General features: G+C 57.0%; 61 protein-coding genes (1 of these 61 running past the window's edge). 21 read left to right on the top strand and 40 right to left on the bottom strand.

Annotated features, from left to right (window positions below):
* Together O2N63_RS03895 and parC are read right to left on the bottom strand one after the other, a co-directional pair.
* Positions 1–916: the 5' portion of a DUF898 family protein gene (locus O2N63_RS03895; protein WP_271052908.1), read on the bottom strand. It extends 263 nt beyond the left edge of the window; 916 of the gene's 1,179 nt are visible here — the first part of the coding sequence; it begins with the start codon at positions 914–916; its stop codon lies beyond the left edge, outside the window.
* A gap of 3 nt (positions 917–919) precedes the next feature.
* Positions 920–3,253 carry a DNA topoisomerase IV subunit A gene (parC, locus tag O2N63_RS03890; protein WP_271052907.1) on the bottom strand — a complete coding sequence of 778 codons (2,334 nt, stop codon included), beginning with the start codon at positions 3,251–3,253 and terminating at the stop codon, positions 920–922.
* Between the two features lie 120 nt (positions 3,254–3,373).
* Between parC and O2N63_RS03885 the strand changes: the two genes are divergently transcribed.
* From O2N63_RS03885 to O2N63_RS03860, 6 genes are all read left to right on the top strand, one after another.
* Entirely contained in the window at positions 3,374–3,943 is a 570-nt protein-coding gene (locus O2N63_RS03885; RefSeq protein ID WP_271052906.1) for an SH3 domain-containing protein, read from the top strand.
* A 136-nt stretch (positions 3,944–4,079) separates the two neighbouring features.
* Complete coding sequence (locus O2N63_RS03880) at positions 4,080–4,910, top strand: SDR family NAD(P)-dependent oxidoreductase (protein WP_271052905.1); 831 nt, start codon at positions 4,080–4,082, stop codon at positions 4,908–4,910.
* Between the two features lie 157 nt (positions 4,911–5,067).
* Positions 5,068–5,271: a twin transmembrane helix small protein gene (locus O2N63_RS03875; protein ID WP_271052904.1), complete on the top strand. Its 204-nt coding sequence runs from the start codon at positions 5,068–5,070 to the stop codon at positions 5,269–5,271.
* Entirely contained in the window at positions 5,271–5,843 is a 573-nt protein-coding gene (locus tag O2N63_RS03870) for a cob(I)yrinic acid a,c-diamide adenosyltransferase (protein ID WP_271052903.1), read from the top strand. Before O2N63_RS03875 ends, O2N63_RS03870 begins: the two co-directional genes overlap by 1 nt.
* Positions 5,844–6,167: 324 nt before the next feature.
* Positions 6,168–6,926, top strand: a complete 759-nt coding sequence (locus O2N63_RS03865; protein ID WP_271052902.1) for an electron transfer flavoprotein subunit beta/FixA family protein — start codon at positions 6,168–6,170, stop codon at positions 6,924–6,926.
* Positions 6,926–7,855: an electron transfer flavoprotein subunit alpha/FixB family protein gene (locus O2N63_RS03860; protein WP_271052901.1), complete on the top strand. Its 930-nt coding sequence runs from the start codon at positions 6,926–6,928 to the stop codon at positions 7,853–7,855. Before O2N63_RS03865 ends, O2N63_RS03860 begins: the two co-directional genes overlap by 1 nt.
* A 69-nt stretch (positions 7,856–7,924) precedes the next feature.
* Here the strand turns inward: O2N63_RS03860 and O2N63_RS03855 are convergent, their stop codons facing one another.
* The gene (locus O2N63_RS03855; protein WP_271052900.1) at positions 7,925–8,752 is read right to left on the bottom strand and encodes a DUF6473 family protein; all 828 of its coding nucleotides are present in this window, start codon (positions 8,750–8,752) and stop codon (positions 7,925–7,927) included.
* 157 nt (positions 8,753–8,909) lie between these two features.
* Here O2N63_RS03855 and O2N63_RS03850 point away from each other — a divergent pair, with 157 nt between their 5' ends.
* Positions 8,910–9,785, top strand: a complete 876-nt coding sequence (locus O2N63_RS03850; protein ID WP_271052899.1) for a 3-hydroxybutyryl-CoA dehydrogenase — start codon at positions 8,910–8,912, stop codon at positions 9,783–9,785.
* 49 nt (positions 9,786–9,834) lie between these two features.
* Here the strand turns inward: O2N63_RS03850 and O2N63_RS03845 are convergent, their stop codons facing one another.
* The 7 genes from O2N63_RS03845 to O2N63_RS03815 are packed head-to-tail and all read right to left on the bottom strand — an operon-like array spanning position 9,835 to position 15,228.
* On the bottom strand, positions 9,835–10,731 hold the full coding sequence (locus O2N63_RS03845; protein ID WP_271052897.1) for a lysophospholipid acyltransferase family protein: 897 nt from the start codon (positions 10,729–10,731) through the stop codon (positions 9,835–9,837).
* A 32-nt stretch (positions 10,732–10,763) separates the two neighbouring features.
* The gene (locus O2N63_RS03840) at positions 10,764–11,036 is read right to left on the bottom strand and encodes an HPr family phosphocarrier protein (RefSeq protein ID WP_271052895.1); all 273 of its coding nucleotides are present in this window, start codon (positions 11,034–11,036) and stop codon (positions 10,764–10,766) included.
* A complete protein-coding gene (locus tag O2N63_RS03835; protein WP_271052894.1) occupies positions 11,033–11,434 on the bottom strand; it encodes a PTS sugar transporter subunit IIA in 402 nt (133 codons plus the stop codon). The genes O2N63_RS03840 and O2N63_RS03835 overlap by 4 nt, the downstream gene beginning before the upstream one ends.
* On the bottom strand, positions 11,431–12,360 hold the full coding sequence (gene rapZ, locus O2N63_RS03830) for an RNase adapter RapZ (RefSeq protein WP_271052892.1): 930 nt from the start codon (positions 12,358–12,360) through the stop codon (positions 11,431–11,433). Before rapZ ends, O2N63_RS03835 begins: the two co-directional genes overlap by 4 nt.
* Positions 12,350–12,811, bottom strand: a complete 462-nt coding sequence (locus tag O2N63_RS03825) for an HPr kinase/phosphorylase (RefSeq protein ID WP_271052891.1) — start codon at positions 12,809–12,811, stop codon at positions 12,350–12,352. Before O2N63_RS03825 ends, rapZ begins: the two co-directional genes overlap by 11 nt.
* The gene (locus O2N63_RS03820; RefSeq protein WP_271052890.1) at positions 12,808–14,502 is read right to left on the bottom strand and encodes a sensor histidine kinase; all 1,695 of its coding nucleotides are present in this window, start codon (positions 14,500–14,502) and stop codon (positions 12,808–12,810) included. The genes O2N63_RS03825 and O2N63_RS03820 overlap by 4 nt, the downstream gene beginning before the upstream one ends.
* Before the next feature lie 21 nt (positions 14,503–14,523).
* Complete coding sequence (locus O2N63_RS03815) at positions 14,524–15,228, bottom strand: response regulator transcription factor (protein WP_271052889.1); 705 nt, start codon at positions 15,226–15,228, stop codon at positions 14,524–14,526.
* A 405-nt stretch (positions 15,229–15,633) separates the two neighbouring features.
* Here O2N63_RS03815 and O2N63_RS03810 point away from each other — a divergent pair, with 405 nt between their 5' ends.
* Positions 15,634–17,232 (top strand): phosphoenolpyruvate carboxykinase, encoded by a 1,599-nt coding sequence (locus O2N63_RS03810; RefSeq protein WP_271052888.1) that lies wholly within the window; start codon positions 15,634–15,636, stop codon positions 17,230–17,232.
* Positions 17,233–17,432: 200 nt separating this feature from the next.
* The gene (locus tag O2N63_RS03805; RefSeq protein ID WP_271052887.1) at positions 17,433–18,287 is read left to right on the top strand and encodes an alpha/beta hydrolase family protein; all 855 of its coding nucleotides are present in this window, start codon (positions 17,433–17,435) and stop codon (positions 18,285–18,287) included.
* Here the strand turns inward: O2N63_RS03805 and O2N63_RS03800 are convergent.
* On the bottom strand, positions 18,256–19,023 hold the full coding sequence (locus O2N63_RS03800) for a sulfite exporter TauE/SafE family protein (protein ID WP_271052886.1): 768 nt from the start codon (positions 19,021–19,023) through the stop codon (positions 18,256–18,258). The two genes, O2N63_RS03805 and O2N63_RS03800, sit on opposite strands and share 32 nt — an antisense overlap.
* A gap of 205 nt (positions 19,024–19,228) precedes the next feature.
* Between O2N63_RS03800 and O2N63_RS03795 the strand changes: the two genes are divergently transcribed.
* The 3 genes from O2N63_RS03795 to O2N63_RS03785 all read left to right on the top strand — a co-directional run bounded on the left by O2N63_RS03795 (position 19,229) and on the right by O2N63_RS03785 (position 22,115).
* The gene (locus O2N63_RS03795) at positions 19,229–20,878 is read left to right on the top strand and encodes an acyl-CoA dehydrogenase family protein (RefSeq protein WP_271052885.1); all 1,650 of its coding nucleotides are present in this window, start codon (positions 19,229–19,231) and stop codon (positions 20,876–20,878) included.
* A gap of 229 nt (positions 20,879–21,107) precedes the next feature.
* Positions 21,108–21,668, top strand: coding sequence for a TetR/AcrR family transcriptional regulator (locus O2N63_RS03790; protein WP_271052884.1), 561 nt, complete (start codon positions 21,108–21,110; stop codon positions 21,666–21,668).
* Positions 21,669–21,722: 54 nt separating this feature from the next.
* Positions 21,723–22,115: an META domain-containing protein gene (locus O2N63_RS03785; RefSeq protein ID WP_271052883.1), complete on the top strand. Its 393-nt coding sequence runs from the start codon at positions 21,723–21,725 to the stop codon at positions 22,113–22,115.
* Between the two features lie 8 nt (positions 22,116–22,123).
* On the opposite strand, the gene O2N63_RS03780 is transcribed toward O2N63_RS03785, so the two are convergent.
* From O2N63_RS03780 to folK, 14 genes are all read right to left on the bottom strand, one after another.
* Positions 22,124–22,789, bottom strand: a complete 666-nt coding sequence (locus O2N63_RS03780) for a DNA-3-methyladenine glycosylase I (RefSeq protein WP_271052882.1) — start codon at positions 22,787–22,789, stop codon at positions 22,124–22,126.
* Positions 22,776–23,522 (bottom strand): DNA repair protein RecO, encoded by a 747-nt coding sequence (gene recO, locus O2N63_RS03775; RefSeq protein ID WP_271052881.1) that lies wholly within the window; start codon positions 23,520–23,522, stop codon positions 22,776–22,778. The genes O2N63_RS03780 and recO overlap by 14 nt, the downstream gene beginning before the upstream one ends.
* A gap of 162 nt (positions 23,523–23,684) precedes the next feature.
* The gene (locus O2N63_RS03770) at positions 23,685–24,017 is read right to left on the bottom strand and encodes a DUF1491 family protein (protein ID WP_271052880.1); all 333 of its coding nucleotides are present in this window, start codon (positions 24,015–24,017) and stop codon (positions 23,685–23,687) included.
* Positions 24,014–24,919, bottom strand: a complete 906-nt coding sequence (gene era, locus O2N63_RS03765) for a GTPase Era (RefSeq protein ID WP_271052879.1) — start codon at positions 24,917–24,919, stop codon at positions 24,014–24,016. The genes O2N63_RS03770 and era overlap by 4 nt, the downstream gene beginning before the upstream one ends.
* Positions 24,916–25,602 carry a ribonuclease III gene (gene rnc / locus O2N63_RS03760; protein ID WP_271052878.1) on the bottom strand — a complete coding sequence of 229 codons (687 nt, stop codon included), beginning with the start codon at positions 25,600–25,602 and terminating at the stop codon, positions 24,916–24,918. The genes era and rnc overlap by 4 nt, the downstream gene beginning before the upstream one ends.
* Positions 25,599–26,378, bottom strand: coding sequence for a signal peptidase I (gene lepB, locus O2N63_RS03755; RefSeq protein ID WP_271052877.1), 780 nt, complete (start codon positions 26,376–26,378; stop codon positions 25,599–25,601). Before lepB ends, rnc begins: the two co-directional genes overlap by 4 nt.
* Positions 26,379–26,448: 70 nt before the next feature.
* The gene (gene acpS / locus O2N63_RS03750) at positions 26,449–26,880 is read right to left on the bottom strand and encodes a holo-ACP synthase (RefSeq protein WP_271052876.1); all 432 of its coding nucleotides are present in this window, start codon (positions 26,878–26,880) and stop codon (positions 26,449–26,451) included.
* 2 nt (positions 26,881–26,882) lie between these two features.
* Positions 26,883–27,860: an NADPH:quinone reductase gene (locus O2N63_RS03745; protein WP_271052874.1), complete on the bottom strand. Its 978-nt coding sequence runs from the start codon at positions 27,858–27,860 to the stop codon at positions 26,883–26,885.
* Between the two features lie 14 nt (positions 27,861–27,874).
* Positions 27,875–28,495, bottom strand: coding sequence for a LysE family translocator (locus tag O2N63_RS03740; RefSeq protein ID WP_271052873.1), 621 nt, complete (start codon positions 28,493–28,495; stop codon positions 27,875–27,877).
* Positions 28,492–29,259, bottom strand: a complete 768-nt coding sequence (locus O2N63_RS03735) for a pyridoxine 5'-phosphate synthase (RefSeq protein WP_271052872.1) — start codon at positions 29,257–29,259, stop codon at positions 28,492–28,494. The genes O2N63_RS03740 and O2N63_RS03735 overlap by 4 nt, the downstream gene beginning before the upstream one ends.
* A gap of 32 nt (positions 29,260–29,291) precedes the next feature.
* Positions 29,292–29,939: a DUF2062 domain-containing protein gene (locus tag O2N63_RS03730; protein WP_271052871.1), complete on the bottom strand. Its 648-nt coding sequence runs from the start codon at positions 29,937–29,939 to the stop codon at positions 29,292–29,294.
* A gap of 47 nt (positions 29,940–29,986) precedes the next feature.
* On the bottom strand, positions 29,987–32,131 hold the full coding sequence (locus tag O2N63_RS03725) for a RelA/SpoT family protein (RefSeq protein WP_271052870.1): 2,145 nt from the start codon (positions 32,129–32,131) through the stop codon (positions 29,987–29,989).
* Positions 32,132–32,164: 33 nt separating this feature from the next.
* Entirely contained in the window at positions 32,165–32,521 is a 357-nt protein-coding gene (gene rpoZ, locus O2N63_RS03720; RefSeq protein WP_271052868.1) for a DNA-directed RNA polymerase subunit omega, read from the bottom strand.
* A gap of 91 nt (positions 32,522–32,612) precedes the next feature.
* Positions 32,613–33,200, bottom strand: coding sequence for a 2-amino-4-hydroxy-6-hydroxymethyldihydropteridine diphosphokinase (gene folK, locus O2N63_RS03715; RefSeq protein WP_271052866.1), 588 nt, complete (start codon positions 33,198–33,200; stop codon positions 32,613–32,615).
* Positions 33,201–33,298: 98 nt separating this feature from the next.
* On the opposite strand from folK, the gene O2N63_RS03710 reads away from it, so the two are divergent.
* The 4 genes from O2N63_RS03710 to rnhA all read left to right on the top strand — a co-directional run bounded on the left by O2N63_RS03710 (position 33,299) and on the right by rnhA (position 36,053).
* Entirely contained in the window at positions 33,299–33,859 is a 561-nt protein-coding gene (locus O2N63_RS03710; RefSeq protein ID WP_271052864.1) for a LabA-like NYN domain-containing protein, read from the top strand.
* 140 nt (positions 33,860–33,999) lie between these two features.
* The gene (gene ispH, locus O2N63_RS03705; RefSeq protein ID WP_271052862.1) at positions 34,000–34,965 is read left to right on the top strand and encodes a 4-hydroxy-3-methylbut-2-enyl diphosphate reductase; all 966 of its coding nucleotides are present in this window, start codon (positions 34,000–34,002) and stop codon (positions 34,963–34,965) included.
* 43 nt (positions 34,966–35,008) lie between these two features.
* Entirely contained in the window at positions 35,009–35,608 is a 600-nt protein-coding gene (locus tag O2N63_RS03700) for a class I SAM-dependent DNA methyltransferase (protein ID WP_271052860.1), read from the top strand.
* Positions 35,601–36,053 carry a ribonuclease HI gene (gene rnhA, locus O2N63_RS03695; protein ID WP_271052859.1) on the top strand — a complete coding sequence of 151 codons (453 nt, stop codon included), beginning with the start codon at positions 35,601–35,603 and terminating at the stop codon, positions 36,051–36,053. Before O2N63_RS03700 ends, rnhA begins: the two co-directional genes overlap by 8 nt.
* Positions 36,054–36,055: 2 nt before the next feature.
* Here rnhA and O2N63_RS03690 read toward each other — a convergent pair whose 3' ends face one another.
* The 5 genes from O2N63_RS03690 to def (O2N63_RS03670) all read right to left on the bottom strand — a co-directional run bounded on the left by O2N63_RS03690 (position 36,056) and on the right by def (O2N63_RS03670) (position 39,126).
* Positions 36,056–36,727 carry a hypothetical protein gene (locus O2N63_RS03690; RefSeq protein WP_271052858.1) on the bottom strand — a complete coding sequence of 224 codons (672 nt, stop codon included), beginning with the start codon at positions 36,725–36,727 and terminating at the stop codon, positions 36,056–36,058.
* Positions 36,728–36,791: 64 nt separating this feature from the next.
* On the bottom strand, positions 36,792–37,028 hold the full coding sequence (locus O2N63_RS03685) for a GlsB/YeaQ/YmgE family stress response membrane protein (RefSeq protein ID WP_271052857.1): 237 nt from the start codon (positions 37,026–37,028) through the stop codon (positions 36,792–36,794).
* Positions 37,029–37,186: 158 nt separating this feature from the next.
* On the bottom strand, positions 37,187–38,086 hold the full coding sequence (gene fmt, locus O2N63_RS03680) for a methionyl-tRNA formyltransferase (RefSeq protein WP_271052856.1): 900 nt from the start codon (positions 38,084–38,086) through the stop codon (positions 37,187–37,189).
* On the bottom strand, positions 38,083–38,589 hold the full coding sequence (gene def / locus O2N63_RS03675; RefSeq protein WP_271052855.1) for a peptide deformylase: 507 nt from the start codon (positions 38,587–38,589) through the stop codon (positions 38,083–38,085). Before def (O2N63_RS03675) ends, fmt begins: the two co-directional genes overlap by 4 nt.
* Before the next feature lie 9 nt (positions 38,590–38,598).
* Entirely contained in the window at positions 38,599–39,126 is a 528-nt protein-coding gene (def, locus tag O2N63_RS03670) for a peptide deformylase (protein WP_271052853.1), read from the bottom strand.
* A gap of 246 nt (positions 39,127–39,372) precedes the next feature.
* On the opposite strand from def (O2N63_RS03670), the gene O2N63_RS03665 reads away from it, so the two are divergent.
* Both O2N63_RS03665 and O2N63_RS03660 read left to right on the top strand, forming a co-directional pair.
* Positions 39,373–40,569 carry a MalY/PatB family protein gene (locus O2N63_RS03665; protein ID WP_271052851.1) on the top strand — a complete coding sequence of 399 codons (1,197 nt, stop codon included), beginning with the start codon at positions 39,373–39,375 and terminating at the stop codon, positions 40,567–40,569.
* Between the two features lie 93 nt (positions 40,570–40,662).
* Entirely contained in the window at positions 40,663–41,205 is a 543-nt protein-coding gene (locus O2N63_RS03660) for a L,D-transpeptidase family protein (protein WP_271052849.1), read from the top strand.
* 195 nt (positions 41,206–41,400) lie between these two features.
* On the opposite strand, the gene O2N63_RS03655 is transcribed toward O2N63_RS03660, so the two are convergent.
* From O2N63_RS03655 to O2N63_RS03620, 8 genes are all read right to left on the bottom strand, one after another.
* A complete protein-coding gene (locus O2N63_RS03655) occupies positions 41,401–41,754 on the bottom strand; it encodes a hypothetical protein (protein ID WP_271052847.1) in 354 nt (117 codons plus the stop codon).
* 182 nt (positions 41,755–41,936) lie between these two features.
* Complete coding sequence (gene cobM / locus O2N63_RS03650; protein ID WP_271052845.1) at positions 41,937–42,728, bottom strand: precorrin-4 C(11)-methyltransferase; 792 nt, start codon at positions 42,726–42,728, stop codon at positions 41,937–41,939.
* Positions 42,725–44,524: a precorrin-3B C(17)-methyltransferase gene (gene cobJ / locus O2N63_RS03645; RefSeq protein WP_271052844.1), complete on the bottom strand. Its 1,800-nt coding sequence runs from the start codon at positions 44,522–44,524 to the stop codon at positions 42,725–42,727. Before cobJ ends, cobM begins: the two co-directional genes overlap by 4 nt.
* A complete protein-coding gene (gene cobI / locus O2N63_RS03640) occupies positions 44,515–45,216 on the bottom strand; it encodes a precorrin-2 C(20)-methyltransferase (protein ID WP_271053351.1) in 702 nt (233 codons plus the stop codon). Before cobI ends, cobJ begins: the two co-directional genes overlap by 10 nt.
* A complete protein-coding gene (gene cbiE, locus O2N63_RS03635) occupies positions 45,213–46,412 on the bottom strand; it encodes a precorrin-6y C5,15-methyltransferase (decarboxylating) subunit CbiE (RefSeq protein ID WP_271052841.1) in 1,200 nt (399 codons plus the stop codon). The genes cobI and cbiE overlap by 4 nt, the downstream gene beginning before the upstream one ends.
* Positions 46,409–47,062, bottom strand: coding sequence for a precorrin-8X methylmutase (locus O2N63_RS03630; RefSeq protein ID WP_271052839.1), 654 nt, complete (start codon positions 47,060–47,062; stop codon positions 46,409–46,411). Before O2N63_RS03630 ends, cbiE begins: the two co-directional genes overlap by 4 nt.
* On the bottom strand, positions 47,059–48,351 hold the full coding sequence (locus O2N63_RS03625; protein WP_271052838.1) for a sirohydrochlorin chelatase: 1,293 nt from the start codon (positions 48,349–48,351) through the stop codon (positions 47,059–47,061). Before O2N63_RS03625 ends, O2N63_RS03630 begins: the two co-directional genes overlap by 4 nt.
* Before the next feature lie 3 nt (positions 48,352–48,354).
* On the bottom strand, positions 48,355–48,606 hold the full coding sequence (locus tag O2N63_RS03620) for a DUF6732 family protein (RefSeq protein ID WP_271052837.1): 252 nt from the start codon (positions 48,604–48,606) through the stop codon (positions 48,355–48,357).
* A 316-nt stretch (positions 48,607–48,922) separates the two neighbouring features.
* Here O2N63_RS03620 and O2N63_RS03615 point away from each other — a divergent pair, with 316 nt between their 5' ends.
* On the top strand, positions 48,923–50,587 hold the full coding sequence (locus tag O2N63_RS03615) for a sulfatase-like hydrolase/transferase (RefSeq protein ID WP_271052836.1): 1,665 nt from the start codon (positions 48,923–48,925) through the stop codon (positions 50,585–50,587).
* Positions 50,587–53,799, top strand: a complete 3,213-nt coding sequence (locus tag O2N63_RS03610) for a reductive dehalogenase (protein ID WP_271052833.1) — start codon at positions 50,587–50,589, stop codon at positions 53,797–53,799. Before O2N63_RS03615 ends, O2N63_RS03610 begins: the two co-directional genes overlap by 1 nt.
* A gap of 74 nt (positions 53,800–53,873) precedes the next feature.
* Here O2N63_RS03610 and O2N63_RS03605 read toward each other — a convergent pair whose 3' ends face one another.
* Complete coding sequence (locus O2N63_RS03605) at positions 53,874–54,413, bottom strand: Crp/Fnr family transcriptional regulator (protein ID WP_271052831.1); 540 nt, start codon at positions 54,411–54,413, stop codon at positions 53,874–53,876.
* A gap of 52 nt (positions 54,414–54,465) precedes the next feature.
* Between O2N63_RS03605 and O2N63_RS03600 the strand changes: the two genes are divergently transcribed.
* The gene (locus O2N63_RS03600) at positions 54,466–55,050 is read left to right on the top strand and encodes a hypothetical protein (protein WP_271052830.1); all 585 of its coding nucleotides are present in this window, start codon (positions 54,466–54,468) and stop codon (positions 55,048–55,050) included.
* Positions 55,051–55,092: 42 nt separating this feature from the next.
* On the opposite strand, the gene O2N63_RS03595 is transcribed toward O2N63_RS03600, so the two are convergent.
* Positions 55,093–55,308, bottom strand: a complete 216-nt coding sequence (locus O2N63_RS03595) for a sensor histidine kinase (protein WP_408629782.1) — start codon at positions 55,306–55,308, stop codon at positions 55,093–55,095.
* Between the last annotated feature and the right edge of the window lie 329 nt (positions 55,309–55,637).

The following is a 55,637-nucleotide window of genomic DNA, read 5'->3' as shown; positions in this document are numbered from 1 at the left end:
TATCAGCCCCGCCCATCACCACAAACGCCAGTGCAGCGATGATGATCATCAGGGCACTGAGCACGATATTGAGGATCACACCTCCCAAGAGGTAGATTCCAAGTACCCGGCCCGCGCGCGGCTTTGAGCGGAAGCGGATTTGCCCCACCTCTTTGGTTTCAATCATGCGGCGGAAGCTCTCCGCTTTCCAATAAGCCCAGCCAAAGATCACCCATGGGGCCGTCAGAAGCATGAGCGCAAGCCAGACCGGGTTGTCAAAAGCCCATGTCATCACGCCAGCAACCCCGGTCAGAATGATGGGGTAATAGACGTGCTTCATTGCCCCGTAGAGCAGGAAGTGTTCTCCTCCCTGCTTGATTTGCTGATCCCCAAAATAGCTGCGATTTGTCAGGAATTTCTCAAGCCACAACCGGGTGAGTGGGAAGGTTAGCCCAAGCGTGACAATCGCAAGCCCCCAGTGGGCCATCGAGCGAAGCGCATAGCCCCAGGCCCCTTGCTCCATCCCAAATCGAATACCCCGCCAGCGCGTGCGGGCAAGGATATAGCGCCGGGCGCGGTAGGCCGCATAAAAGTAAAGCGGGATGAGGCCAACGAAACTCAGCACATAGGCCAGTTCATTGCCCTGGAAAAACGCAAAGCTGAAATACATCAGGATCAGGTTCACCACACCGATGTAGAACGCCATGATCACCACGGCGACGAGGAACCCAAGCAGTTTTTCGATCGGGTCGCCCACATATTCCATCGGAATCCCACCGGGACGAATGGCGCTCCAGAAATAGCGGCGCAAACGCGTGCGCGCCCAGAAACGATACATGCCCAGCGTCAGCAATGTGAAAAACCCGGTTTTCAGCGCCAGAAAAAACAGCGGGCCAGCGCGCCCCGCATAGTGAACTGGTAAAATACGGGGCGGCATCTGTTACTCGAACTTGTTGTTACGCGGGAAACCGTGCGGTGGGGCTTTGCCCACGCTTGCGCGCTTGCCCAGCCATTGGGAAAGATCCGTTTCGGTGCGGGTGCGCTCCCCGGCAGCAGGCCAGGTCAGACCCTCTTCCAGGGCAAAGGATTTGATGTCGGACAGTCCGCCATCCAGCTCCAAAACCCCCTGCTTGCCACGTGCCGAATTGTACTTCTGCAACCTGACACCCTTGCCACGAGTCATTTCATTCAGCTCTTCCAGTGGGAAAACCAGAAGTTTGCGATTCTCCGAAACAACCGCCACATGATCGCCTGAGACAGGAATGCAGACCTTGGCGTGGCCATCACCCACATTCAGAACCTGTTTACCGGTGCGGGTCTGGGCCAGCACATCGTCTTCATTGACCACAAATCCGTTGCCCTCATTCGACGCGACAATCAGCTTGCCACCCGGACGGTGAATGAAGAGATCAACAATCTCGGCCTCATTAGGAAGGTCCACCATCAAACGCAGCGGTTCACCCATGCCGCGCCCACCGGGCAGGTTGGCGGCGGAGACGGTGAAGAACTTGCCGTTTGAATCAAAAGCCAAAAGCCGGTCCGTGGTTTCGGCGTGGAAAATGAAACGCGGCCCGTCGCCATCCTTGAACTTGAGCTCGCGCGACAGATCGATATGGCCCGACATGGCGCGGATCCAACCCATTTTCGAGCAGACCACGGTGATCGGTTCCTTCTCGATCATCGCCTCAAGCGGCACGTCTTCGACCTCTGCGGCCTCGGCAAATTGCGTGCGGCGCGCTCCACCTTCATGATCCTTGCCAAAGGTTTTCTTGGACAGTTTGAGCTGCTCGGCGATCTTGCCCCATTGCAGATCCTCAGACGCCAGCAAATCTTCAAGCCCGGCCCGCTCTTCCATCAGCTTGTCGCGTTCTTTGACAAGCTCGACTTCTTCAAGACGACGCAGACTGCGCAGACGCATGTTCAGGATCGCTTCAGCCTGCACTTCGGTCAGTTCACCCGAGCCCGGTTTGGGCGAGATGTAATCCTCTTCCGACATGGCACGCGTGAATTCACTGCCCCAAGTCTCGCGCATCAGGGCGGCCTTAGGGTCGTCATCATAACGGATAATATCGATCACGCGGTCGAGATTGAGGAAGGCGATGATAAAGCCTTCGAGCACCTCAAGGCGGTGGTCGATCTTTTCCATCCGGTGCACAGAGCGGCGCCCCAGCACCTCGCGCCGGTGATCAAGAAAGGCGCGCAGCACCTCTTTCATTGAACAGACCTTGGGCGTGACCCCGTCGATCAGCACGTTCATATTGAGCGAGAAGCGCGTTTCCAGATCCGAGTTGCGGAACATCATGTTCATAAGCAACTCGGGATCCACGTTTTTCGACTTCGGCTCCAGCACAATGCGAATGTCATCCGCCGATTCGTCGCGGATGTCGGCCAGGATCGGCACTTTCTTGGTCTGAATCACCTCAGCGATCTTTTCGATCAGCTTGGATTTCTGCACCTGATAGGGGATTTCGGTCACGATAACCTGCCACTGGCCGCGGCCCAGGTCCTCGATCTCCCATTTACAGCGCAAGCGGAAGCTGCCCCGCCCGGTGCGATAGGCGTTGGCGATGTTTTCACGCGGTTCGACGATCACGCCGCCAGTCGGGAAGTCCGGCCCCGGCACGTAGTTCAAAAGCGTGTCGTCGCGCGCATCCGGCACTTTGATCAGATGCAGGCAGGCGTCGATCAGTTCCGAAATGTTATGCGGCGGAATATTGGTGGCCATGCCAACTGCGATGCCCGCCGCGCCATTCGCCAACAGATTCGGAAACTCCGCCGGCAGGACCACCGGTTCGGTCAGGCGACCATCGTAATTGTCGCGGAAATCGACCGCATTTTCATCCAGCCCCTGCAACATCGCCTCGGCAATGAAGGTCATCCGCGCTTCGGTGTAGCGGCTGGCGGCGGGGTTGTCGCCGTCGATATTGCCGAAGTTCCCCTGACCATCCACAAGCGGATATCGCACCGCAAAATCCTGCGCCAGACGTGCCATGGCATCATAGATCGCCGCATCCCCGTGGGGGTGGAAATCCCCCATCGTGTCGCCGGAAATCTTCGCGGATTTCAGAAACTTACCGCCAGATGCCAGCTTCAATCGGCTCATCGCGTAAAGGATGCGTCGATGCACTGGCTTCAACCCATCGCGTGCGTCCGGCAGGGCGCGGTGCATGATGGTCGAAAGGGCGTAAGTCAGGTAGCGTTCCCCGATTGCCCGGCGCAACGGCTCGGAAATCGACTGGCTCTTCTCGTTGTGATTTTCGGTCAAATCTGTCATACTGTTTGTGTATCGATTGCTTGTGTGAGGGTAAAGCTGCTTGAGGGGAAACTTGTCATATGCTCCCCGTAATTTTTTTTAAAGCTCGATGTATTTATTACCCACTTTGAGGGGAATGTTATGGGAATTATTAAACTATCTTTTCTGACTGCCGGCGCTCTTGGTGCGGCCATGATGCACTACGGTCGAGATGAAAACCTCCCAACGGATAGGTTGGGTTTGGAACCGGAAATCAAAGCGGAGACAATCGAAACTGTGTCTGCCTCCGTTTCAGTCCCGGTGTTGGTGCCTGCCGCGCTGACCAAAAACATCTCGACACCGAAATCGGTTGCCGTGCCAACGCTGAAAGTCGCCACTAAAATATCGCCACCAGCCCCAGACAGCCAGGTTGCCAAAGCGATTGCCACAGCAAAGGCAATGGCAAAGGATGCGCCAGTGGCAATTGACGCATCTCTACAAAGCGACAGCCCGTTCGCCACCAAATATCCGTTCGCCACCAAATATGTATCTGCCAGCGCCGTAAACCTGCGTGCCGGGCCATCCACGCGCAACGGGATCGTCGGGCGCCTGACACATGGCATGGCGGTATTAGAGATCGGGGACGCAGGCCCCGGCTGGTCACAGATCAAAGTTGTCGAAACTGGCCAGCGCGGCTTTATGGCGTCACGATTCCTGTCAGCGTCACGCTGATCAGAACCAAAGAAAGAAACCACGCTACGGTCGAGCAACTCGATCGTAGGCGGTGTCCATTGGGAAAAGCCGTACTTCGATATATCATCCCAGCTTTTTCGTTGACGCCTGTGACAGGACTTGTCAGTTCTTGCTCATGACTCAAAGAACCATTCTCATTACAGGCTGCTCCTCAGGGATCGGATATGATGCTGCCCATGCATTGAACAAACGTGGATGGCGCGTGTTTGCCACATGCCGCCAACCAAAAGATGTCGAGCGGCTGAGCGGTGAAGGCTTGGAAAGCCTGCATCTTGACTATGCCGACCCGGGATCCATCGATGCCGCAATGGCAGAGGTCTTGTCGCGCAGCTCAGGCCGGTTGGACGCCCTCTTTAACAATGGGGCCTATGTCATCCCTGGCGCCGTAGAAGATGTACCCACCCAGGCACTGCGGGAAATCTACGAGGTGAATGTCTTTGGCTATCATCACCTGACTCGCCTCGCACTCCCAGTGATGCGAGAGCAGGGGCATGGGCGGATTATCAATAACTCCTCGGTTCTGGGCCTTGCCGCTCTGCCCTGGCGCGGAGCGTATAGCTCAACCAAATTTGCCCTCGAAGGGTTGTCCGACACGCTGCGGTTGGAAATGCGGGGCACCGGCATTCACGTATCGCTGATTGAACCCGGTCCGATCACGACACGTATCAGAGAAAACGCTCAAACGCATTTCGAACGCTGGATCGACTGGGAAAACAGCCCGCGTGCGGGACTTTACAGCAAACTGCGCGAACGCCTCTACGACGACAGCGGCAACCCCGACCCGTTTGAGCTGCCCCCGTCAGCCGTGACCGACAAGCTGGTCCATGCGTTGGAACACGCCCGTCCGCGCCCACGCTACTATGTCACCCGCGCCACCTATATTGCGGGCATGGCGCGTCGTGTCCTTTCAACCCGTATGCTGGATCGCCTCACCCCCAACGGCTGATATCGGTGCCCGCGTCCTTTTTCCTCTTGCTTTAAATATCCTGGGGTGAATTGGCGCAGCCAAGAGGGGCAAGGCCCCTGCCCGTCCAGCGCCGCAACTTCGCCCTCGCCTTTTATCCGGGCGGGCGCTATCCAATTGGAAACTACCGGAGACACTCATGCTCAATGACCCGCTTTTCATTCTTGTGATCGTGGCTGTAGCCGCGGTGCTGATCATCCTGTTGATGGGAATCGGTACGTTTGGCGTGGGGGGTAAAGTGGCGCGAAAGCACTCCAATCGTTTCATGCGCTACCGTATCTATGCGCAAGCGGTGGCAATTGTGCTTATACTGCTGTTCATCTGGCTGCGCGGAGGCAATTGATGGTTGTTCTGAACAAAATCTACACTCGGACCGGCGACAAGGGTGAAACGGCGCTTGGAGATGGCTCGCGTCGGGCCAAACACGACGCCCGCGTAACTGCCTATGGCACCGTGGATGAAACCAACGCGGTGATTGGAATCGCGCGCCTGCATGCCGAAAGCGACGTGGACGCAGCACTCGCCCGGATCCAGAATGACCTCTTCGATCTCGGCGCAGACCTATGCCGCCCCGAGATGGAGAAAGACGCCGAGGCAGACTATCCACCGCTCCGTATGGCGCAAGAACAGGTTGATCGACTTGAGGCCGAGATTGACGTGATGAACAAAGTGCTGGAGCCTCTGCGCAGCTTCATCCTGCCCGGCGGCACGCCTCTGGCTGCCCATCTCCATATGGTACGCACAGTGTCGCGCCGCGCCGAACGTCTGGCCACAGAACTGGCGGCAAGTGAAGACGTGAACCCGGTAGCCGTCAAATACCTCAACCGCCTGTCCGACTGGTGCTTCGTCGCAGCGCGAGTCGCAAATGACGACGGCAAAGCGGATGTGCTGTGGGTTCCGGGTGCGAACCGCTGAAAGTGGAACAATGTCCAGTGGACATTGTGGCAACCGGAAGGGCGGAGCCCAGGCCAGCATGGCCGGGCGCCAATCGCGAGTGACGTTTTTTCAACATCAATGATTAGACAGCACCGTCGGCAAGACGGGTGGGTTTTGACCATTTCCCGCATTTTTCCGTCGTTCCCAGAAACATTCTCGTAAAGAATCTCCCCCAAAAACAAAAAACGCGGCGTCGTTGGAACAAGACGTGACGATTTTGCGCTGTTTTTGATGGCCCCGACTCGTTAAACGTGTCGCGAGAGCATGACCGCCCTGCGGGGCATAACTGGGAGAGACACGCCAATGAAGGTGCTTGTACCTGTTAAGCGCGTGATCGACTACAACGTGAAAGTTCGTGTAAAAGCGGACGGATCGGGTGTCGATCTTGCCAACGTGAAAATGTCGATGAACCCCTTTGACGAGATTGCCGTCGAAGAGGCCATTCGCCTGAAAGAGGCCGGTAAGGCTGACGAGATCGTCGTGGTTTCGATTGGGGTCAAGCAAGCTCAGGAAACCCTGCGCACCGCTCTGGCCATGGGCGCTGACCGCGCCATTCTGGTAAACGCAGCTGACGATGTTCACACCGACATCGAACCACTGGCCGTTGCCAAAATCCTTGCGAAAGTTGTTGAGGAAGAGCAGCCCGGCCTGGTTTTGGCTGGCAAGCAAGCCATCGACAATGACATGAACGCCACCGGCCAGATGCTGTCGGCGCTCTTGGGTTGGTCGCAAGGCACTTTCGCGTCCGAGTTGGACATTGAAGGCGACAAAGCCGTTGTGACCCGCGAAGTGGACGGTGGTCTGCAGACCATCAAGGTATCGATGCCGGCCATCGTGACCGTAGACCTGCGCCTCAACGAGCCGCGCTATGCCTCGCTTCCGAACATCATGAAAGCGAAGAAAAAGCCGCTGGACGAGAAAACCGCCGCCGATTACGGCGTTGACGTCACACCGCGCCTGGAAATCGTTTCGACCACCGAACCTGCCGCCCGCGACGCAGGCATCATTGTGGGTTCGGTCGACGAGCTGGTTGAGAAACTCAAAGAAGCGGGGGCTGTATAATGGCTGTTCTTCTTCTCGCAGAAGTCAACAATGGTGAACTGGCGCTGGACGCCACCGCCAAAGCTGTCACCGCCGCGAAGTCGCTGGGTGACGTGACCGTTCTGGCCGCTGGTGGCACCGCCGCCGCAGCCGGTGAAGCCGCTGCCAAGATCGACGGTGTGGCCAAGGTTCTGGTTGCCGAAGATGCATCGCTGGGTCACCGCCTGGCGGAATCAACCGCAGCCCTGATCGTCTCGCTTGCTGGCGATTACGAGCATATCGTGGCCCCGGCCACCACCGACGCCAAGAACGTGATGCCCCGCGTGGCAGCCCTTCTGGACGTAATGGTGATCTCGGACGCTTCAGGTGTGGTTGACGCCAACACCTTCGAACGCCCGATCTATGCCGGCAACGCCGTGCAGACCGTGAAGTCGAACGACGCCAAGAAGGTTATCACCTTCCGCACCTCGACCTTCGACGCTGCTGGCGAAGGCGGTTCGGCTTCGGTTGAAACCGTTTCAGCTGCCGACAACCCCGGCCTCAGCGAATGGGTTGAAGACAAGGTTGCCGAAAGCGACCGCCCCGAGCTGACCTCGGCCGGTGTGGTTGTATCTGGCGGCCGTGGTGTTGGATCGGAAGAAGACTTCAAACTGATCGAAGCTCTTGCCGACAAGCTGAACGCCGCTGTGGGTGCCTCACGTGCTGCGGTCGACTCGGGCTATGCCCCGAACGACTGGCAAGTGGGTCAGACCGGTAAGGTCGTCGCACCAGAGCTTTACATCGCCGTGGGCATCTCGGGCGCGATCCAGCACCTTGCTGGCATGAAGGACTCGAAGATCATCGTTGCGATCAACAAAGACGAAGAAGCACCGATCTTCCAGGTTGCAGACTTCGGTCTGGTTGCCGACCTGTTCGAAGCGGTACCCGCGCTCACCGAAAAACTCGGTTAAACCAGGCGGAACACGCGAACAAAAGGCCCGCCAATCGGCGGGCCTTATGCGTTTCAAACTCTGATCTGGTTAACCCTGCACACGGATGCTGCCCACCAAAGCGTCCGCCGTCAAATCGTGCGCCACAACGCCCAACATGCAGCCTGCAGCCGCCCCGTCCATCTCAGGATAAACCAAATCCTGCTGACCAAACGCAATATCTTCCGGCGAAACGACCACCTCGACGATGTCCCGAACAAAGGGACGGATTTCGTTGATCATCTCTTCGTCCACCATTGCTGGATCCGTTCCAAGGATACCCTTGGGACAGTGGTCGGCCAAACCCCGTTCAGATAACCAAAGAAGAACCAGAGGGCTTTCAATCCGAGCCACCAACGATTTCATCCGCGACACCCAAGCCGTTTTCAGCTCTGCTTCAACCATCGCAAATTTTTCAGCTGAGCTGTCCTGGAGGGTTTGCAGCATGTGACGCGTGAAATTGAATTCGGTGAAATCCACATCCTGATAGATGGACTTCAACATGTTTGACGCACGTACGAAACGATCATTTCGGCGAGGATGCACAACGTAGAACCGATTTGACAGATTAACAGCCCCCGGCACTTGCAGAACTGTCAGGCTGGACCGACCACAGGCCTCCAAGATCGTGTGCTCGTGAATAAAGACATCCACACCTGCGTTCATACACCCAAAATTGACCACTTGCCTCCCCAACAGACCCTCCATCAGTTCCGGATAGGGATGTTCGACAAATTTCCCATAGGTTTCACTGCCGCCCATCACGGCAATGTAATCCCTTTTCAGATCGCGTTTTGGACCACGAAACAGAATTTTAGACGCCCCATAACGGCACGGAAAATACTCCAGCGATTTCTCGCCAAGCGATTGATAGGCCATTTTCACCCACTCCAAATTTTCACCCAAAAAGGAGAGTCGCTCAGAGGTCTTGAGATTTTACTAACCGGACAATGAGATCAAATCTGTTAGGATTTGCTTAGGGCTTGTCCCTCTCTTCCCGTCCCCCTAGTGTTCGCGCAACGAGGAAAGGGTGAGCATGAGCATCGAAAGAGTAGGAATTGTTGGCGCTGGTCAGATGGGCAACGGGATTGCCCATGTCTTTGCGTTGGCAGGCTATCAGGTTCTGTTGAATGACATCAGCCAAGACAGTCTGGACGCGGCCATGGCCCGCATTGCCAAGAATATGGGGCGCCAGATTACCAAAGGCGCGATCTCGTCTGAGGATCAGGAAAATGCTCTGGCACGGATTGAAACGACTTTGACGCTCACCGACCTGGGTCAGACGGATCTGGTCATCGAAGCTGCGACCGAAAAGGAAGAGGTGAAGAAGCAGATCTTCGACACGCTGTTGCCGCACCTGAAACCCGAGACCATTCTGACCTCAAACACGTCTTCCATCTCGATCACGCGTCTGGCTTCGGGGACCGATCGACCCGAGAAATTCATGGGCTTCCACTTCATGAATCCGGTTCCGGTCATGCAATTGGTCGAACTGATCCGTGGTATTGCCACCGACGATGAGACCTATAAGGCCTGTCTCGAAGTGGTGAACCGCCTGAATAAAACCGCTGCGAGTGCGGAAGACTTCCCGGCCTTCATCGTCAACCGGATCCTGATGCCGATGATCAACGAAGCCGTCTATACGCTTTATGAAGGGGTTGGCTCTGTTCAATGCATCGATCAATCCATGAAGCTGGGGGCAAACCACCCGATGGGTCCACTGGAACTTGCAGATTTCATTGGGCTCGATACCTGTTTGTCGATCATGAATGTTCTGCATGAAGGATTGGCCGACACCAAGTATCGCCCGTGCCCGTTGCTGACAAAATATGTCGAAGCAGGTTGGTTGGGGCGCAAAACCCAGCGCGGGTTTTATGACTATCGCGGGGAAACACCGGTTCCCACCCGCTGATCAAGCTAATACACGGAGGCCCTGACACGCCTCCGACCACTTCAGGGCATCAGGACTTTGTGTCCTGATGGTTTCCCAATTCGAGAGTGTGCTTTCTGAGCCAGGACATGAACCCGCGTGGATCGCTGGAAAGCAACTCCATCTGTTGATCCGTCAATGGAGGCCCGACAATCGGGCGTTGTGGCTGGTTGCAGCTGTCGACAATCTCATGCAAGAGCAACCCCTGACGCACCGTCGCAGACAATCGGCTGGCGATCTGATACCAGCGCGAATTTGATCCGGGGAAGTAAATCGGCACCACACGCGCACCGGACCTACGGATCATCTGTGCAGTAAAGACGTTCCAATCCCGTTCTATAGCCTGCCCCATCAGCGTGTCACTTGAAGCCACAACACCGGATGGGAAGAGGGAAATCAGCCCCCCCTGTTTCAGCCATTTCATAGATTCGGCCCGCATCTCGACCATTTTTTTCTGCGCATCGGGGTCATGCACAAATGGCACGGGTATCATATAGCTGGAGGCGACTTTATCGATCCCATCAAGGACCGACCGGGTGAGAATGCGATAGTCGTTGCGGCGCCGGCCAATAAGTTCGGCAAGGATCATTCCATCAACCAACCCGCGAGGGTGGTTCGCGACAACAACAACCGGCCCGTCAACAGGGATATGATCGAGTTCTTTCTCGGGTGTCTCGATCGGGATGCCCATAACATCAAGGCAGGCTTTCCAGAATGCCTGCCCCTTGGGGGCGCCTTCCTTTTCGAGCCGACGCACCATCCGGATGATGGTGATTTTGCCGGTCATCCATTCGATGGCCCTGATCGCCTTGGCCTGTGTCGGGTTGTTGAAAGTATTGGCATAGGTCAGGCTGCTCCGATCATAATGATTGTACGATACGGATTGTTCACGGCCTTCCTGACCAGATGTTAAATTCGATTGAACCAATACACTTTACCTACTTGAGCAAACCTAACGGCTTACATTCCTTCTCCAAATTTATCTGCAATCAATGCGTCCAGTGCTTCCATCAGCTTTCCAGCCTCTGGGCCTGAGGTTTCCACCTGAATGTTGGTGCCCTGAGAAGCCGCCAGCATCAAAAGACCCATAATAGAATCCCCTTCCGCCTCGATCCCGTCCTTTTCAACACGCGCATGTGCGTCGTGATTTTCCACCGTCTCGACAAACTTCGCCGACGCACGGGCGTGCAATCCCTTCACATTGATGATCTCCAGGATCCGGTTGTTGCTCATGTAAATCTCTCCTGACCCGCGTTGATGCAATCAATATACTTGCGCCCCGCAGTGAGGGCCATTTCTGTTGCGCGCTCAACCGGAAGGTGGCGCGATTTTGCCAATTTCACCAACATAGGAAGGTTAGCCCCGTACAGGATCCGGCGATCATTTTTGCGACAGGCTGGCAGCGACAGGTTGGACGGAGAGCCGCCAAACATATCCACCACAACCACAACGCCATCCCCCTGATCGACACTGTCGGCAGCGGCGCTGATCTCGTTCTGCTTGGCCTCGCGATCCAGTTCGGCGGTGGTCGAAATTGCGACAACACCTTCCTGACGGCCAACAACATGTTCGACCGCGGCCAGATATTCCCCGGCCAATCCGCCATGTGCGACGATCACAATTCCGATCACGCGCGTTTCCCCGATACATCCTGAGCCTGTCCGCCGAGCGGGCGCTCCAATTCACGGTGCCTAATTGACACCTGCCAGCCCTTATGTGCAAGGGCCTTTGCCAGTCTTTCCGTCAGGGCAACCGAACGATGTTTTCCCCCGGTGCAGCCAATTCCGATGGACAGGTGTGATTTTCCCTCTTCACCATATGCCGGCAAAAGAAAATCGACCAGATCTGATACTTTCTCGAAAAATGGACCAAATCTGGCATCCTCCGCAACATAGTCAGCCACCTGCTGATCACGGCCGGTCAATCCACGCAGCTCGGGATCCCAATGCGGATTTCGCAAAAACCGGGCATCAAACACCAGATCCAACCCACGCGGAACCCCTCGTTTATAGCTGAACGATTGGACAGAGACCGCAAGCAGGTCAGACCCAGACACGGAAAGCCAGCGCAGCAGCTCTTCCTTCAGATCATGTGGCGACAGTTCAGATGTGTCGATCAGGATATCCGCCCGGCTGCGCACGGGTTCCAGCAACTGTTCTTCACGCAAAATCCCGTCGACCGGAGTTTCCGATGGCGCAAGAGGATGGCGCCGCCGCGTTTCCGAGTAACGTCGGACCAGCACATCCTGAGAGCAATCCAGATAAAGCAATTCCATCCGATAGCGTGGGTCTTCGCGCAGGTCCTCGATCACTTCCAGCATCATCTCGGTCGAGAAATCCCGGTTGCGCACATCCACCCCCAATGCAATCGGATGGGTCAATGCAGGACCTGTCAGGACTCGGTGTACGAGCGACAAAGGCAGATTATCAATAACCTCATATCCAGCATCTTCAAGCACCCGAATGGCCGTACTGCGACCTGCACCCGAAGGTCCAGTGACCAACAGGATCGGGGGAACACTTTCAATCGTATCTGTTCTGTCCGAGCTATCGTCCATACTCGTGTCCACCAAACTTCACCATGTGAAATATGGCACTTGGAAAGGCGGTGTCGTCAACCCGCCAAACGGTTCTAACCGGCTGATTTGTCACAAAAGTGACGGGGCGTGACGGTGGAAGGCGCTCTTGCTCCACCTGCGACAGGTCCACCACAAGCTTGACGGGAGCGGAGAGCACATGGGGAACATGGATCAACCCCAGCCCGCGGGCTTCGATCAATCCAGCCATTTTGTCGGGTGCGTAGGCTGTCGGAGTTTCCGCTCCAGAGGCCACGCGGGTCAGGTCATCGGCAACAAGTTTCGCCCCAAGCCCAATCAATTCCAGCGCAAGAGATGATTTTCCCGAACCGGACGGTCCGATCAACATGACCCCTTGCCCGGCGATAGAGACAGTTGTTGCATGAAGAAAGCCGCGCGCGTCCGTTGTCAGCACATGGGCTGTATCGCTCACACTGGCAAGCCCACGACAAAGCGGGCACCCAATGGTTCCGAAGTCACATCAGCATCTGTCGGACGGATATTTTCCGCCCAGATCACGCCGCCATGTGCTTCGACAATCTGTTTTGAAATCGCCAATCCCAGCCCGGAGTTATTGCCAAACTGCTTTTCGGGTCGCTCGGAATAGAAACGTTTGAACACTTTGGTCAATGCCTGATCGGGAATGCCCGGTCCGGTGTCTTCCACAACCACCAGCACGCGATTGTCGCGCTTGCGGGCCCAAACCCGGATGGCATCCCCATCTTCGCAGAAACTTAGCGCATTGGAGATGAGGTTCACGAAAACCTGCGCCAGACGTGCCTCAAGCCCATTGATGACAATTGGCTGGGCTGGAAGGTCGGTGATAAAATCGACCCCTTTTTCATTCGCTTCGTTGCCCAGATATTCGGTCAGATTGCCCAGCATTTTCAGAAGATTGAAGGCGTCCTCTTCTTCCTTCACCAACTCACTGTCAAGCCGGGACGCGTTGGAAATATCGCTGACGAGCCGATCCAGGCGACGCACATCATGATCGATCACGTCCAGAAGTTTGGTGCGATGCTCTTCTTTCTTGGCGACGCGCAACGTGCCGATGGCAGAACGCAGGGAGGCCAGCGGGTTCTTGATCTCATGAGCAACGTCCGCGGCAAACTGTTCGTTTGAATCGATCCGGTCATAAAGTGCCGCCACCATTCCGCGCAACGCTCCGGAAAGACGACCGATCTCATCGGGACGTCCCGACAGATCCGGAATACGTACCCGCCCCGGATTGACCTTTTTGGCATTCTTGTCGCGACCCAGTTCAGCTGCTGCCGCCAGATCCGAAAGCGGATTTGCAATGGTCGAGGCAAGCAACAGGCTCAGGCCGATCGACACGAGAATGGCAATCACAAACATCTGAAACAGCTGTTCGCGCTCATTGCGCACCAGCTGATCCAGCTCTCCCGCAGCCGTGGAAATTGCCAAGGCGCCGATTGCTGTTCCATCTTTCAGGATCGGAGTGGCAACAGAGAAAATCGTTCCGCCTTCGCTTTCCACACCTGGGGCGACCTGAGTCGCTCCAGACAAGGTGCCACCCAACAGTTCCCGAACGATCGCTTCTCGGTCCAGAGGAGTTGCGGTGTCTTGCCCGACGGAGAGAAGTGATGAAATGCCTTCCCAGAGGTTGTTGAGCAGATCGGTGATGATCGTCGAACTTCCATCGGGTTCCAATCCACTGAACGGCAAGGTGGCTGCGCGTGGTTGGCCAGTTGAACTGGCCAGAAGGGTCTGATCCGCATCGAACACAAACGCTTCGACCCCTTCCGGCAGGGAAATCTGAGACAGGGTTTCCGGGATGTTCAACCCGTCTTTCAAGGAGATATCCCCCTGAAGCTGGGCTTCAAACACATCTGCGATCAGCTCTGCCTCAATCACCAATCCGCCTTCGCGCTGGAGAACGAGGCTATCGCGGAACGGATTTAGATACAGCACGCCTGCCACCAGAACCAGTAGCCCTATCAGGTTGAACGTGATAATCTTGCGGGCCAATGGGGAACGGTTGATCGAAATCAGTCCGCGCCGCGCACGTCTGTTGCGCAGCTCGGTTTCGACGGTGTTCTGGGGCGCAACCCAGTCCTCACCGATGACAACATCCGAGCTTGATGATTGTTTGGTATCGCGCAACGTCTTCCCCAGTCCGTGCCCTTATTCTTCGTTATAGCGATAGCCTATCCCGTATAGGGTCTCAATCGCTGAGAAATCCGAATCCGCTGTCCGCATCTTTTTCCGCAGGCGTTTGATGTGGCTGTCAATTGTCCGGTCATCCACGTAGACCTGATCATCATAGGCCACGTCCATCAGCTGATCCCGGCTTTTGACAAATCCCGGGCGGGTGGCCAACGCCTGCAAAAGCAGAAATTCGGTCACTGTCAGGGCCACATCCTTGCCCTTCCAGGCCACCGAATGGCGCAGCGGGTCCATGATCAGATCACCGCGATCCAGGATCTTGCTCTCCTCGACATCACCGATTTCATCCTTGGCCCGCACTTCCTGACGGCGCAGAAGCGCCCGGATGCGTTCAACCAGAAGGCGCTGCGAGAAGGGTTTGGTCACATAGTCATCCGCCCCCATGCGCAAGCCCAACACCTCGTCGATCTCATCATCTTTCGAGGTCAGGAAGATCACTGGAAGCGTAGATGTTTTCTGGCGCAACCGTTGCAACAGATCCATCCCGTCCATTCTTGGCATCTTGATATCCAGAACAGCCATATCGGGCATTCGCTTTGTGAACGCCTCCAATGCGGTCTGACCATCATTATAAGTTTCGACCTCGAAGCCTTCCGCCTCGAGTGTCATTGACACCGACGTAAGAATGTTTCGGTCGTCGTCAACAAGAGCGATCCTCGACATCGGTGCTCTCCTCGTGCTGCTCGTTTCAATTTTTGTTTGGTCTTATTTCCCGCATATTCCCGTTTTCAGCCTTGAGAATCAACAAAGAACTGCGAATCAGACCGGGTTCAGACGATATTGAATCCTATAAAGTGTAAAATCATGGCGAATATGCCTCACCTAACATAAGGGCCATGACCGCCCATTCATGCGACAGTTTGCGCAAACACCGCCCTGTTTGCGCAAACTGCTACTTTGCCACCTGTTCCCTTTTATCCGCGCCATGCTATAGCGCCCTCACCGCCCTCGTTCACATGAGGGTGGCGCGTGTGGCCGGAGCCTGACAACCAGTCCCGGACAGACCATACGCTTTCATGTGGACAGAAACGCCGGGGGAGACCACGGACCGGCGACAGGAGCAAATCTATGACCATTGGACGGGTAAACCCAGCACGCCGCTTGGAAGATCAAGGCATCACCGGGCTGGGCAATGTCTATTACAACCTGATGGAGCCGGCCCTTGTCGAAGCCGCGCTGAAGCGCGACGAAGGCAAACTGGGCAAAGGCGGCGCCTTCCTGGTCACGACGGGCAAACACACGGGCCGTTCGCCCAAGGACAAGTTTGTCGTGAAAACCCCCAGCGTCGAGCCGCATATCTGGTGGGAAAACAACCCGCCGATGGACCCGGCCAAATTTGACGTGCTTTACGAAGATATGCTTGAGCACATGAAAGACGGCGACTATTTCGTACAGGACCTGTTCGGTGGCGCGGACCCCGCGCATCGTCTCGATGTGCGCGTGGTCTCGGAACTGGCCTGGCACAACCTGTTCATCCGTCACCTGCTGCGTCGCCCGGACCGCGATGAACTGGACGAGTTCGACCCTGAATTCACCATCATCAACTGCCCGACCTTCAACGCGAACCCCGAACGCCATGGATGCCGCTCGGAAACAGTGATCGCGCTGAACTTCGACCGCAAGCTGATCCTGATCGGCGGCACCGAATATGCCGGTGAAAACAAGAAATCTGTTTTCTCGCTGCTGAATTACATGCTGCCTGAAAAAGGCATCATGCCGATGCATTGCTCGGCCAACCACGCCAATGGCAACCCGGTCGACACTGCAATCTTCTTTGGCCTGTCTGGCACAGGTAAAACCACTTTGTCAGCCGATCCCTCGCGCACCCTGATCGGTGACGACGAACATGGCTGGTCGGACACCGGCACCTTCAACTTCGAAGGTGGCTGCTATGCCAAGACAATCAACCTGTCGGCCGAAGCAGAACCAGAAATCTACGCCACAACCGAGAAATTCGGCACTGTGATCGAGAACATGATCTATGACGAGGAAACCCTCGAACTGGACTTCGAAGACGACAGCCTGACCGCAAACATGCGCTGCGCCTATCCGCTGCACTATATCTCGAACGCATCGAAATCGGCCATTGGCGGGCACCCCAAGAACATCATTATGCTGACCTGTGATGCGTTCGGCGTGCTGCCTCCGATTGCCCGCCTGACCCCGGCGCAGGCAATGTATCACTTCCTCTCGGGCTTCACCTCCAAGGTGGCTGGCACCGAGAAAGGTGTGACGGAACCCGAGCCGACCTTCTCGACCTGCTTTGGTGCGCCCTTCATGCCGCGCCGTCCGGCCGAGTATGGTGCGCTTCTGCGCGACAAGATCGCCAAACACGGCGCAACCTGCTGGCTGGTCAACACTGGTTGGACTGGCGGCGCTTACGGCACTGGCTCGCGTATGCCGATCCGTGCCACTCGCGCCTTGCTGACGGCCGCTCTGGACGGGTCGCTGGCCGACGCTGAATTCCGCAAAGATGAAAACTTCGGCTTTGAGGTTCCCGTCAAGGTCGCAGGCGTTGCCGATCTGCTCTTGGATCCGCGTCGCACATGGGATGACGCCAGCGCCTATGACGCGCAGGCCCAGAAACTGGTCGAGATGTTTGCCAAAAACTTCACCCAGTACGAGGGTGACATCGATGATGATGTAAAGGCCGTCGCCCTGGGCTAACAGCCCGTTATAAAAAGACAGGAAAGCCGCGCTGTGTGTTGCACAGAGCGGCTTTTTTTATTTTCCGCATCCAAAAGATCATATCTCATTGTGACGGCTCACTAGGTGCAATTGATGGACCCCAGAGATGAGATTGACGTCACACCCCATGACGTCTGGTCAGGATTTACCAAACACCGTCCACTCTGCACAGTTTTACCATGAACAATGAGGTCGTCATTCCCGGCCCAGCAGAACTGCGTGGCAGCTGGTATCCGGCGCGCGCGCCCCGCGCGGTTGCTGTTCTGCACGGGGCCACTGCGGTGCCACACCGGTTTTATCGCCACTTTGCCAAGTGGCTTGCCACAGAGCAGTCGGTCAGCTGCCTGACATATGACTATCGCGACTTCGGGGCCTCGACCAAAGGGCATATCCGCCATGCCACTGCGTCTCTGGCGGATTGGGGCATTGCAGACCAGCAGGCGGCACGGGATTGGGTGTCAGTCCGCAGCAAGGGGCTACCGATCTGGGTGATTGGCCATTCCCTTGGCGGGCTGATGCTGGCGCGCCAAACGCGTACAGAAGAGATTTCCCACATCATTGCGGTCTGCTCAGGCCCGGTTCACACTTGCGACCATCCATGGCCTCACCAAGCGCTGGTCCGCGCTCTGTGGTTTGGAATTGGACCCATGTCGATGGCAGCATTGGGATATGTGCCGGGGCGCTTGTCCGGATTGGGTAGCGACCTGCCGGGACCGGTGTTCAGGCAGTTGAAACACTGGTGTACAACCCGCGGGTTCGACCTAAGCGAGCCAGATCTGCCGCAGCCGCGCCCCACTGGTCTTGCCTGCCCCCTACGCACGGTTGGTGTCAGCGATGATGCCTCTGTGCCACCCCCTGTGGTGTCCCGATTGGCCGAGCGCTATCCGTTCTGTCCGCATGAACATGTGGTGCTAAAGCCCGAAATTTTCGGCTTGGAAAAGGTGGGGCACACTGCCATCTTTTCACGCCGCAATGCAGCAATGTGGCCCACAGTGATAGGTGCTAACCCATCAGTCCCTTTCGGATCAGGTTAAGACCCAAAACCGTCAGAATCACCAATGTCACCCGTTTGAACGTGGCCTGTGGCATGGCGTCGTGAAACCGCCCACCAATCATCATGCCGATCACCGCAGGGAACAGCAAAAGTGCGGACAGTGGTGCGGTCTGAGAATTAAAAACACCCGATTTCAGATGCGCCGCAACCAAGGCAACAGCCCCGACCCCATAGATCACTCCCTGTACCCGCATCTGCTCAGCCTTTGGCGTGTTGACGGCGGTCAGATAGGCAACGGTGGGCGGCCCCCAGACGCCGGATATGCCGCCAATAAACCCAGCAATTGCGCCAACGACACTTTCATCCCGCGGCCGGTTTTCTGGTTTCAGGTTTGGAGACCATCCACGCAATTGCACCAAGCAAAGAAGGACAATTGGCACACCAATGGCGATAAACAAAACGTTTTGCGGCAAGACCCGAACCAACTGAGCGGACAACATAATAACTACAAGAAAACTAGTCAGAAAAAGCTTGTATTTGCCGACCGCCTCCATCGCGGCTCTGAGCCCCTGGCGCAAGCTCTGCCACAGATTGGTGACAACGGTTGGCAGAATCAAAGCGGCCAGAGCTATTTCTGCGGGCAGGGTAATCGCCAAACCCGAGATCATGATCAACGGCAAGCCAAATCCGACGGCTCCTTTCACGAAACCCGCACTCAGGGCCACGCCGACCGCCAGAAAAAGCATCCAGATGGGTAAATCCGCGACAATTCCCATTTCATTCTCCTGCACCTATCCCCCTCATACAACAGAAGTGCAGCGCCTGCATGCGCCATCTCGCAACGTCATAATTGTGCGAATTTTATGCTGCATGCGCATTTTTATTGCGCTGCACCTGCAAAATGGATATCCGGTAACTGAGAAGTTTGACGGGAGGGCGAATCCGCCTGACCGCCCGCATGACCCGCATACAGGAGACAGTATGATGAGCGCCCTGATCGACAATATCCTCAACCTGACCGGTGAGGCCCTTGCCCCGGTTGAGACCCTGTTTGACGCCGCCAAATCTTCGGTTCGTGACTTGGTCGCAGACGGAGACCACATCTCCGGCGCGAAGCTTGAAGAGCATCAGGCCGCCGCCCACGCGCTATCCTGGCTGGCCACCTATACAGAAAGCCTGCGCCAGATGAACGCCTGGGCCACGCGCCTCAATGAGGCCGGTCAGCTGGATGAAATGGAAACCCTGCTTCTGCAAATCGCCTTTGGCGAATACCTCGCCCAGATCAAGGGTGGGATGATGATGAGCCAGAACGAAATGGCGCGTCTGTCGGATATGGGCGTGGATGGTGCCGGGCTCGAAACCGACGCGATCAACTCGCTGGTCGCCAATGGCAACTCCCAAGCCGCCCGCAACCGGCTTGTTGAGCTGATGCGCGACAATGCCGGCCACGCAACCTTTGGGGCCACGGGGCTTGATGAAGAACTGGAGATGATCCGCGAGCAGTTCCGTCGCTATGCCGATGAACGTGTCGCCCCCAATGCCCATGACTGGCACCTGAAAGATGACTACATCCCGCTGGAAATCCTGGAAGAGCTGGCCGAGATGGGTGTCTTTGGCCTGACCATCCCCGAGGAATATGGCGGGCTGGGCTTGTCGAAGGCGTCGATGGTTGTGGTCTCGGAAGAACTCAGCCGCGGCTATATCGGTGTGGGTTCCCTTGGTACCCGGTCAGAAATCGCGGCAGAGCTGATCCTTGCAGGCGGCACGGATGAGCAGAAAGAACAGTGGCTTCCGAAAATCTCGTCTGCCGAAATTCTGCCAACCGCCGTTTTCACTGAACCCAACACCGGGTCCGACCTTGGCAGCCTGCGCACGCGTGCGGTGAAAAACGCCAATGGCGATTACGAGGTGACGGGCAACAAGACCTGGATCACCCACGCCGCCCGCACCCATGTCATGACCCTTTTGGCCCGCACTGATCCCGACAGCAAAGACCACCGCGGCCTGTCGATGTTCCTGGCCGAGAAAACGCCGGGCGACGATGAAAACCCGTTCCCGACCGAAGGCATGACCGGTGGCGAGATTGAAGTGCTGGGCTATCGTGGCATGAAGGAATTCGAACTTGGTTTTGACGGGTTCAAGGTCAAAGGCGAAAACCTGCTGGGTGGGGAAGAAGGACAAGGCTTCAAACAGCTGATGAAAACCTTTGAAGCGGCCCGCATCCAAACCGCGGCCCGCGCCATCGGCGTTGCCCAGAATGCCCTGGAGATCGGCATGCAATATGCCGAGGACCGCAAGCAGTTCGGCAAGTCGCTGATCAACTTCCCGCGTGTGGCCAACAAACTCGCGATGATGGCGGTTGAGATTATGATTGCACGTCAGCTGACCTACTTCTCGGCATGGGAAAAAGACCACGATCAGCGTTGTGACCTAGAAGCTGGGATGGCCAAGCTGCTTGGTGCCCGCGTGGCCTGGGCTTGTGCAGATAACGCGTTGCAGATCCATGGTGGCAACGGCTTTGCCCTAGAGTACCAGATCAGTCGCGTACTTTGTGACGCACGCATCCTGAACATCTTCGAAGGCGCTGCCGAGATCCAAGCGCAAGTGATTGCGCGGCGTCTTCTGGGGTAAGCGAGGAGCAGCTCTGCTCCCGCATTCTTCGCTCATCCGAGGACACTCCCAAACAAACATCAGGGCCGCCAACAGGTGGCCCTTTTCATTTCGGCAACACGTGCTGGCAACGACGAGTTAAGCCTGCGCTGATAAGGCGCATACCCAAATACACAATACACTCCCCATGGTCTTGCGAAGGGCCAACAGCACCGCTAGTCAAACACTACAAGAGCGCAGGGCGGAGAACATGACAGGCACACGAACGCGTTTGAATGGCGAAGATTGGGTCGAAGCAGGTTTTCGCGCCCTGATCAGTAGCGGCCCAAAGGCTTTAAAAGCTGAACCTCTGGCGAGGGAGATGGGCACCACCAAGGGATCGTTCTACTGGCATTTCAAAGACATTCCAGACTTCCATTCCAAGATGCTGTCCTCTTGGGAAAACCATGCCAAAAACACGATCTCGGAAGGGCTTGCCGCTGAGAAAGATCCTGTCCGTCGCCTTTATCTTTTGGGTGAAATTGCGATGGCCAGTGACGTCACACAGGATGGTAATAGTGCTGAACCCGCCATCCGCGCCTGGGCGCAAGAAAACCAGGGAGTGGCGGAGGCCGTAGGTCGAATTGATCAAAGTCGTCTGGCTCATCTGGAACAAGCATTGTCAGATCTGGAGCTGACAAACCCGGAATTTGCCCGACTCATCTACGGCGCTTGTATTGGACTAGGCAGCCTGCCTTCCAACGGCAATGCTGAAAATCGGGATGCGATGAGCACGCTCATGGCCGCCCTTCTGGCGCTTCGCGATGCCTGAATTGTGATCTCAAACCCCTTGGCCCCGCGCGGTGACGGGGGATATTAAAGGATCATGAAACAGCTAACCGCTTTCTGTGCAATTACGCTTGCCCTATTTGGCTGTAAGGATGAAACCCTGTCGGGCTATTCCCCGGAAAAAACGACCTGGGTCTGGCAGGAATTGGATGGCAAAGCCGCGCCTGCCCGTGCCACCTTGCGTCTGCCTGCGCCGGGCCGAATTGAGGGCAAAGCGCCCTGCAACAACTACTCCGCCCGTCAGTCAGCCCCCTACCCTTGGTTTGCGGTTGATCAAATTACGGCCACCAGAATGGCCTGTCCGGATCTTGCAGCTGAAACCGAGTTCTTCGCCGCATTGCAGGCCATGAGCCTTGCCGAAGTCTCAGCCGATCACCTGCTTCTCAGCAATGATGACGGCCGAGAGATGCTGTTTGCCGCCGCCCGTTGACCCCCGGCTTAATCTGGAACCGAAAGGGCCAATGTGCGGCTGATCCGTGCATAGCTCTCGCCGCTTTCCTCTTGCCACGCGTTGAACGCCGCCTGCACCGCAATCTGCGCTTTCTTGGACGTTGCAGCCCCATCAATCACGCCCGCTTCATTCAGTGCGGCAACCACCGATTTGGACAGAATAAACCCGTCATAGCCAAGTGTTCTGAGCGCATAGGGTCCGGTCATTCCCCCCAATCGCGCCCCGCGGCTTTTCAGCATCGCATAGAGGCCAATCACATCATCTTTGGGCCAGCTCACAACAACCTTCGCCGCACTGCCGTGCTCCCTCGCCAGTTCGGACAGAAACACCGCATTGTCCCGGACAGAGAGAATCTTCTGCGCATTCCGCACGATCCCCTTATCCGCCAACAGGCGATCCAGATCGTCATCCGACATGAGTGCATTGCGCCCTACATCGAACCCGTGAAACGCCGCCTCGAACCCCGGCCATTTTTGCTCAATCACTTTCCAACTGAACCCGGCCTGAAAGACGCCCCGAGCGAAGGCTGACAAAATGCGATCATCCCCCAGCTCACTCAGCTCAACATTTGAGGCTGCCGGCATCGCAGCCTCAAACGCCTCTTCCCCCTTGCGGGCAATGGCGCGGGCACGAATGGTTTCAAGCCTCTGCATTTCTCTCCCTTTCCAAATCCCGTTTCAGCCGATCCAGCAAGCGTGCGCGTGCCTCTGGCAAGGGTTTGTCCCCCATGGAATGCGCCAGACCGTGAGTCAGGAAATGCCCGGTCGTGACCAGACCATCCAACACATTCTCAAGCCGCCCCTGCCCAACACCTAGTAATTCAGCCGGGAGCGGCAACAGCCGATCGGCCCATTCACCGGCCCCTTCCGCCGATACCGCGCGACCGGTTTTCGGCGAAACATAAGCAAGATCATCTTTGCTGCCCGTCACCGCGCATTGGCTGAGATCGAGACCAAACCCCATCTCTTCCAACAATGCCAATTCCCATTTCAAATAGGCCACGGGCCAGAGCGGGTTCGCCGCGAGAAGATCAAGCATTGATTGCGTGCGCGAATATAACACTGGATGCGTCTCTCGTTCGGGTAAGGCAAACCTTAGCAGAGCGGTCATGGCGTTTAATCCGGCAAGGGCTGACCGATCCGACATGATCAAAGCACGCGCTTTAATGGGCTCCACGGTGAAGCTTCCAATGTGCTCTTCAAGCCGCGCGCGCCATGTCAGATCCAATTGCGTTCCGGGCTGCAGGATCGGCTGCATCTTCCGGCTCACGCCACCACGTACAATCCCAGCATGGCGACCGTGCTCCGCCGCAAATACCTCGATGATCACCGAGGTTTCCCCATGCTTGCGCACGGACAAAAGCGCGCCTTCATCTCGCCAATCCATAGGACCTCCTGTCCGACAAGACTAAGCGGATCCGACACGAGGGCAACCCACCCTCTTCCTCTTGCCTAAAATATCCCCGCCGGAGGCATGCCCGAGCGTAGCGAGGGCCACTGTGACCGGTCCGGACGGCCCCGCAGGGGCAGGACATCTGGGCGCAATCCCTCAGTCCGAGAGCCCCGGCTCATCCAGCAAATGGCGCCCGGACTTGTCCTCAACTTCAATCACCCAAAGATCCGGATCAAAGCCTTTCTGACGGGTAAGCGCGGCGTCCACATCACGCTCTTCCCCTTCCGACAGCACCACCCAGGCGCGTTCGCCCGTCATCAGGTCAAAGCTGCGCTGATAGACAGCGGCCTGACCATCAAGCGTGTTCAGTTTGACCAAAACCGCCCCGGCCGTCAGGTCGCCCTTTCGGGTTACAAAAGCGGGAATATCGGCAAGCCTGAGCCGCGTCAGATAGGCCGAAACCCAGACATCCGCGGTCAGTCGCGTCACTGATTGCCGTCCTTGAAATCAAGCCCCATCTCGGAATAGCGCTCTTTTTCCTCAAGCCAGTTCGGGCGCACTTTCACCTGCAAGAACAGATGCACCTTGCGGCCCATGAATTCTTCCAGTTCAGCACGAGCAGCTTGGCTCACCGCCTTGATCGTCTCGCCTTTTTTACCAAGGACAATCCCTTTGTGCCCATCGCGCATTACATAGATGATCTGGTCCACCCGGGCGGACCCATCCTTGCGCTCTTCCCAGCTCTCGGTTTCCACCGTCATCTGGTATGGCAATTCCTGATGTAGGCGCAGGGTCAGTTTTTCGCGGGTCATCTCTGCAGCGATCATGCGCATGGGCAGATCAGCAATCTGGTCTTCGGGATAGAGCCAAGGCCCATCTGGCAATTCACCCGCCAGCCATTCGCGCAATGCTTTCACACCATGGCCCTTTTCTGCCGAAATCATAAAGGTTTCGGTGAAGTCAAAGCGTTCGTTCAGGTCTTTGGTCAGCGCCAGAAGCACTTCGGATTTCACTTTGTCGATCTTGTTGATCGCCAGCGCCACTTTGCGGCCCTGAGAAATTTCTTCCAGCCCTTCGAGGATCTTTTCAACCCCTTCAGTCACACCGCGATGGGCCTCGATCAAAAGCACCACGATATCCGCGTCGGCAGCCCCGCCCCAAGCGGCCGCCACCATCGCGCGATCCAGGCGGCGGCGTGGGCGGAACAGGCCCGGCGTATCCACAAATACCATCTGCGTATCGCCTTCGATCGCCACACCGCGAATACGGGCACGAGTGGTTTGCACTTTGTGGGTCACGATCGACACTTTAGCGCCAACCATTAGGTTGGTGAGTGTCGATTTCCCGGCATTCGGTTCGCCGATAAGGGCGACAAATCCAGCTTTGGTCATTTTGCACTTTCCAGCGCATCCAGCAGCGCTTTTGCAGCGGCCTGTTCGGCCTGCCGTTTCGAATTGGCACGGGCTTGCGCCACTTTGCCATTGTCCAGACGCGCTTCGATGGTGAATTCCGGCGCGTGATCCGGCCCTTCACGGGCCACTTCCACATATTTCGGCGGGGCAAGCTTACGGGCTTGCGCCCATTCTTGAAGCGAGGTTTTCGGGTCACGAGCGTCTGCTTCGACCTTGCCGATCCGATCCCCCCAGAGGCGCAGCACCATATCCCGCGCCACGTCAAATCCAGCGTCACGATAGACCGCAGCAATCACCGCCTCCATCGCATCCCCCAATAGAGCCAGTTTGCGACGTCCACCGGTCTTTTGCTCAGACCGGCCCAGCTTGAGCACCTCTCCCAACCCGACCTCGCGGGCCACATCAGCACAGGCTTCTTTGCGCACCAGCGCGTTATAGCGCGGGGCAAGCACACCCTCCGCCGACTTGGGATCATCTTCCAGCAGGCGCTCCGCCATGACAAGCCCCAGCACCCGGTCGCCCAGAAACTCCAGCCGCTGGTTGTCAGGGCGGGTCGAGGACGAGATTGACCCATGCGTAAGCGCACGGATCAACAGCTCGGGGTCTTTGAATTCATACCCGATACGGCCTTCGAAAGCCCGGAGATCAGAGGACAGTTTCACTCGATTGCCTTGAAGAAACGATCTGAACGCCATGTCCAGAAATAGACCAACCGCTTGCCAGCTGATGAGAACATGATGCGGTCGGCGCGGCCCAGAAGATACTCAAACGGCACCATTCCGACACCGCCTGCATTTTGGCTCACGCGGCTGTCTGTCGAGTTGTCACGGTTGTCCCCCATGAAGAAGAAATGTCCTTCGGGCACAGTAAACACATTGGTATTGTCATTGCGGCCGGTTGCCACGTTCAGGACCGAGTGCTGCACACCATTGGGCAAGGTTTCGATGCTGCGTTCTTTTTCGCAAACACCGCCTAGACCAACCGGACGATTGGCGCAGATCGGGATGGTGCCAAACCGGCCTTGCGACTCCTTGATCTCTTCGAAAACACCACCTGGCGTTTGCGGCGCCTCGACGCCGTTGATGAAGACAATCCCGTTCTTCAGCTGAATTTTGTCCCCTGGCAGTCCGATCAGGCGCTTCACATAATCGGTGCCAAGCGTCGGGTGGCGGAACACCACAACGTCGCCCCGCTCGGGGTCAGAAGCCAAAATCCGGCCGGAAAACGGGCAGATGCCAAAGGGGCAGGAGTACTGCGAATAGCCATAGGCCATCTTGTTTACAAAGAGGAAATCACCGATCAAGAGCGTGTCTTTCATCGACCCGGTTGGGATCCAGAACGGCTGAAAAAACAGGGTGCGAAACACGCCTGCGATGATCAGTGCCCAAAAGATGGTCTTGATGGTCTCGAGGATGCCATCCTGTTTTTTCTCGGCCATGAGGTCCTGCCTGTAAATGAGTTCCCCGCGATATGGGCGGGGATGGGGAAAGAGTCAAGTTACACGGGGGTTAAAGCGCTGATTTGGGGTTGGAGTGTGGGCCGGACAACGGACGGGCCTCGATCACAACAAAAGCCTGCGCCCAGGGATGGTCATCTGTCAGGGTGACATGAATGATCGCCTCATGCCCCTCCGGGGTCATCTCATCAAGGCGGTCACGCGCCCAGCCGGTCACGTCCATTACCGGCTGACCGGTTCGCAGGTTTGACACGGCCATGTCGCGCCAGCTGATCCCCATCGCAAGCCCCGTGCCCAGCGCTTTGGAACAGGCTTCTTTCGCGGCCCAACGCTTGGCAAGTGTGCCCGCCTCATCCCTGCGCCGCGCAGCCTTGGCCAGCTCCCGCTCGGTAAAGACGCGGTTGCGGAAGCGGTCACCGAACCTGTCCAGTGTGCCCTGGATACGCTCGATATTCGCAAGGTCCGTGCCGATGCCAAGGATCATGCTCAGATCTCCACCACCACGGTGCCTAGCTTCTGCCCGGCTTCGACCTTTTCATGGGCGGCAGCGATATCCGGCAATCCACCAGATTGAACAACCGCATGGGACAGCTTGCCAGCTTCCAGCCACTCAGCCAGTTGAGCTTCGCCACGAGCATGGGTTTCGGGATCAAGCTGATAGACGATCAGCATGTGCAGGGTCACGTTTTTGAACATGAACGGATAGAATTGGAGCGTTGGCGCCATTTCGGATGCGGAGGCGTAGGATGCGATTGCGCCCCCCGGCTTAATCAACTCCAGACTGGCCTGCTGATTGGCTGCGAAATCAACTTCCACAATGCGGTCCACTCCCTGACCTGAAGTCAAGTTCATGACGGCCTCGGCCACATCATTTTCACGGTAGTTCACCCAGTCCTCTGCGCCGGAGTGATCTGCCTTTTCTTCTGAACTCACGGTGGTGATGACACGCGCGCCTCCAAGCGCTGCCATCTGACAGGCGTATCGTCCAACCGTACCAGCCCCGCCGGTCACAAGAATCGTTTTCCCCTCGATCGGTCCATTACGATAAAGCGCATACCAAGCCGTCATTGCAGGGATGCCGAAACACGCCCCTTCTGAAAAGCTGGTATTGCTCGGCAGGTTCACCGCCTGATGGGAGGGAAGCGCCACATATTCCGCAGCGGTGCCGAAAGCACGCTGCCAGCAGGCATTCCACAGCCAGACCCGCTCGCCAACGCGTGCCGGATCTACACCATCCCCAACCGCTTCGATCACACCAGCGCCATCCGAGTGGGGAATGATGCGGGGAAAGGCCATCGTTGCGCCGGGCCTCGCCCCCGCACGCAGTTTTACGTCAGACGGATTAATTCCGGTGGCACAGAGGCGCACCAATACCTCGCCCGGCCGGGGATCCGGCGTGGGCATGTCGCCATAGACCAGCACGTCGGATGCCGCGCCAAATCCCTCATACCATACTGCCTTCATCGACTTTCTCTCCCTTAAATTCGAGCTGTGAGGATCTTGAGACTTGCCGCCCCGAACAGCAGGCCGAACGTCAAATCAAACACCCGCTTTGCGCGGCGATAACCACGTACAATTGCAGAGGTCGAGAACAGAAACGCATAGCCGACGAAGACACATATCCCACCGCTGTAGAGGAACAGAAACATGCCAATGATCTGTGTGGGTGATGCTGTTGGGGGCAAAACAATGGAAAACACCGCACCCCAGGACAGGATCGCTTTGGGATTGGTCAAGTGGATCAATGCACCTTTCTTGAATGCGGTCAGACGAGAGCCTTGGGCAACTGTACCCTCATGTATCATCTTGTCTGAAAAGGCCGACCTGAGCGACTTGATGGCCAGATGCAGCAGGTAGGCCGCGCCCGCATATTTGACTGTGGTGAAAATCCAGACATGCGTCAGCATCACTGCCCCCATGCCAAACGCGGCGGTGATGCCCCAAAACGCACCGCCAGCCAGTATTCCTGTGGCAAAAGCAACGGCCTGGCTGCGTCCTTCGGACATTGCGGTTCCTGCAATCCCCAAAGTGGCCGGGCCGGGCGAGCCCCCGGCCAACACCCATCCGAACCAGATCAGAGCCAGTTCAATCCCGGTCACGCCCGCGCCTCATCCATCAGTTTCCGCATTTCGGCCATGGCGTCAGGCAGTCCGCGGAAGATGGATTCGCCGATCAGAAAGTGACCGATATTCAGCTCCATCACTTCCGGCATTTCGGCAATTGGCTTCACGGTCTCGTAAGTCAGCCCGTGACCCATGTGCACTTCGATCCCGAGTGAATGGGCGAGGCGCGCGCTGTCGCGCAGTCGCTCAAGCTCTGCATCGCGTTCAGCAAATTTGCCTTCAGCGTGGAAATCGCAATAGGCGCCGGTGTGCAATTCAATCACCGGAGCTCCGATACGGGCGGCGGCTCGGATCTGCGCCTCTTCCGCGCCGACAAAGAGCGACACGCGCGAGCCTGCGTCGGCAAGTGGCGCGATATATTCGGCAAGTCGGTTTTCCTGTGCCGCCACTTCCAACCCGCCTTCGGTTGTCAGTTCTTCGCGCTTCTCTGGCACGATACAGACCGCGTGGGGCTGGTGCTTCAGGGCAATCGCCTGCATCTCTTCGGTGGCGGCAATTTCGAAATTCAGCGGGATCGACAACGCATCCATCAGCCCGGAAATGTCATCATCCAGAATATGGCGGCGATCCTCACGCAAATGCGCGGTAATCCCGTCGGCACCGGCCTCCTGTGCCAGCAGAGCCGCCCGCACCGGATCCGGATATGCCGATCCACGCGCGTTGCGCACGGTGGCAACGTGATCAATGTTTACGCCGAGGCGTAGTCTGTTGGTATGCGTGTTATCGGTCTGATCTGACATGTCGCGCTCCACGATTGGGTTTGCGCTTAGTGTTACTTGATTTCATCCCGCTCGCCAGCCCCGGAAATTCGCGCAGCCAGACGTTTTTCATAGCGTTCCTTCAATTTTTTGATCCGGCGGCGCTGATAGGCGTGGATCAACGGGTTCGAAAGGAAATATCCAACAAGGCCCGCCACCACCCCGGGGATGAGCCCCCCTACGAGATAGGGCAGGAACACCTGGTGATAGAACCGATGTACTTCTCTCCAATCTGCCCTGGCTTCTGTGAACATGGCCAGGAAATTGGACCAGATATCACTGGTTGCCCCACCAAAGGCCAACATCACCTCGGGCAAATGGATGCCTTGCGGCAGCCCCAATATTGTATTGCCAAGTCCAATCGAAATTTCAGCAATAAATGGAAAGGTCAGAGGGTTGCCCACAAATGTCGCGAGTAATGCGGCCAGAATATTTCCTCGCATAATCCACGACAAAAGGGCTGCAATTATGAAATGCATACCAAACAGCGGTGTGAAGCTGGTGAAGGCCCCAGCCGCGATCCCGCGCGAGATACGATGGGCCGGGTCTGGCAGACGGCGAAGTCGGTGAATGACGTATCGCGCTGCCCGATACCACCCACCCCGCGGATAAAAGAACTCCGCCACAATCCGCAGATAGGAACGTGGGTTTCTCTTGAACAAGGCGGGCCCCTTTCAGGCTGCGGGATGGGTCGGCGATCGGATGTCGGCTATGGTTTACGATCCAGATCACGATGTCTCTTTATCGACGCCACATCGCTATCCGCTTCCAACACCAGCATAACCGCATGCAAATGCTCAATGTCGCGGAGATCGACATCCACCAGAAGGCGGTAGAAATCCGGCTTGCGATCCAGAAACCTCAGATCCGAGATATTGGCCTTTTGCTCGCCAATCAACGTGCAAATCCGCCCAAGCACGCCTGCATCGTTGGAAATCGTGAGTTTCAGACTGATTGTGTGGATCGGCGGGTGGTTTCCGGTGGCCCAATGCAGATCCACCCAGCGGTTGCTGTCGTCTTCGACTTCTCCAAGAGCGTCACAGTCGATGGCATGAACCACAACGCCTTTGCCGCGATAGGCAATGCCGACGATACGTTCGCCCGGCACTGGCTGACAGCATTGCGCGCGGTTGAATCCCTGCCCGGGTCCAAGCCCCACAACAGCGGCTTCGCCATCAATCATGTCCTCGATGTCACCCGCTTCGGGATACAGGATCTGAATCACATCCCGCGCCTGCAGTTCAGCAGATCCGAGCCGGGCCAGCAATTCGGTTTCATTGTCGATACGGAGCTGTTTGGCAGCGGTCATCAGCGCCCGGTCGGTTACTTTACGACCTGCGTTTTCAAACGCCACACGAGCAAGCTCGCGGCCTAGGCGCACAAAGCGTTCACGGTCTTCGCTGCGCAAGGACTTGCGGATCGCAGCCTTGGCGCGGCCCGTGACCACGATGTCAATCCAAGTTGCCTGAGGCGCCTGTCCTTCCGCCGTCATGATTGTCACCGACTGGCCGTTTTTGAGCCGGGTCCAAAGCGGTACACGGATCCCATCAACTTTAGCACCGACGCAGCGATCACCAATCCGCGTGTGGATGGCATAGGCAAAATCAAGCGGAGTCGCGCCGCGTGGCAGTTTCACCACCTCACCCTTGGGCGTGAAGCAGAACACTTGGTCGGAATACATCTCGAGCTTCACGTGCTCAAGAAATTCATCGTGGTCATCGGCGGTCTCAAACCGTTCGGTCAGCGAGGCAATCCATTTGGCCGGGTCCACAGCAAACGGGTTTTCCACCCGCTCCCCATCGCGATAGGACCAATGCGCTGCCACCCCGGTTTCCGCCACCTCATGCATCTGCTGGGTGCGGATCTGCACTTCAACCCGTTTACCATCCCGCCCGGACACGGTGGTGTGGATCGAGCGATAGCCGTTCGATTTGGGCTGGCTGATGTAATCCTTGAACCGGCCCGGCACCGCACGCCAGCGTTGATGCACCACACCAAGCACGCGATAACAATCAGCTTCGTCGAGCGTAATGATACGGAAGCCATAGATGTCAGACAGGCGCGAAAAGCCCTGATCCTTCTCCTGCATTTTGCGCCAGATTGAATAGGGTTTCTTGGCGCGGCCAAAGGCTTCGGCCTGAATCCCGGCCACCGCCAATTCGTGCCGGATATCCCCGGTGATCTTTTCGATCACATCACCGCTTTCTTTCTGCAAACGCAGGAAGCGGCGCATGATCGAGCTGCGCCCTTCGGGGTTCAGCACGTGAAAGGCAAGATCCTCAAGCTCTTCGCGCATCCACTGCATACCCATGCGACCGGCAAGCGGCGCATAGATATCCATGGTTTCACGCGCCTTCTGAACCTGCTTCTCTGGTCGCATCGCCCGGATCGTACGCATATTGTGCAAACGGTCGGCCAGCTTGACCAGAATGACCCGCATATCCTTGGACATGGCCATGAAAAGCTTGCGGAAGTTTTCGGCCTGTTTGGTTTCAGAGCTTGAAAGCTGCAAGTTGGTCAGCTTTGTCACCCCATCAACCAATTCGGCAACTTCTTCGCCAAACAGATCCGCCACCTCGGTATAGGTGGCGCGGGTATCTTCGATTGTGTCGTGCAAAAAGGCGGTGATGATGGTGGCATCATCAAGCTGCATTTCAGCCAGAATTTCCGCAACCTCAAACGGGTGCGTGAAATAAGGATCGCCGGAATGGCGATACTGACCGAAATGCTGTTCCGCGCCGAACTCGAAGGCAGCGCGGATCAATTTTGAATTGGATTTGGGGTTATAGGTGGCGATCTGTGCGATCAGCCGGCCGACCTCGAGATGTTCAAGCTCTTCAAGCCAACTCGCCACCGATGTATACCCCGAATGCTCGTCAGACCGTACTCAGCCCTGGCCTTGCGCTTCCATCAGCGCGCGCAGGAGCTTTTCTTCCGACAAGTCGTCGTCTTCCGGCTTGTCCGCAGCTTCGGCACCCATGAGAAGAGCCATCTGGTCTTCTTCTGGTTCGTCCACTTCGATCTGGGTCTGATGGCTTTCGATCATGCGCTCGCGCAGTTCATCAGCCGTCTGGGTTTCGTCTGCAATCTCGCGCAGCGATACAACAGGGTTCTTGTCGTTGTCGCGATCCACGGTGATTTCGGCACCAGCCGAGATTTCGCGGGCGCGGTGCGACGCCAGCATTACCAGTTCAAACCGGTTCGGGACCTTATCAACGCAATCTTCGACCGTAACGCGGGCCATGTGCAGCTCCATTCCTTGCAAGGGGATGTGAACCGCCTATTTAGGGGGCGGAAAACATGTTTACAAGCTGAATTTGCCCGAGCGTCCTGTTTTACAGCGGTTCAATTGCGTTTTTTTCCTGATCAGGCAAGGCATCAACCATTTGCGCGATCGTTTTACCCAGTAGAGGGTGCTGCCAATCAGCGGCGATATCCATCAGGGGAATCAGTACAAATCCACGATCCTGAAGGCGTGGATGCGGCAATATCAGCTGATCCGGCGCCTCCCTTTTTTGCACGTCGAGCGGCAGGTCGATCCACTGGGTAAGCGTGGCCCGATCCGGGGCCACATCATCCCCGCTTGCAATCAGGTCGATGTCGAGCGTTCGAGGCGCCCAGCGAGACGGGCGTTCGCGGCCATATTTTGCCTCCACTTGATGAAACAGATCCAACAGATCGCGATTGCTCAGAGCGCTCTCAACTTCGACGGCCGCATTCACAAAATCCGGTCCAGCGCCCACCGGAAAACACGGGGTTCGGTAGAATCGGCTGATTGCATTGATTCGCAGCCCCTCTTCTTCCAGTTGCAATATTGCATCTCGAACCAACTCATGAGATAATGCCAAATCAGTACTTGTATTGCTTCCAAGCGCCACAAGTCGTTTTATGCTATACTTGTCTACATTTGCTGCTTGCGGCATCCGATTCTTACCCTAGATTGCGCTTTATAATTCGTTAACAGCCACACTCATACTCACTCACGGAATTGTTGACGAAGGAAAATTGGAAAGGACCATAAATGTTTTATCGCGACGAACGGCTTGCGCTGTTCATCGATGGATCAAACCTCTATGCAGCGGCTAAGTCCCTCGGGTTTGACATCGACTACAAACTCCTTCGTCAGGAATTCATGCGCCGAGGCAAATTGCTGCGCGCATTCTATTACACCGCCCTTCTCGAGAATGACGAGTATTCACCGATCCGCCCACTGGTCGATTGGTTGCATTACAACGGCTTCTCGATGGTGACCAAGCCGGCCAAGGAATATACGGATTCCATGGGTCGCCGGAAGGTGAAGGGTAACATGGATATCGAGCTCACGGTAGACGCGCTGGAATTGGCAGATCACATTGATCACGCGGTGCTGTTCTCCGGGGATGGAGATTTCAAACCTCTCGTGGCCGCCATGCAACGCAAAGGTGTCCGGGTTTCGGTCGTTTCGACCATCCGCAGCCAACCCCCGATGATCGCAGACGAACTTCGCCGCCAGGCCGATAATTTCATTGAACTGGACGAGCTCAAGGATGTGATCGGTCGCCCGCCACGGGAATTTGACCGCGAAGGTCCGGCAGACGAATAATCAGCCAGAAAGCTATCTGAAAGCCGGGGCATCGCCTCGGCTTATTCATTCCTCGTCTATCCCCTTTTCTACACGGCGGTTTTGCGGCACAACTGGCCGTGAAAGGGTCCATATCTCGGATCGACCGGAGACTGCGCGTCATGACCACAGACACAAAACCTGCCCTCACCCTCTATCTCGCCGCCCCCAACGGATTCTGCGCGGGGGTGGATCGCGCCATCAAGATTGTCGAGATGGCGATCGAGAAATGGGGGGCGCCGATCTATGTGCGCCATGAGATCGTGCATAACAAATTCGTCGTGGACGGGCTGCGCGACAAGGGTGCTGTGTTTGTCGAGGAATTGGACGAATGCCCGGATGACCGCCCGGTGATCTTCTCGGCCCATGGTGTGGCGAAATCCGTCCCCGCCGAAGCCGGCCGCCGCGAGATGGTCTATGTGGACGCCACCTGCCCGTTGGTTTCGAAAGTGCATATCGAGGCCGAGCGGCACCATGACAACGGGCTGCAAATGGTGATGATCGGCCACGCAGGCCACCCGGAAACCATCGGCACCATGGGGCAGTTGCCTGAGGGCGAAGTTATTCTGGTGGAAACCGCCGAGGACGTGGCCACACTCGAACCGCGTGATCCGACGCAACTGGCCTATATCACCCAGACCACCCTGTCCGTAGATGACACCGCAGGCATCGTCGCCGCCTTGCGTGAGCGCTTCCCGTCCATCATCGGCCCTCACAAAGAAGACATCTGCTACGCCACCACCAACCGCCAGCACGCGGTCAAAGCTGTGGCCCCCAAAGTGCAAGCGCTTTTGGTAATCGGTGCCCCCAATAGCTCCAATTCGCGCCGTTTGGTTGAGGTGGCCCAGGCCAATGGATGTGACTATTCGATGCTGGTGCAACGCGCCTCGGAAATCGACTGGCGATCCTTGGAGGGTGTGGCGGCTGTGGGCCTGACCGCAGGCGCTTCAGCGCCGCAAGTTCTGGTGGACGAGGTGATCAACGCCTTCCGGGATCGGTACAACGTGACCCTCGAAATGGTGGAATCCGCGCAAGAGAACATCGAATTCAAAGTACCTCGTGTATTGCGCGAAAAACAAGCGTCATGAGCTGGGCATTTTTGGGTACAGTGCTATTGGTCGTTAAGAAGGCATGAGTGCTGATCGCCAGACACTCAAGGTTTATGACACGCAGGCTGCGGAGTATGAAACCCGCGTCGCACAAAGATCCACACCGGGTCTGTCGGAGTTTATCACCGCCTTACCCCAATCTGCCTATGTGCTCGATCTGGGCTGCGGCCCCGGATTAAGCGCCCGCGCCATGATGGATCACGGCTTGACAGTAGATGCGGTGGATGGATCACCGGCCATGGTGGCACGGGCAAGCGAACTGGGAGTATCCGCTCGGCAAGAACTCTTTCAGGACGTGAGTGGCACTGCGGAATTTAACGGCATTTTTGCCAATTTCAGCCTACTGCATATGCCCCGATGCGACATGCCCGACATGCTGAACCGCCTGCATACCCTTATGAAACCGGAAGGCATTATACATATCGGCCTCAAGCTGGGTTCCGGTGAAGCTCGGGACAGGCTGGGTCGCTTCTATGCCTACTATCAACAAGATGAGATTGAGGCCCTGTTGACCTCTGCTGGCTTTCTACCCTATGCGCACATCCTGGGGGCGGGCGAAGGGCTTGATGGATGGTCCTCCGAGTGGATCGTGATACAGGCGAAAAAGGTGACAAATGGCTGAGTTCTTTGCGTATACGGATGGTGCTTGCTCAGGAAATCCGGGGCCCGGTGGTTGGGGGGCGCTTCTGCAAGCGAAGGAAGGTGACACCGTCGTCAAAGAGCGCAAGCTCAAGGGGGGTGAGGCACTGACCACCAACAATCAGATGGAGCTGATGGCCGCAATCATGGCTCTGGAAACATTGGGAAAACCCTGTGCAATTACGGTGGTGACCGACAGCGCTTATGTGAAAAACGGTGTGACTGGCTGGATTTTTGGTTGGAAGAAAAACGGGTGGAAAACCGCGTCAAAAAAACCCGTGAAAAATGTAGAACTATGGCAACGGCTGGATGCGGCACAATCGCGCCACCATGTGACATGGGAATGGGTCAAAGGCCACGCCGGCCACCCGGAAAATGAACGTGCGGACGAATTGGCCCGTGCAGGGATGGCACCGTTCAAGGACTGAGCCTAAAAGCTCATCCATATCCCGAGTGAGAGTTTTCCTTCCGGGGCGGGAGTAACGGTCTCGCTCCATTCGACCTGAATATGCCTTCCGGGTCGCACCTCCCAAGCAAGTGATGGAAGCAGCTTCACAGTGGTGTTGAATTTGTCCGCATGAGCATCAACAGAGATCATTGTTAATAGACACTCATGAGGTTTAAGGCCAATTTGGGCGAATGCGCCGACTGAACCAGCCCCCTCCTCAACCGGCAACTCCACCTTGATCAACGCGTCCATCCAGCCATTGCCCCACCGCGTTTCGAACCCCTTCCCAAGATGAAAGCTCGGTTTGAAGGACAAAGTGCCCTCGGTTGTCTCTGAGAAGGTCATCCCAGCGGCCAACTGCCAGGTCAGCACCGTGGGAAACGCCCGGCGTACAAACAGCTCGGCTTCACTTGTCTCATAGGTTTGCAGGTCATGTTCTATACGCCCTCCGATGGTCCAGACATCGGTAAGCCCATATTCCAGATAAGTTGAGACCTTTGGGTAATTGACCCAATTCCCCCAGTCCTGCGTCGCCTGAATAGATATGAACCATTCGCCATCCTTGCGAGGCCAGGCTCCGGCCTCAGCCGGACTGGGGGGCATCTGGCACGACACAGCAGCCATCAGAGCAACAAGAGATCGTAACGTGATCATGCCCGCATTCTGAAATGCGGTGGTTAATGTATGGTTAACGAATATTAAGCGGGGCCATTTCCCGTCACTTTTTCAAATAGGTCTTGTAGATCCACAACACGGCCAGCGCACCCAGCACTGCCCCGACAAACCCGGATGCCATGCCGAAAAGTGCCGCCACCCCACGCAGCAGTAGTCCGCCAACCAGCGCCCCCAGCACGCCAATGGCAATCGTTGTGGGCAGGTCAGCTTCGACCCCCATCAATCGTGTTGCGAGAAATCCGGCTGCAATGCCTATGATGACGAGAAATAATATACTCATGACAATGATATGGTGGCTGAGGTCGGCAATTCAAAGTCAGGCTGGCTAGAAAACTAGAAAACTAGAAAACTAGAAAACTAGAAAACTAGAAAACTAGAAAACTAGAAAACTAGAAAACTAGAAAACTAGAAAAGGAGGAGGCAACAGGGGCTTGCCTGTCAACCCAGGAATTCCGGCAACTTACTGCCGCGCAGGAAATCTTCAGAAGACATCGCCTTTTTCCCCGGCCTTTGAGCCCGCGTGATTTCCACAGCACCATTGCCACATGCAATGGTCATCCTCGACAGCACTTGCCCAGGCGCACCGATCCCGTCGGCCAGACGCGATCCCAGCAGTTTGACCTGCTCACCGGCAATGTCACACTTGGCGCCTGGAAACGGCGACAGACCACGGATCAGCCGATCCACCTCAATCGCGGGTTTGCTCCAATCAATCCGAGCTTCGTCCTTCAGGATCTTTTCGGCGTATGTCACACCATCTTCAGCCTGCGGCTCGGGCAACAGCTCGTCCAACTGCGCAAGTGCCTGAACGATCATCCGTGCGCCCATGGGTGCCAGCCGATCATGCAGTTGCAACGTGGTTTCTTCGATCCCGATTGCAGTCGCCTCACGCAGCAAAACCGGACCTGTGTCCAACCCTGCTTCCATCTGCATGATGCAGATCCCCGTTTCCGCATCTCCGGCCATGATCGCACGATGAATCGGGGCTGCTCCCCGCCAACGGGGCAACAAAGACGCGTGGATGTTCAGACAGCCGTGTTTCGGTGCGTCCAGAATGGCTTGCGGCAAGATCAGCCCATAAGCGACCACAACTGCCGCATCGAGATCCAGCGCGGCAAACTCGGCCCGCTCATCTTCTCCCTTGAGGGACGCCGGATGACGCACTTCTAGACCAAGTTCTGCTGCACGCATGTGCACGGGGCCCGGACGGTCTTTCTTGCCACGACCAGCTGGGCGCGGAGGCTGACAGTAGACCGCAGCAATCTCATGTCCGGCTTCAACCAGCGCATCAAGCACCGGAACCGAGAACTCGGGGGATCCCATGAAGGCCAGTTTCATTTCTTCAGCTTCCTCGCCTTCTTGACCAACATATCGCGCTTCACTTTGGAAAGGTGATCGAAATACATCTTTCCATTCAGGTGATCGATCTGGTGTTGAACCGAGGTCGCCCAGAGATGCACAAAATCGCGCTCTTCGATCTCACCCTTTTCATTCATGAAGCGCACTGTCACGGCGCGGGGCCTGTCGATTTCGGCCCAAACACCAGGCAAATTGGGGCTGCCTTCCTGATGCGTGCGCATTTGGGTTGAGGCGTGCAGAATCTCGGGGTTTGCCATGCGGATCGCCTGCCCGCGTTCGTCAGAGGCATCCACGACGGCCAAACGCAGGTTGATGCCGAGCTGCGGGGCGGCCAAACCAACGCCCGGCATGCTGTCCATCGCAAAGATCATCTCATCCCAGATCGCACGAACGTCGTCGGTGACCTCTGCAACCTGGTCAGCCACACTGCGCAGCGCCTTGTTGGGCCACATCACATAAGGGCGGTGCGAGGTCACGCTCATACCAATCCCCTATGCCTTGCCGCGCGCGAGGTCACGTTTCAGCTTTTGCATCTTGCGGGTGATCATCTGGCGTTTCAGGGGCTTGAGATAGTCGATGAACAACTTGCCCTCGAGGTGGTCAATCTCATGCTGGACACAGGTGGCCCAAAGCCCGTCAAAATCACGCTCCTGAACATTCCCATCCATATCCAGCCAACGCACGCCGACCTCTTTTGGGCGGGTGACTTCGGCAAATTGCTCCGGGATCGACAGGCAACCTTCCTCATAGACATTCAACTCATCGGAAGCACGAATGATCTCCGGGTTGAACATCACCATCGGTTGCGGCGGCTCGTCGTCCTCACGCACGCAATCCAAAACGATCAGGCGTTTTGAAATGCCAATCTGCGGCGCTGCAAGGCCAATGCCTGGCGCGTCATACATGGTTTCCAGCATATCTTCGGCCAAAAGACGCAGCTCGTCCGACAGATCAGGAACAGAGTCTGCGACCTTTTTCAGGCGCGGATCGGGGTGAATGAGGATATTTCGCAGTGTCATAAGGGGGATGTAGGCCAAGGAAGGCGCCCGCGCAATGGGCGCATTTTCCCATTTTGGAAAGTTTGGGCAGGTGCTTTCATCACATTTTCTCACAATTCCAATATTGAGAAGGATAATTTCTCAACTTTTATCCGTGTTCAAAAGATAGGTTCCAATTCCTATCCACAATAGAGATAAATGAACCACCAAACAGAGCCCTTGCTTCGCTGGGGAAAGCCGCTAACGTGCCGCGGATCAGGAGATGAAATGACACTCGACGACACTACCATGACCACATTTGACACACTCATCGACCGCCGCGGCACCAATTCCTCCAAATGGGACAAGATGGAGCGTCTCTTTGGCGTTTCCCCCGAAGACGGGTTGGCGATGTGGACGGCCGACAGCGACTATGCCACCGCACCCTGCGTGATCGACGCCATTCGCAGGGCCGCCGAGCATGGTATTTTTGGCTATTCTTGGGAACATCCCGACTATCTGAATGCCATCGCATGGTGGCAGGAAAACCGTCATGGCTGGAAAATCGACACCGATTGGATCCTGACCAGCCAGGGGCTGGGCAATGCCATTGCCTTGTGCCTGCAGACCTGGACAGAGCCGGGTGACGGTGTGGTGATCTTCACGCCGGTCTATCACGAGTTCGCATTGAAGATCGGCAAGAACAACCGCAAGGTGGTGGAATGCCCGCTGAAACGCGAAGGGGATCTTTACACATTGGATCTCGAGGATGCGCAATCGCGCCTGACCGGCAACGAGAAGATGATCCTGTTCTGCTCGCCTCATAACCCATCGGGCCGCGTCTGGACCGTGGACGAGCAGCGCGCGGTGGCTGAATTCGCAGAGCGCAATGATCTCTTTCTGGTATCCGATGAGGTCCATCAGGATCTTGTTTATACCGGCCACAAACATATCCCAATGGCACTGGCCGCACCTGAGACACTGCCGCGTCTGATCACACTTTCAGCGGCCTCAAAAACATTCAATATCGCAGGTCAACGCACCGGCAACATGATCATCGCTGATCCCGAGTTGCGCAAGACCATGAAAAAGCGCCTCGCAGCTTTGGACTATGCCCCGGCCGTGCTGTCAGTTGATATGATCACCGCCGCTTATTCGCCCGAGGGAGCGAAATGGGTAGACCAGCAGGTTGCGCATCTGGAGCGAAACCGCCAGATCTTTGATGCGGGTGTAAACGCCATTCCTGGACTGCGTTCCCTGCCTCTGCAATCCACCTATCTGGCTTGGGTCGACTTCTCTGACACCGGAATGAGCCATGATGAGGTGATTGCCCGGATCCGAGACGATGCCAAGATCGCGGTCAGCCCCGGACCGTCTTTCGGCATCGGTGGCGATGGGTTCCAGCGCTTCAATCTGGCCACCCAGGGCGCCCGTGTTGAGGACGCCGTGGAACGCCTGCAGCGCGCTTTTGCCGACCTGCAATAATCCGCAGGACCGGGTCGGCAGATCCTTGCCCGGTTAGCTTCATCCACTCCGCTTCCGGTTGCGATCCCAAACCGGCTGGGCCAGTTTCTGCACATGCAGATCCTGGCCCGTTTCTTTTCCCGAGTGTCCCTCGTCGCACTGCTCACAATTGCCTGTGTGGTGCTCTGGGATCGTCTGGCGCCCATATCGTCACCGCCAATCATGGAACCGATCACCGGGCAGATCGACCGGATTGTTGTGGAGAAATCTGCACGCAAAATGACGGTCTTTCGCGAAGGGAGGCCGCTGAAAATCTACAAGATTGCATTGGGATTTGCCCCGGAAGGCGACAAGAAAGTGGAAGGGGATGGCAAGACCCCGGAAGGGGTATTCAAGATCACCCACCGCAATCCGAATAGCGCGTATCACCTGTCTCTCGGGATTGACTACCCGCAGCAAGAGGATATCACCCGCGCCAAGGCGGCGGGGATCAGTCCTGGTGGAGATATCTTCATCCATGGCCAACCAAACGGGTTTGGCCGCTTTGCGACTATACCCTCTGATTGGACCGCAGGTTGCATTGCAGTCTCTGATACAGAAATTGAGGAGCTTTGGTCCATTACCCCGGACGGGACAGAGGTTGAGATACGCCCATGATCTGGGCTGAGCTTGGCTCACATCGTGAGCCTGGGGGCTCTGCCGGTTCTACGGGCGAATTGGTCTCCCAGACCAATTCCAAAATGCCCTCGAACCCCAGGATATTTATAGTCAGAAGATGAGGCAATGATCGATTCAACTGCACAGCGCTTCACCAAACGGCGCTTCACCAACTGGATTATGCCGTTTTCTTGATCAAACCTCTTTGGCAATCAATCCCACAGGGGCGTCCTCGTCGCGGGCGAAATCGAGCGGCGCGTTATCATGGGCCTCAGCCTTGCGCTTGAATTCGTATATCATCTGCCCGTCTTCCTCTTCCGAGGCGACAATCAGGCACTGATAAAGGTGGCGGCTGCCGTCATAGAGATCCACCAACCCGCGCAAATGGGGTGCGCGTGCTGCGTCCAGAGAAAAACCAGTTTCCCAGAATTTCAGCACCGGAAACACTTCCTCGTTAACGCGAATGCGCAGGCGTGATTTCTTTTTCAGGTCGCGTTTGCGGGCTGCTTCAAGCCCTTCACGAACCTCTTTCGGCAAATGTTCCAGCATCATCCATCTCCCAGCGTGGAAGACAATCATGCCATGAGAATTGTAACGGTCAAGTTAACCTTTTGTTTGTCGAGATGTTTTTTCAAACTATCCACAGAATGAAGGTGTTGTCGCCACACCATACAAAAGGGCGGCCCGAAGTGGTTCGAGCCGCCTTTCCATTTAAATTCTACGTCGATGGATCAGGTGTTGTGATCTTCAACAAGATCCACACCCACCACTGGGCGCAAGACATGAGGGATCTTGGGGTCGTAAAGCGCGCTGTCCTTAAAGTCGCGGCCCGAATTGAGGGCGGGACCAACAAGGATCAACGCGGTGCGGGTGATCTTTTCGGCGCGCACTTTCTTGCGAATGTCGGCAATAGTGCCACGGATGAACATCTCGTCCGGCCAGCCCACGCGATAGGCCACCACCACTGGGCAATCTTCGCCGTAATATGGAGCAAGCACCCGTTCGATCTCGCGCATATTGCGCACCGCAAGGTGGATGGCGAGCGTAGCACCGGTTTTGGCGAAATTCTCCAGCGATTCACCTTCAGGCATCGAGGTGGACTGCATCGACATGCGGGTCAGCACAATCGACTGCGCGATCTCGGGGATTGTCAATTCTTGTCCCAGAGCGGCGGCAGCGGCGGCATAGGCGGGCACACCGGGGATGACCTGATAGTCGATACCATCTGCCTTCAGGCGGCGGATCTGTTCTGCAATGGCACCGTATAGCGAGGGATCACCGGAGTGCACACGCGCCACGTCTTCACCCCGCGCGTGCGCGGCTTTGATCTCGGCGTGGGTGTCATCAAGTGTCATGGAGGCGGTGTCCATAACCTTGGCCCCTTCGGGCGCACCGGCCACCACTTGCGGCGGCACAAGCGACCCGGCGTACAGGCAGACCGGGCATTCACCGATGATGCGTTGCGCCTTAAGGGTCAGAAGTTCCGGGTCGCCGGGACCGGCACCAATGAAATAAACGGTCATGACAGATCTCCGTCGATGCGGCGGGCATAGCCGCGCGGGGTGAACATACGGGGGCCTTCGCCCAATTGGGCGAGCCGCGAATTGCTTGATCCGACCAGCACCACGGTCAGCATATCGACCTCATCCACTTCGAGCTCGTCTAGGCGACGATAGCGGATGTTTTCCGTCGGGCGCCCAAGGTTCGAGGCCAGCATCACCGGCGTATCAGCCGGGCGATGCTTGAGCAGAATGTCACGAGCTTCAGCGAGAAGCGTGCGACGTTTCATCGATACCGGGTTGTAGAAGGCAATTACGAAATCACCTTCGGCAGCGGCGTGCAGGCGCTTCACGATGTCTTCGCGATGGGTCAGCAGATCCGACAACGAAATAGCGCAGAAATCATGGCCCAGCGGTGCCCCTGCACGGGCCGCTGCCCCTTGCAGCGCGGACACACCGGGTGTGGAGACCACCTCGACCCGACGTGCTGCATCCGACACGCCTTTTTCTTCCGCAGTCCGGTCCAACAGTTCATAAACCAGTGCGCCCATCGCATAGATGCCCGCGTCGCCGGAACAAACCAGCGCAACGTTCTTGCCTTTGCCTGCTTGCTCCAGCGCATAACGGCAACGGTCTTCTTCACCGCCCAGCGGGAAATCGGAGCGGGTTTTGCCAGCAGCCAGCGGGCCGATCAGGTCGATGTAGAGCCCGTAGCCCACCAGCTCTTCGGCCTCTTGCAACAGGCGGCTGGCTTCTGGCGTGCGCCATGTGTGCTGACCCGGCCCGATCGAGACGATCGAGAGCTTGCCACGGGTGCGACCGCGCATCTCGGTGATTGGCTCCGGCGAACGCGCAAGAGCGCAGGTGGTGTTGGCCGTTTTGGTTTTCGGAACAACCAGCTCGGCTTGTGGGCCGGCTGCGGCAAGGGCCGCGCCTTCGGACACGCCATGACAGCCCACTTCTTCAAACACCACGTCAGATGGATTGGCCAGACGCACGGTTTCGGCTTCCAGTTCAGCAGCCGAGAAAACGCGGAATGGTACGTCAAGGCGGCGGGCCAGTTGGTTCATTGCCAACTCATCGGCCTTGAGGTCGAGCGAGGTCACGCAGGCGATGGCTTCTGGTGCGATATTGGCGGCGGCCAGCTGCTCGGACACATTCTGCCACAGCTCTTCGGGATCCGCATTGCGGGCACAGCCCACACCGAGGGCAAAGCGCTGCGGATGATAGGCCAAACGGGTCGGACCGGTTTCAACCGAGGTTTCTGACACGACAAGTTCAACCGTGCCGCCTGCATCTTCGATGTCGAAGATATTTTCTCCGACAATGGACACGCCCGCACCGGACAGGAGTTCCGCCATGGCGTCCTTGGCGTCGCTCGGATTGGCAAGACGATAGCCCACGGGCGGCTCGTCCAAAGCCACACCCATCGACACGTCACCTGCAGTGGTCACAGCAGCGGTGGCCCCGATTTCAGAGGCGATCTGGCTGGCCAGACGGTTTGCACCACGATGGCCCCCAAGCAAGGGCAGCACCGCAGAGCCATCATCCGCCACCGCCACAACGGGAGGTTCCGCCAGTTTGTTGGCAAGGATCGGTGCCACGGCACGGATCAGAATGCCAGCAGCACAAACGCCCACAACCGGGGTACCCGCCGCAAAGAGCATACGCACATGATCCAGCGCATTGGGGAAAAAGGCATCGGCCTTTTCAACCCGGCTTTCGCGGCCATGGACCTGTGCGCCCAACAGCGCGGCGACCCGGTGGGCCAATGCTTCGCCTGATGAGTTCAGACAAATGACAACAGGGCTTACAGCCATGGATCGGTTCCTTTCGCAAGCAGGATCATCGAGAAATATGGTGCCTTTTCAGGGGCTTCGGATAGCGGCAGCACAACCTCTTCAGGCAGGCTGGCGCGCTCCACATAAGTGGCTTTGTCGGTCAGACCGAGATCGTCTATTACGGCGCGGATCTTGGGCAGATGACGCCCAACCTTCATGATCGCCACGCTTTCCGCCCCTTCAATACGCGACCGCAACTCACCCTCATCAAGCGGGCCGGGCAGCACGGTCAGGCGTTCATTGCGGGCCACAAGCGGGCGTTTGGCACGGGCGGCTACGGTGGTGATTGACGTCACGCCGGGGATGATTTCGCAGTCAAACCGATCCGACAGCCGCGCAAATAGATACATGAAAGAACCGTAGAAAAACGGATCGCCCTCGCAGAGCACAACTACATCGTTTCCGGCGGCAAGTCGCTCGGCGATCTGTGCAGCACCCGCATCATAGGCCGCCTGTGCCGGGGCGCGCTCCACCGTCATGGGGACTGCAATAGTGATTTCGTCCGCATCCGGGGAGATCAGGTCGGTGGCAATGGACCGCGCAAAGCTGTTGCCACATTCCAGCGCCGGATAGGCCACCACTTTGGCCGCCGCGATCAGCCGCGCAGCCTTCAGCGTCATCAGCTCGGGATCCCCCGGGCCAAGGCCGATCCCGTAAAGGGTTCCACTCATCTCTTGATCAAGCTCCATTGTGTGACCGGGCGCATGGGTTTCCACCCGGAAAGCGGCCCCAGCGCTTCGGCGCGTTCAACCGAGAGCTTTACCAGTTGGCCGCCATGTTTGGCATGCAGCGCTGCCAGGCACATTTCGCTTTCGATGGTGACGGCATTGGCGACCAGCCGTCCCAACGGACGCAGGGCGGCCCAAGCGGCGTCAAACACCTCTTCACTGAGACCCCCACCGATGAAAACGGCGTCTGGGGCTTCCAGACCATCAAGCGCTGCGGGCACCGTGCCGTCTACCAGTTCCAAACGTGGCACACCCAGCGCCAGGGCGTTGGCGGCCGCCATGGCGCGGCGTTCGGGTTTGGGTTCAATCCCGATTGCACGGGCGTAACGTGCCCCTCGCATCCATTCGACTGCAACCGAACCGCAGCCCGTACCGATGTCCCAGAGCAGTGCACCACGCATTGGCATCAGTTTCGCCAGCGTGATCGCGCGCACCTCTTGCTTGGTCATGGTGCCGTCGCTTTGGAAAAGCTTGTCTGCAAGTCCCGGCACGCGGGGCATAAGGGCTGCATCCGGCGCGGCGATACATTCCACAGCAAGCGTATTGAACGCGGGCACGTCGTGGTCCCAGCTCTCCGCCACCCCGTCAAAGCGCTCTTCCTTCTCGCCCCCCATATGGGCCAGCACGGTAAGACGCGACCCACCAAAGCCTCGCTCGGTGAGAAATTTGGCGATCTGCTGGGGCGTTTCCGCGCCTGTGGTCAGGATCAAGAGCCGTACATCTGGCTGAATGAAGGCAATCATCTGCTCAACCGGGCGACCATGCACGGTGAGCGTTTCCAGGTCCGCCATTGACCAGCCCATGCGAGCGGCGGCCAGCTGGAAGGCGCCAACCTGCGGATGATATACAAGTTCCGCCGGATCGAGATGGCGGCCGATCTTGGCCCCAACCGAAAACCAGAGCGGATCGCCAGAGGCCAGCACGGCGACGGTTTGTCCACGACGGGCCTCAAGCTCGCCTATCAGCGCATCAAACGGCGACGGCCAAGCGAGGCGCTCGGCTTGCGTATCGAGCATTTCGTGATGGCGTTTGCCGCCAACGATCACATCGGCTGCATCGATTACCGCGCGGGTGGCCGGCGTCAGACCGTCAAGCCCATCTTCGCCGATGCCGATAATGTGAAGCCAAGGCTGCGTCATACCTTCTCCTCCGGCAGTCCAGCCGCCAGCGCGTTTACCGCAGCAGAAGCAATCGCTGATCCGCCACGACGTCCACGCAGGGCGACGTATTCGCAACCACGGGAATTGTTCGCCAGTTCTGCTTTGCTTTCGGCAGCACCGACAAATCCCACGGGAAACCCAAGGATCACGGCGGGTTTTGGTCCACCCGCGTCGATCAGTTCCAACAGGTGGAAGAGCGCGGTGGGGGCGTTGCCCACGGCAACCACGGCGCCTTCAAGCTTGTCGGCCCAGAGTTCCACAGCGGCGGCAGAGCGGGTATTGCCAATCTCTTTCGCCAGATCCGGCGTGCGCGGGTCGTTGAGGGTGACAATCACCTCGTTTTCCGCAGGCAGGTAGCGGCGGATGATCCCCGCGCCGACCATCTCGCAATCGCAAAACACCGGTGCGCCAAATTTCAGCGCTTCATGACCCGCCTGATAGGCGTTTTCCGAGAAGGCCAAACGATCGGCCACTTCCACCATGCCACAGGCGTGGATCACACGGGTGGCAAGTGCGGCCATGCCGCCGGGAAAGCGTTCCAGCCGGGCTTCACGGCGCAAGGTTGCAAAGCTCTCGGCATAGATTGCCATCGGGTCACGCTCATAGCGCAAGGGCGGACGTGTACTCATTTTACGCGGGCCGATTCCGGGCCATGCGGGTGTTTGGCATGAGGGTATTCCGGGTGGTGGTGATCGTGATCATGATGGTGGTCATGACCATGGTGATGATGGTGATGGCCATGATCGTGAGAGTGATCGTGGGCATGGTCGTGATGATGGTGGTGATCATGCGAATGATCGTGGTGGTGGTGGTGATGATCCATGTCCAACCGGCAGGCGCCGGTGCAGAAATTGTCGCAGAGCGTGCAGGTCTCGACGGTCGAACCGGGCGCGTTTGCCCCCTGCCCTTCCACATGGTGGTGGTGGCTTTCCTGCACCGCCCCCAGCTCGCTTTCAAAACCCAGCACTTCCACGCGGTATTTGCACATCACGCAGGTCGGCGGGGGTGTGTCGGAAAAAGCCGGATGCTTGGCACGATCCTCTGCGGAGATCGCCGCCACTTTTGGGTCGTCCAGCGCCAAAACCTGATCGCGATAAGCACAGGTACCGCAGTTGGGCGGTGGCATCGCACCCACCTGTTCGGTGATCCGCTCGGCAAAGGTTTCCAGAACCTTCTCGTGATCGTTCAGATACCCGGCTTTCACGAACTGGATCTCGGGATGACGTTCGGCCACGCGGTCAGTGAAACCATAAATCCGGTCGATCAGGATGCCGGTGAAGAGGAAATAGGGGAAGACGACGACGCGTTTGTAACCCAGCTTGGCGGTGTGGGTCAGGCAGGGTTCCACCAGCGGGAAGGTCACGCCGGAATAGCCCACTTCCAGCCAGCCGAAGCCCATGCCTTCCTGCAGCAGACGCGCGATTTTCGACACGTTTGCGTTGGCGTCGGGGTCAGATGCGCCGCGCCCGATCACCACCAGACAGGTTTCCTCCAGCGGCACCTCGCCATGTTCTGCATTGGCCGCATCAACCGCATCGCGAATACGAGCACCGGCTGCCGCCACCATTTTCGGGTCTACGCCCAGCTCGCGCCCATAGCTCACATCAATGCCATGTTTGGTGGCATAGGTGTTCAGCACGGTCGGAATATCGTTCTTCGAGTGCATCGCGGCAAAGAGCATCCCCGGCACCGCAAGGATCCGATCACAACCTGCTTCCCGCAGATTGTCCAGCCCGTCCCGGATCACCGGGTTGGCGAACTCCAGATAGCCATAATCCACCATCCAATTGTCAGGTAGCAGCGCTGGAAGCTTTTCCGCCAGCACTTTGAATTCATCCACGGCGGCTTGGCTGCGCGAGCCGTGCCCACAGATCATCACACCAAATTTCTTAGCTTGGGCATCCTGCTGAGTGGTCATGGATCAGGCCCCCACCAGCTCTTCATCACCGATCTCTTCTTCGGCGTCTTCTTCCGCGCCTTCTGCTTCGGCTTTCTCGGCGTCTTTCTTGCCTTTGATCGCAGCCCAAAGACCTACGGCAGCAGCCCCACCAAGGAAAATAATTGCGCCCCAATGGCCGTGACCAGCCACTTCACCCAAATGACCAATATGGGCCATGGCAGGAGCTGTGGTCAGTGCAACCACAGCAGCTGACAGAAGAAGGGATTTCGACATGGGTCTTCCTTTCGCGGGTTCGGGGCGCAGAAAAGAGACATCGGATGCAGCGGTCTATGCGCCTGCATCTCGGACGACGCTGCCTTTCATCCCCTGACTGGGTCGATGGCAGGCAGCCAACCTCTCTGGCCCGTAGGGCTTCGTCACGAGCGGGTATATGCAGCAATCCCGGTGCTCGCAATGAAAAACACGGCAGGCAGTGTCCCAGCAGCGACTCTCTCACTTGTTAAAATTTTCGGATTGGATCCAATTTCTCTTCCCTGCCGCGATTCGCCATGCTCATATCGCCGCATTCGCAACGAGGAGCGCATGATCCATGGGGAAAACAGCACCGAATATCCTGTTCATCATGTATGACCAGCTGCGCTTTGATTACCTCAGCTGCGCGGGTCACAAGACGTTGGAAACGCCTAATTTCGACCGGGTGGCAGCGCGCGGTGTCCGGTTTGACCGGGCCTATTGCCAGTCCCCTGTTTGCGGATCGAGCCGGATGAGCACCTATACCGGTCGCTATGTTTCGTCCCATGGGGCGGCCTACAACAATTTTCCCCTAAAGGTTGGGGAGATCACCATGGGGGACCACTTGCGAAAAGCCGGGATGGATTGCTGGCTGATCGGCAAGACCCATATGAAGGCTGATAGCGAAGGAATGGCGCGCTTGGGGCTGGCTCCTGATTCGGTCATTGGCGCTCGCGTGGGTGAGTGTGGTTTTGACATCTGGCTCCGTGACGATGGGCTCTGGGCTGAGGGGCCGAAGGGGTTTTATGACCAGAGGCGCTCGCCCTATAACGCGTATCTGCGCGAGAAAGGTTATACCGATCATAACCCGTGGCATGACCATGCGAACGCGGGGATCGATGGCGACGGTGACATCGCCAGCGGTTTTTTGATGAAGCACGCGGGCAAACCCGCCAATATTCGGGAAGGGGACAGCGAAACCCCCTGGCTCACCGACCGTGCCATCGATTTCATGGAGGCGAAGAGGGGCCGAGATCCGTGGTGTGCACATCTCAGCTACATCAAACCCCATTGGCCCTATATCGTACCCGCCCCTTATCACGATATGTATGGGATCGAGGACATCCAGCCCGTGGTGCGGTCGGACAAGGAACGCACAGACGCCCACCCGGTGTTTGACGCCTATCTGCACGGCAAACTCTCTGCTGCCTTCTCACGCAACGACGTGCGTGACGTGGTGATCCCCGCCTATATGGGTCTGATCAAGCAATGCGACGATCATCTGGGACGAATCCTCGATTATCTCGACGAAACGGGTCAGGCTGAAAAAACCGTGATCGTGCTCACCTCGGATCATGGCGATTACATGGGTGATCACTGGATGGGTGAAAAGGATTTCTTCCACGACCCATCGGTGCGGGTGCCGCTGATCATCGCCGATCCACGCTCCGAAGCGGATGCCACGCGTGGCACGGTGTCGAGTAAGCTCATCGAACAGATCGACCTCGCCGCCACTTTCGTGGACATGGCGGGCGGCAAAGTGGCTGACCACATTCTCGAAGGGAGATCACTGGTTCCACTTCTGAGGGGTGAAGAGAGCGAATGGCGCGATTTTGCGATCAGTGAATATGACTACTCCACCTCACCGATGGCGGATCGACTGGGGCTGGCCCCACGTGATTGCCGCCTGTTTATGGTGGTCACAGAGCGCTGGAAGCTGATCCATGCGGAGGGTGGGTTCAGCCCGATGCTGTTTGATCTTGAGGTGGACCCTCAGGAATTCACCGATCTGGGCACCAGCGCAGATCACGCCGAGATCATCGCGCAGATGTATGACCACCTGCACCATTGGGCCAAACGCCAGTCGCAACGCACCACCATTTCCGACGAAGAGATCCGCGCCCGCCGCCAAGGTGGACCGGAACAGGTTGGCATTCTGATGGGCTATTACGGCGACGAAGGGCTGCCTGAGGAATTCACTGCGGCCTACCAAGGCAAGGCAACACCGGTTGAGGAAAACTGATGAAGTTCTTTTCCGACAAAAAACGCCCTGTACATCTGGGGCCTTACCCACTTGAGCGGTTGAAACGCACGGAGAAGACAGATCTCTCAAACGTGCCCACCATGCCCCCGCTTTCGTTTCACCGCCCGGAACAGCCCGCGAGCATTGTCAATGCAATGGGTGAGTTTCAGGCGATGATGGACGCGATCCGCGACGGGGACGTGAACCCCGAAAAGGGGCGCATTCCAGCTGACCTTCAGGAACGCACCAACCACTTGAAATCATTCGGGTATTATCTTGATACCTCCATGGTTGGCATCGGTCCGATACCCGCAAGCGCATACCTGCAAGAACCACGCCACAACCCCGACATTCCCAGACTGGCCGAAGCGCTCAAGACGCGCGAGATCCGCACCCTTGCCGCAGGGATCGACGTGATTATGGCGGACCTCAAAGCCTCGATGGATCGCATACCGCGTCGGGTTGATCATCCCAATGCGATTGTATTTCTGGTCGAACACATGCGCGACCCACGCCCGGATGAACGGGGGGCTGACTGGATCCTTGATGCGCAGGATCACCGCGCCTGCCTGCGTGCGACCGAAACGGCCGTGGTGGTCGCCAACTACATCCGGCTTCTGGGCTTTGACGCTATGGCCCATAGCCCGATGTCGACGGAAGTGGATCTAAACCAGCTTGCCGTGACCTCCGGTCTTGCTGTCGCCGAGAATGGCCAACTGGTGGCCCCGTGGTTGGACAACCGCTTTGGCGTGGCGGTTGTTACCACGGATATGGGTCTTGCCCATGACGCGCCGCTTGCCCCTATGTCCGAACAGCCCTGGCACGCCACCTCCGGCCCCGGCTGGTGGCTGGGTGGCACCGGACCCGGCAATGGGCATGTAAAATCGGCGCTCACCCGTGACCCATATGCCAAACGTGACTACCGGCATGGTCCGCATCCGTTTGAACGGCTGAAGCGCGTCGACGATCCGACCACCTATATCGACGAACCCAATGTGGCCCGCGTCCCGAAACGCTCTGACATGTTTGCCCGCAGTCAATTCGGTGACATGGGGAAACACCTGCAAGAAGCGTCGAAAGGCGGGCATTACGTGCGTAAGTCTGCACCAAGCTACGCGCAGCGCCGCTTGCTTGGGGCCTTTGTTCCCCTGCAGGATGGCACATCTTCGGACGCCCACCACCCCACTGACGCGGAGCGCAATGCCGATAATCTTCGGGCCGCAAGCTATTTTCTCGGGGTCGACGCAGCCGGCACATCGCGTTGCCCGGACTGGTGCTGGTATTCCCATGACGCCACAGGGGCCGAGATCCACCCGACCCATGACAATGCCATCTCGATGATTGTCGATCAGGGGTTTGAGACGATGGAAGGGGCATCAGGAGATGACTGGATCGCCGTCAGCCAATCCATGCGCGCCTATCTGCGATTTGCGCTCATTGGCGGTGTCATCGCCCAACAGATCAGAAATCTCGGCTATTCTGCCAAAGCACACACCGTGATGGACGGCACCGTGCTACAACCGCCGCTTCTGTTGCTCGCAGGGTTGGGTGAGGTCTCGCGCATCGGTGATGTGATCCTCAACCCCTATCTGGGGCCGCGCCTGAAATCCGGCGTCGTCACCACCGACATGCCGATGGGGCATGACAAACCGATTGATTTCGGCCTGCAAGCCTTCTGTGACGCCTGCAATAAATGTGCCCGTGAATGCCCCTCCGGCGCGATCACGGCAGGCCCGAAGCGTATGTTCAACGGGTATGAGATCTGGAAGTCGGATGCCCAGAAATGCACCACCTATCGCGTGACCCAGCAAGGGGGTGCGATGTGTGGACGATGCATGAAGACCTGCCCGTGGAACCTCGAAGGGCTGTTTGCCCAGACCCCGTTCCGCTGGGCGGCCTCGCACATCCCTGCCGCAGCACCGGTGCTGGCCAAGCTGGATGACGTCGCAGGACATGGCGAGATCAACCCGGTCAAAACCTGGTGGTGGGATTTGGAGTTGGCGGACGATGGAGGATATCACCCCACGGAAAAGGACGTGAACCGCCGGGAACTGTCGCGCGAAATTGACCTAAAGCCCGAAGACCAGACGCTCGCCGCCTACCCTGCGGACCTCTCGCCGCCCCCATACCCCTACCCGTTTCCCATGGATCGTGAAGCCGGAATTGCGGCCTATGACGCGATGATTTCAGTTGAGGAATATCGTGCCCGAAAAGCCAAAGGCGATCTGTCGATGGTGCACCGTTTCACAATCGACGGGGACGCACCGGTGATGCAGGTATTAGTCTCTAACACAGGGGAAATGACCGATTCCGTCACCAAATACGAGTTCACCGCGCTTGATGACAGCCCCCTGCCAGAGTGGACCGCAGGGGCTCATTTGGATGTCTTGGTGAGCCCAGAATTCCTGCGTCAGTATTCCATGTCCGGTAATCCCGCAGATCGGAGCTCTTATCAGATCGGAGTGCTGCGCGAAGAGGATGGGCGCGGGGGATCTGCGCTTTTGCATCGGATCTTTGAACCGGGTCGTAAAGTGTTCATCTCGAAACCGATCAACCATTTCGAACTGGATGAGACCGCGACCAAAACCCTCCTCATGGGGGGCGGCATCGGCATCACACCCATGATCGCCTTTGCCCATCGCCTGCACGCATTGGGAAAAGAGTTTGAGCTGCACTATTCTGCCAGCCGTCGAGCGAATGCGGGCTATCTTGAAGATCTTGCGGCAATGCCCTGGGCGGATAAAGTGCACTACCATTTCTCGGATGAGGGCACCCGGGCCGACTTCGACAAAGTTTTGACCGGCTATCAGAATGGGTGGCATGTCTACTGCTGCGGGGCCGAGCGTTATATGGACGCCGTTATGCAGAGCGCTGCGCGGCAGGGATATCCGGACGAAGCACGGCATCTGGAATATTTCTCGGTCCCGGAACAACCAGACTACGAGAACCACCCCTTTATTTTGCGGCTCAAAGATGGGCGTGAACTGACGGTCCCCGAAGATCAGACGGCCGCGGACGTCTTGAATGCCAATGGCATTCATGTGGATGTAAAATGCTCTGACGGGCTCTGCGGCGTTTGCAAATGCGGCGTAAACTCAGGAGACATAGAGCACCGCGATTTTGTACTGTCGAATGCCCAGCGCGAGAAAGCGATTATATTGTGCCAGAGCCGTGCACGGGATGAAGGCGGGGTGATTGGACTGGATTTGTAACGCGAAAGGTCGGCAGGCTGGCGCAGTGTGAACTCGCTGCGAATATGCAGATGATTGTTCTGCCAGCCTCATGTCTAGTCTGATCGACGCTTTGCGAGTTCGCGGTAAAAGGCCTCTCTACTCACCGAAAGCTCGCTTGCAACACCCTGCCACTGCCCTTTCTCTGGAAGAGGACCGTATTCTGCCAACCAAGCATCCAGTTTTTCCGAAACGGTGTTGAGGGTGAGAATTTCCGCACGCATACGCGTTCTTTGAACTGCCTTGGCCAGATACGAGGCCCACGCTTCGGATAGGCCCGCATCTGCTTGCAAGGCACGCCTGAACTCTTGAAGTGGCAGAGCGGCCAACGTTGTTGGCTCGGTAACAGAACAATCACAATGGTATCGGTCCGCATAGACTGAAGCCTCGGCTACCACCTCACCCGTTTTGGCCCTTTGCTGGCAAACCGCATTTCCGTTTGCAAGTGGTCGCTGCAAAACGGCACAGCCGTCTTTCACGAAAAAAACTTGAATAACGCGTGCTCCCGTGTGGAACACGGTTGTTCCCGCGTCAAATCGGCGGTCTTGCGCCCGATCAAATAGTGAGGAAAACCCGGCCAACATGATTGCTATCATATCGGGTTGTGAGCAAATGCGACAGACCTTTTGCAAGAGAAGGAGCCAATTCATGAAATCGCTTTTATTGACTGCCATTCTGATAATCACAATGGGAACGCCTGCCCTGACTGAATCCAACGATCAGCCCTACAAAGGATTTCAGACACGAGACATTGCCAGTCTTTCCCCGAAAGACATCGAGGAACTGCAAAGCGGTGCAGGCTGGGGTATGGCCCTGCCAGCCGAGTTGAATGGATATCCGGGGCCAGCACATGTGTTGGAGTTGCAAACCGAACTTGCACTGACATCTTCGCAAGTTGCTGAAATGCAAATGATTTATGAAGTTATGAAATCAGAGGCCGTTGTCCAAGGGACGGTGCTAATCCAAGCAGAGCGAGCTCTTGATCAGGGCTTCAAGTCTGGCGAACTTTCGTTATCAAAGTTGCGTATACTAATTGCCGACGCCGAGGCCGCTCGTGCGAATTTGCGCTACATCCATCTGTCGCGGCATTTAACAAGCTTTGACATTCTATCCACGGAGCAAATTTCACAATACTCAGAATTACGGGGGTATACTTCCGATCCGTGCCAAACCGTTCCTGACGGGCATGATGTAGAAATGTGGCGCAAGCACAATGGATGTGATGATAACTGAGTGTGGATAATGGTTCGTGGAACCGCAATCCTCATTGAGTGCTCAAACCTGACCCTCAACTTCTTTCGGAAGCACAATTCGGAAACTCGTGCCGCTTTCATCTGATTTCTCCAGCGAAAGATCTCCCCCATGCCCCTTGATAAGTTCCGCTGAAATCGCAAGTCCAAGTCCGGCCCCACCTTTGCGATTTGATCCCGAGAAGGGTTGAAAAAGGTTTTCTCGTCTGGAGCCTGGGAAGCTCAACCAATCCCAAAGCATTCGGCACAAAGCGCTGCCTAATACGGCTAGAGCTAACCGTCCAAAAGGATGCCAAAAGGCTCTGGTGGTTTCTGAACCATAAAGGGCGCTGCGAACTATGCGTCGACAACCCGGGCGGAGAAATAACCCTTTATGTGGCGTGTACGCTTCCTGATTCAATTTATCTTGTAAGAGGGGACCTGTCGCCGGCTGCGGCAATCGACGCACGACGACTAGAAGTCCTTGGCGACGGTTGGGCACGGCGCGCATTCACCAAATGGCTAAACCTCAGTTCGCTCACAAAGGTCGCCTCGTGTCGTAGAAAGCATAGATGATCGTCCGCATTGGGT

Source organism: Aliiroseovarius salicola, from assembly GCF_027891095.1.
In the GTDB taxonomy this organism is placed as follows: domain Bacteria; phylum Pseudomonadota; class Alphaproteobacteria; order Rhodobacterales; family Rhodobacteraceae; genus Aliiroseovarius; species Aliiroseovarius salicola.
This window is presented reverse-complemented; position numbering and strand designations above follow the sequence as displayed.

What these genes read in the sequence shown, in the direction of transcription:
- parC (WP_271052907.1), bottom strand. Translation starts at nt 3,253, where the DNA reads ATGACAGATTTGACCGAAAATCACAACGAGAAGAGCCAGTCGATTTCC.
- O2N63_RS03885 (WP_271052906.1), top strand. Translation starts at nt 3,374, where the DNA reads ATGGGAATTATTAAACTATCTTTTCTGACTGCCGGCGCTCTTGGTGCG.
- O2N63_RS03880 (WP_271052905.1), top strand. Translation starts at nt 4,080, where the DNA reads ATGACTCAAAGAACCATTCTCATTACAGGCTGCTCCTCAGGGATCGGA.
- O2N63_RS03875 (WP_271052904.1), top strand. Translation starts at nt 5,068, where the DNA reads ATGCTCAATGACCCGCTTTTCATTCTTGTGATCGTGGCTGTAGCCGCG.
- O2N63_RS03870 (WP_271052903.1), top strand. Translation starts at nt 5,271, where the DNA reads ATGGTTGTTCTGAACAAAATCTACACTCGGACCGGCGACAAGGGTGAA.
- O2N63_RS03865 (WP_271052902.1), top strand. Translation starts at nt 6,168, where the DNA reads ATGAAGGTGCTTGTACCTGTTAAGCGCGTGATCGACTACAACGTGAAA.
- O2N63_RS03860 (WP_271052901.1), top strand. Translation starts at nt 6,926, where the DNA reads ATGGCTGTTCTTCTTCTCGCAGAAGTCAACAATGGTGAACTGGCGCTG.
- O2N63_RS03855 (WP_271052900.1), bottom strand. Translation starts at nt 8,752, where the DNA reads ATGGCCTATCAATCGCTTGGCGAGAAATCGCTGGAGTATTTTCCGTGC.
- O2N63_RS03850 (WP_271052899.1), top strand. Translation starts at nt 8,910, where the DNA reads ATGAGCATCGAAAGAGTAGGAATTGTTGGCGCTGGTCAGATGGGCAAC.
- O2N63_RS03840 (WP_271052895.1), bottom strand. Translation starts at nt 11,036, where the DNA reads ATGAGCAACAACCGGATCCTGGAGATCATCAATGTGAAGGGATTGCAC.
- rapZ (WP_271052892.1), bottom strand. Translation starts at nt 12,360, where the DNA reads ATGGACGATAGCTCGGACAGAACAGATACGATTGAAAGTGTTCCCCCG.
- O2N63_RS03815 (WP_271052889.1), bottom strand. Translation starts at nt 15,228, where the DNA reads ATGTCGAGGATCGCTCTTGTTGACGACGACCGAAACATTCTTACGTCG.
- O2N63_RS03810 (WP_271052888.1), top strand. Translation starts at nt 15,634, where the DNA reads ATGACCATTGGACGGGTAAACCCAGCACGCCGCTTGGAAGATCAAGGC.
- O2N63_RS03805 (WP_271052887.1), top strand. Translation starts at nt 17,433, where the DNA reads ATGAACAATGAGGTCGTCATTCCCGGCCCAGCAGAACTGCGTGGCAGC.
- O2N63_RS03800 (WP_271052886.1), bottom strand. Translation starts at nt 19,023, where the DNA reads ATGGGAATTGTCGCGGATTTACCCATCTGGATGCTTTTTCTGGCGGTC.
- O2N63_RS03795 (WP_271052885.1), top strand. Translation starts at nt 19,229, where the DNA reads ATGATGAGCGCCCTGATCGACAATATCCTCAACCTGACCGGTGAGGCC.
- O2N63_RS03790 (WP_271052884.1), top strand. Translation starts at nt 21,108, where the DNA reads ATGACAGGCACACGAACGCGTTTGAATGGCGAAGATTGGGTCGAAGCA.
- O2N63_RS03785 (WP_271052883.1), top strand. Translation starts at nt 21,723, where the DNA reads ATGAAACAGCTAACCGCTTTCTGTGCAATTACGCTTGCCCTATTTGGC.
- O2N63_RS03780 (WP_271052882.1), bottom strand. Translation starts at nt 22,789, where the DNA reads ATGCAGAGGCTTGAAACCATTCGTGCCCGCGCCATTGCCCGCAAGGGG.
- recO (WP_271052881.1), bottom strand. Translation starts at nt 23,522, where the DNA reads ATGGATTGGCGAGATGAAGGCGCGCTTTTGTCCGTGCGCAAGCATGGG.
- era (WP_271052879.1), bottom strand. Translation starts at nt 24,919, where the DNA reads ATGACCAAAGCTGGATTTGTCGCCCTTATCGGCGAACCGAATGCCGGG.
- lepB (WP_271052877.1), bottom strand. Translation starts at nt 26,378, where the DNA reads ATGGCCGAGAAAAAACAGGATGGCATCCTCGAGACCATCAAGACCATC.
- acpS (WP_271052876.1), bottom strand. Translation starts at nt 26,880, where the DNA reads ATGATCCTTGGCATCGGCACGGACCTTGCGAATATCGAGCGTATCCAG.
- O2N63_RS03745 (WP_271052874.1), bottom strand. Translation starts at nt 27,860, where the DNA reads ATGAAGGCAGTATGGTATGAGGGATTTGGCGCGGCATCCGACGTGCTG.
- O2N63_RS03735 (WP_271052872.1), bottom strand. Translation starts at nt 29,259, where the DNA reads ATGTCAGATCAGACCGATAACACGCATACCAACAGACTACGCCTCGGC.
- rpoZ (WP_271052868.1), bottom strand. Translation starts at nt 32,521, where the DNA reads ATGGCCCGCGTTACGGTCGAAGATTGCGTTGATAAGGTCCCGAACCGG.
- folK (WP_271052866.1), bottom strand. Translation starts at nt 33,200, where the DNA reads ATGCCGCAAGCAGCAAATGTAGACAAGTATAGCATAAAACGACTTGTG.
- O2N63_RS03710 (WP_271052864.1), top strand. Translation starts at nt 33,299, where the DNA reads ATGTTTTATCGCGACGAACGGCTTGCGCTGTTCATCGATGGATCAAAC.
- ispH (WP_271052862.1), top strand. Translation starts at nt 34,000, where the DNA reads ATGACCACAGACACAAAACCTGCCCTCACCCTCTATCTCGCCGCCCCC.
- O2N63_RS03700 (WP_271052860.1), top strand. Translation starts at nt 35,009, where the DNA reads ATGAGTGCTGATCGCCAGACACTCAAGGTTTATGACACGCAGGCTGCG.
- rnhA (WP_271052859.1), top strand. Translation starts at nt 35,601, where the DNA reads ATGGCTGAGTTCTTTGCGTATACGGATGGTGCTTGCTCAGGAAATCCG.
- O2N63_RS03690 (WP_271052858.1), bottom strand. Translation starts at nt 36,727, where the DNA reads ATGATCACGTTACGATCTCTTGTTGCTCTGATGGCTGCTGTGTCGTGC.
- O2N63_RS03685 (WP_271052857.1), bottom strand. Translation starts at nt 37,028, where the DNA reads ATGAGTATATTATTTCTCGTCATCATAGGCATTGCAGCCGGATTTCTC.
- fmt (WP_271052856.1), bottom strand. Translation starts at nt 38,086, where the DNA reads ATGAAACTGGCCTTCATGGGATCCCCCGAGTTCTCGGTTCCGGTGCTT.
- def (WP_271052855.1), bottom strand. Translation starts at nt 38,589, where the DNA reads ATGAGCGTGACCTCGCACCGCCCTTATGTGATGTGGCCCAACAAGGCG.
- def (WP_271052853.1), bottom strand. Translation starts at nt 39,126, where the DNA reads ATGACACTGCGAAATATCCTCATTCACCCCGATCCGCGCCTGAAAAAG.
- O2N63_RS03665 (WP_271052851.1), top strand. Translation starts at nt 39,373, where the DNA reads ATGACACTCGACGACACTACCATGACCACATTTGACACACTCATCGAC.
- O2N63_RS03660 (WP_271052849.1), top strand. Translation starts at nt 40,663, where the DNA reads ATGCAGATCCTGGCCCGTTTCTTTTCCCGAGTGTCCCTCGTCGCACTG.
- O2N63_RS03655 (WP_271052847.1), bottom strand. Translation starts at nt 41,754, where the DNA reads ATGCTGGAACATTTGCCGAAAGAGGTTCGTGAAGGGCTTGAAGCAGCC.
- cobM (WP_271052845.1), bottom strand. Translation starts at nt 42,728, where the DNA reads ATGACCGTTTATTTCATTGGTGCCGGTCCCGGCGACCCGGAACTTCTG.
- cobJ (WP_271052844.1), bottom strand. Translation starts at nt 44,524, where the DNA reads ATGGCTGTAAGCCCTGTTGTCATTTGTCTGAACTCATCAGGCGAAGCA.
- cobI (WP_271053351.1), bottom strand. Translation starts at nt 45,216, where the DNA reads ATGAGTGGAACCCTTTACGGGATCGGCCTTGGCCCGGGGGATCCCGAG.
- cbiE (WP_271052841.1), bottom strand. Translation starts at nt 46,412, where the DNA reads ATGACGCAGCCTTGGCTTCACATTATCGGCATCGGCGAAGATGGGCTT.
- O2N63_RS03630 (WP_271052839.1), bottom strand. Translation starts at nt 47,062, where the DNA reads ATGAGTACACGTCCGCCCTTGCGCTATGAGCGTGACCCGATGGCAATC.
- O2N63_RS03625 (WP_271052838.1), bottom strand. Translation starts at nt 48,351, where the DNA reads ATGACCACTCAGCAGGATGCCCAAGCTAAGAAATTTGGTGTGATGATC.
- O2N63_RS03620 (WP_271052837.1), bottom strand. Translation starts at nt 48,606, where the DNA reads ATGTCGAAATCCCTTCTTCTGTCAGCTGCTGTGGTTGCACTGACCACA.
- O2N63_RS03615 (WP_271052836.1), top strand. Translation starts at nt 48,923, where the DNA reads ATGGGGAAAACAGCACCGAATATCCTGTTCATCATGTATGACCAGCTG.
- O2N63_RS03610 (WP_271052833.1), top strand. Translation starts at nt 50,587, where the DNA reads ATGAAGTTCTTTTCCGACAAAAAACGCCCTGTACATCTGGGGCCTTAC.
- O2N63_RS03605 (WP_271052831.1), bottom strand. Translation starts at nt 54,413, where the DNA reads ATGATAGCAATCATGTTGGCCGGGTTTTCCTCACTATTTGATCGGGCG.
- O2N63_RS03600 (WP_271052830.1), top strand. Translation starts at nt 54,466, where the DNA reads ATGAAATCGCTTTTATTGACTGCCATTCTGATAATCACAATGGGAACG.
- O2N63_RS03595 (WP_408629782.1), bottom strand. Translation starts at nt 55,308, where the DNA reads ATGCTTTGGGATTGGTTGAGCTTCCCAGGCTCCAGACGAGAAAACCTT.